61 protein-coding genes, 1 tRNA gene and 1 pseudogene (2 of these 63 only partly in view) are annotated in these 56097 nt (G+C 60.4%); 29 read left to right on the forward strand and 34 right to left on the reverse strand.

What is annotated here, in order from left to right; translation table 11 throughout:
- Positions 1–417: the 3' portion of an NAD+ synthase gene (locus LIX15_RS04730; protein ID WP_227776354.1), read on the forward strand. Its footprint begins 378 nt before the window's first position; 417 of the gene's 795 nt are visible here — the last part of the coding sequence; the start codon falls outside the window, past its left edge; the stop codon is at positions 415–417.
- 31 nt (positions 418–448) lie between these two features.
- Here the strand turns inward: LIX15_RS04730 and LIX15_RS04735 are convergent, their stop codons facing one another.
- Positions 449–1147, reverse strand: a complete 699-nt coding sequence (locus LIX15_RS04735) for an enoyl-CoA hydratase/isomerase family protein (RefSeq protein ID WP_227776355.1) — start codon at positions 1145–1147, stop codon at positions 449–451.
- 58 nt (positions 1148–1205) lie between these two features.
- On the opposite strand from LIX15_RS04735, the gene LIX15_RS04740 reads away from it, so the two are divergent.
- The 9 genes and pseudogenes from LIX15_RS04740 (at position 1206) to LIX15_RS04780 (ending at position 8554) form a co-directional block, all read left to right on the forward strand.
- Positions 1206–1847, forward strand: coding sequence for a DUF7114 family protein (locus tag LIX15_RS04740; protein ID WP_227776356.1), 642 nt, complete (start codon positions 1206–1208; stop codon positions 1845–1847).
- 51 nt (positions 1848–1898) lie between these two features.
- Positions 1899–1970: transfer RNA gene (locus LIX15_RS04745), tRNA-Thr, on the forward strand.
- A gap of 460 nt (positions 1971–2430) precedes the next feature.
- On the forward strand, positions 2431–3393 hold the full coding sequence (locus LIX15_RS04750; protein ID WP_227776357.1) for a PQQ-binding-like beta-propeller repeat protein: 963 nt from the start codon (positions 2431–2433) through the stop codon (positions 3391–3393).
- A gap of 66 nt (positions 3394–3459) precedes the next feature.
- Positions 3460–3741 (forward strand): annotated as a pseudogene (locus tag LIX15_RS04755) (outer membrane protein assembly factor BamB family protein); the annotation flags it as partial.
- Positions 3742–3829: 88 nt separating this feature from the next.
- Complete coding sequence (locus LIX15_RS04760; RefSeq protein WP_227776358.1) at positions 3830–4489, forward strand: potassium channel family protein; 660 nt, start codon at positions 3830–3832, stop codon at positions 4487–4489.
- A gap of 53 nt (positions 4490–4542) precedes the next feature.
- Positions 4543–4791, forward strand: coding sequence for a hypothetical protein (locus LIX15_RS04765; RefSeq protein WP_227776359.1), 249 nt, complete (start codon positions 4543–4545; stop codon positions 4789–4791).
- 250 nt (positions 4792–5041) lie between these two features.
- Entirely contained in the window at positions 5042–5908 is an 867-nt protein-coding gene (locus LIX15_RS04770; RefSeq protein WP_227776360.1) for a dihydrodipicolinate synthase family protein, read from the forward strand.
- Positions 5909–6109: 201 nt separating this feature from the next.
- Entirely contained in the window at positions 6110–7936 is a 1827-nt protein-coding gene (locus tag LIX15_RS04775) for an LEA/WHy family protein (RefSeq protein WP_227776361.1), read from the forward strand.
- 147 nt (positions 7937–8083) lie between these two features.
- The gene (locus LIX15_RS04780) at positions 8084–8554 is read left to right on the forward strand and encodes a DUF7384 family protein (RefSeq protein WP_227776362.1); all 471 of its coding nucleotides are present in this window, start codon (positions 8084–8086) and stop codon (positions 8552–8554) included.
- Between the two features lie 25 nt (positions 8555–8579).
- On the opposite strand, the gene LIX15_RS04785 is transcribed toward LIX15_RS04780, so the two are convergent.
- The 11 genes from LIX15_RS04785 to LIX15_RS04835 form a co-directional block, all read right to left on the reverse strand.
- A complete protein-coding gene (locus LIX15_RS04785; RefSeq protein WP_227776363.1) occupies positions 8580–9116 on the reverse strand; it encodes an XTP/dITP diphosphatase in 537 nt (178 codons plus the stop codon).
- Between the two features lie 39 nt (positions 9117–9155).
- Positions 9156–9428, reverse strand: a complete 273-nt coding sequence (locus tag LIX15_RS04790) for a DUF5808 domain-containing protein (protein ID WP_227776364.1) — start codon at positions 9426–9428, stop codon at positions 9156–9158.
- A gap of 119 nt (positions 9429–9547) precedes the next feature.
- Positions 9548–11170 (reverse strand): bifunctional N(6)-L-threonylcarbamoyladenine synthase/serine/threonine protein kinase, encoded by a 1623-nt coding sequence (locus tag LIX15_RS04795; protein WP_227776365.1) that lies wholly within the window; start codon positions 11168–11170, stop codon positions 9548–9550.
- Complete coding sequence (locus tag LIX15_RS04800; protein ID WP_227776366.1) at positions 11171–11305, reverse strand: 30S ribosomal protein S27ae; 135 nt, start codon at positions 11303–11305, stop codon at positions 11171–11173.
- Entirely contained in the window at positions 11305–11640 is a 336-nt protein-coding gene (locus tag LIX15_RS04805; RefSeq protein WP_227776367.1) for a 30S ribosomal protein S24e, read from the reverse strand. The genes LIX15_RS04800 and LIX15_RS04805 overlap by 1 nt, the downstream gene beginning before the upstream one ends.
- A 71-nt stretch (positions 11641–11711) precedes the next feature.
- Complete coding sequence (locus LIX15_RS04810) at positions 11712–12365, reverse strand: DUF7504 family protein (RefSeq protein WP_227776368.1); 654 nt, start codon at positions 12363–12365, stop codon at positions 11712–11714.
- A 48-nt stretch (positions 12366–12413) separates the two neighbouring features.
- Complete coding sequence (locus LIX15_RS04815; RefSeq protein ID WP_227776369.1) at positions 12414–12965, reverse strand: GTP-dependent dephospho-CoA kinase family protein; 552 nt, start codon at positions 12963–12965, stop codon at positions 12414–12416.
- Between the two features lies 1 nt (position 12966).
- Positions 12967–13164, reverse strand: coding sequence for a transcription elongation factor subunit Spt4 (gene spt4, locus LIX15_RS04820; protein WP_049969529.1), 198 nt, complete (start codon positions 13162–13164; stop codon positions 12967–12969).
- A 2-nt stretch (positions 13165–13166) separates the two neighbouring features.
- Complete coding sequence (locus LIX15_RS04825; protein ID WP_227776370.1) at positions 13167–13739, reverse strand: DNA-directed RNA polymerase; 573 nt, start codon at positions 13737–13739, stop codon at positions 13167–13169.
- 1 nt (position 13740) lies between these two features.
- Positions 13741–14100, reverse strand: a complete 360-nt coding sequence (locus LIX15_RS04830; RefSeq protein WP_345410699.1) for a type II toxin-antitoxin system VapC family toxin — start codon at positions 14098–14100, stop codon at positions 13741–13743.
- A gap of 17 nt (positions 14101–14117) precedes the next feature.
- Positions 14118–15353, reverse strand: coding sequence for a translation initiation factor IF-2 subunit gamma (locus LIX15_RS04835; protein WP_227776372.1), 1236 nt, complete (start codon positions 15351–15353; stop codon positions 14118–14120).
- Between the two features lie 147 nt (positions 15354–15500).
- Here LIX15_RS04835 and LIX15_RS04840 point away from each other — a divergent pair, with 147 nt between their 5' ends.
- The 6 genes from LIX15_RS04840 to LIX15_RS04865 all read left to right on the forward strand — a co-directional run bounded on the left by LIX15_RS04840 (position 15501) and on the right by LIX15_RS04865 (position 20269).
- Entirely contained in the window at positions 15501–16388 is an 888-nt protein-coding gene (locus LIX15_RS04840) for a winged helix-turn-helix domain-containing protein (protein ID WP_227776373.1), read from the forward strand.
- A gap of 185 nt (positions 16389–16573) precedes the next feature.
- A complete protein-coding gene (locus tag LIX15_RS04845; protein WP_227776374.1) occupies positions 16574–16837 on the forward strand; it encodes a hypothetical protein in 264 nt (87 codons plus the stop codon).
- Between the two features lie 79 nt (positions 16838–16916).
- Complete coding sequence (locus tag LIX15_RS04850) at positions 16917–17147, forward strand: hypothetical protein (protein WP_227776375.1); 231 nt, start codon at positions 16917–16919, stop codon at positions 17145–17147.
- A 37-nt stretch (positions 17148–17184) separates the two neighbouring features.
- Positions 17185–18156 (forward strand): DUF5787 family protein, encoded by a 972-nt coding sequence (locus tag LIX15_RS04855; RefSeq protein ID WP_227776376.1) that lies wholly within the window; start codon positions 17185–17187, stop codon positions 18154–18156.
- 84 nt (positions 18157–18240) lie between these two features.
- Complete coding sequence (locus tag LIX15_RS04860; RefSeq protein WP_227776377.1) at positions 18241–18753, forward strand: hypothetical protein; 513 nt, start codon at positions 18241–18243, stop codon at positions 18751–18753.
- Positions 18754–18874: 121 nt separating this feature from the next.
- The gene (locus tag LIX15_RS04865; protein ID WP_227776378.1) at positions 18875–20269 is read left to right on the forward strand and encodes an aryl-sulfate sulfotransferase; all 1395 of its coding nucleotides are present in this window, start codon (positions 18875–18877) and stop codon (positions 20267–20269) included.
- A 48-nt stretch (positions 20270–20317) separates the two neighbouring features.
- Here LIX15_RS04865 and LIX15_RS04870 read toward each other — a convergent pair whose 3' ends face one another.
- Together LIX15_RS04870 and LIX15_RS04875 are read right to left on the reverse strand one after the other, a co-directional pair.
- Positions 20318–21136, reverse strand: coding sequence for an MBL fold metallo-hydrolase (locus LIX15_RS04870; protein WP_227776379.1), 819 nt, complete (start codon positions 21134–21136; stop codon positions 20318–20320).
- Between the two features lie 3 nt (positions 21137–21139).
- Positions 21140–22471: an ATP-binding protein gene (locus LIX15_RS04875; protein ID WP_227776380.1), complete on the reverse strand. Its 1332-nt coding sequence runs from the start codon at positions 22469–22471 to the stop codon at positions 21140–21142.
- A 260-nt stretch (positions 22472–22731) separates the two neighbouring features.
- Here LIX15_RS04875 and LIX15_RS04880 point away from each other — a divergent pair, with 260 nt between their 5' ends.
- Together LIX15_RS04880 and LIX15_RS04885 are read left to right on the forward strand one after the other, a co-directional pair.
- Positions 22732–23529: a polysaccharide deacetylase family protein gene (locus LIX15_RS04880; protein WP_227776381.1), complete on the forward strand. Its 798-nt coding sequence runs from the start codon at positions 22732–22734 to the stop codon at positions 23527–23529.
- Between the two features lie 6 nt (positions 23530–23535).
- Complete coding sequence (locus LIX15_RS04885) at positions 23536–24723, forward strand: polysaccharide deacetylase family protein (protein ID WP_227776382.1); 1188 nt, start codon at positions 23536–23538, stop codon at positions 24721–24723.
- On the opposite strand, the gene LIX15_RS04890 is transcribed toward LIX15_RS04885, so the two are convergent.
- Positions 24724–26532, reverse strand: coding sequence for a flippase activity-associated protein Agl23 (locus LIX15_RS04890; RefSeq protein ID WP_227776383.1), 1809 nt, complete (start codon positions 26530–26532; stop codon positions 24724–24726). It lies immediately after the preceding gene.
- 142 nt (positions 26533–26674) lie between these two features.
- Between LIX15_RS04890 and LIX15_RS04895 the strand changes: the two genes are divergently transcribed.
- Positions 26675–27823 (forward strand): thiolase family protein, encoded by a 1149-nt coding sequence (locus LIX15_RS04895; protein WP_227776384.1) that lies wholly within the window; start codon positions 26675–26677, stop codon positions 27821–27823.
- Positions 27824–27828: 5 nt separating this feature from the next.
- Here LIX15_RS04895 and LIX15_RS04900 read toward each other — a convergent pair whose 3' ends face one another.
- Together LIX15_RS04900 and LIX15_RS04905 are read right to left on the reverse strand one after the other, a co-directional pair.
- Positions 27829–28338 (reverse strand): GNAT family N-acetyltransferase, encoded by a 510-nt coding sequence (locus LIX15_RS04900; RefSeq protein WP_227776385.1) that lies wholly within the window; start codon positions 28336–28338, stop codon positions 27829–27831.
- A gap of 60 nt (positions 28339–28398) precedes the next feature.
- The gene (locus LIX15_RS04905) at positions 28399–30072 is read right to left on the reverse strand and encodes an aldehyde ferredoxin oxidoreductase family protein (RefSeq protein WP_227776386.1); all 1674 of its coding nucleotides are present in this window, start codon (positions 30070–30072) and stop codon (positions 28399–28401) included.
- A gap of 178 nt (positions 30073–30250) precedes the next feature.
- Between LIX15_RS04905 and LIX15_RS04910 the strand changes: the two genes are divergently transcribed.
- Positions 30251–30811, forward strand: a complete 561-nt coding sequence (locus LIX15_RS04910; protein ID WP_227776387.1) for a DUF7344 domain-containing protein — start codon at positions 30251–30253, stop codon at positions 30809–30811.
- Positions 30812–30821: 10 nt separating this feature from the next.
- On the opposite strand, the gene LIX15_RS04915 is transcribed toward LIX15_RS04910, so the two are convergent.
- The 3 genes from LIX15_RS04915 to LIX15_RS04925 all read right to left on the reverse strand — a co-directional run bounded on the left by LIX15_RS04915 (position 30822) and on the right by LIX15_RS04925 (position 35715).
- Complete coding sequence (locus LIX15_RS04915) at positions 30822–32717, reverse strand: cation:proton antiporter domain-containing protein (protein WP_227776388.1); 1896 nt, start codon at positions 32715–32717, stop codon at positions 30822–30824.
- Between the two features lie 65 nt (positions 32718–32782).
- The gene (locus LIX15_RS04920; protein WP_227776389.1) at positions 32783–34717 is read right to left on the reverse strand and encodes an AMP-dependent synthetase/ligase; all 1935 of its coding nucleotides are present in this window, start codon (positions 34715–34717) and stop codon (positions 32783–32785) included.
- 83 nt (positions 34718–34800) lie between these two features.
- A complete protein-coding gene (locus LIX15_RS04925; protein ID WP_227776390.1) occupies positions 34801–35715 on the reverse strand; it encodes an MBL fold metallo-hydrolase in 915 nt (304 codons plus the stop codon).
- Positions 35716–36470: 755 nt separating this feature from the next.
- Between LIX15_RS04925 and serS the strand changes: the two genes are divergently transcribed.
- Entirely contained in the window at positions 36471–37826 is a 1356-nt protein-coding gene (serS, locus tag LIX15_RS04930; RefSeq protein ID WP_227776391.1) for a serine--tRNA ligase, read from the forward strand.
- A gap of 73 nt (positions 37827–37899) precedes the next feature.
- On the opposite strand, the gene LIX15_RS04935 is transcribed toward serS, so the two are convergent.
- Entirely contained in the window at positions 37900–38775 is an 876-nt protein-coding gene (locus LIX15_RS04935; protein ID WP_227776392.1) for an SDR family NAD(P)-dependent oxidoreductase, read from the reverse strand.
- Between the two features lie 111 nt (positions 38776–38886).
- Between LIX15_RS04935 and LIX15_RS04940 the strand changes: the two genes are divergently transcribed.
- A complete protein-coding gene (locus tag LIX15_RS04940; RefSeq protein ID WP_227776393.1) occupies positions 38887–39612 on the forward strand; it encodes a helix-turn-helix domain-containing protein in 726 nt (241 codons plus the stop codon).
- A gap of 26 nt (positions 39613–39638) precedes the next feature.
- Here the strand turns inward: LIX15_RS04940 and LIX15_RS04945 are convergent, their stop codons facing one another.
- From LIX15_RS04945 to LIX15_RS04960, 4 genes are all read right to left on the reverse strand, one after another.
- Positions 39639–40142: a hypothetical protein gene (locus LIX15_RS04945; RefSeq protein ID WP_227776394.1), complete on the reverse strand. Its 504-nt coding sequence runs from the start codon at positions 40140–40142 to the stop codon at positions 39639–39641.
- Positions 40143–40157: 15 nt separating this feature from the next.
- Complete coding sequence (locus LIX15_RS04950; RefSeq protein ID WP_227776395.1) at positions 40158–41729, reverse strand: sodium/proline symporter; 1572 nt, start codon at positions 41727–41729, stop codon at positions 40158–40160.
- A complete protein-coding gene (locus LIX15_RS04955; protein ID WP_227776396.1) occupies positions 41726–42310 on the reverse strand; it encodes a hypothetical protein in 585 nt (194 codons plus the stop codon). Before LIX15_RS04955 ends, LIX15_RS04950 begins: the two co-directional genes overlap by 4 nt.
- A gap of 161 nt (positions 42311–42471) precedes the next feature.
- On the reverse strand, positions 42472–42798 hold the full coding sequence (locus LIX15_RS04960) for a nuclear transport factor 2 family protein (RefSeq protein ID WP_227776397.1): 327 nt from the start codon (positions 42796–42798) through the stop codon (positions 42472–42474).
- Positions 42799–43091: 293 nt separating this feature from the next.
- Between LIX15_RS04960 and LIX15_RS04965 the strand changes: the two genes are divergently transcribed.
- Entirely contained in the window at positions 43092–43610 is a 519-nt protein-coding gene (locus LIX15_RS04965) for a DUF367 family protein (protein ID WP_227776398.1), read from the forward strand.
- A gap of 71 nt (positions 43611–43681) precedes the next feature.
- The gene (locus LIX15_RS04970) at positions 43682–43831 is read left to right on the forward strand and encodes a 50S ribosomal protein L40e (RefSeq protein ID WP_227776399.1); all 150 of its coding nucleotides are present in this window, start codon (positions 43682–43684) and stop codon (positions 43829–43831) included.
- Positions 43832–43867: 36 nt separating this feature from the next.
- Here the strand turns inward: LIX15_RS04970 and LIX15_RS04975 are convergent, their stop codons facing one another.
- From LIX15_RS04975 to LIX15_RS04990, 4 genes are all read right to left on the reverse strand, one after another.
- Complete coding sequence (locus tag LIX15_RS04975; RefSeq protein WP_227776400.1) at positions 43868–44413, reverse strand: GNAT family N-acetyltransferase; 546 nt, start codon at positions 44411–44413, stop codon at positions 43868–43870.
- A gap of 77 nt (positions 44414–44490) precedes the next feature.
- Complete coding sequence (locus LIX15_RS04980; protein ID WP_227776401.1) at positions 44491–45078, reverse strand: uracil-DNA glycosylase; 588 nt, start codon at positions 45076–45078, stop codon at positions 44491–44493.
- Between the two features lie 59 nt (positions 45079–45137).
- A complete protein-coding gene (locus LIX15_RS04985; protein WP_227776402.1) occupies positions 45138–45731 on the reverse strand; it encodes an endonuclease dU in 594 nt (197 codons plus the stop codon).
- A gap of 1 nt (position 45732) precedes the next feature.
- Entirely contained in the window at positions 45733–45915 is a 183-nt protein-coding gene (locus LIX15_RS04990) for a DUF5786 family protein (protein ID WP_049969499.1), read from the reverse strand.
- An 81-nt stretch (positions 45916–45996) separates the two neighbouring features.
- On the opposite strand from LIX15_RS04990, the gene LIX15_RS04995 reads away from it, so the two are divergent.
- Positions 45997–46605, forward strand: a complete 609-nt coding sequence (locus LIX15_RS04995) for an MBL fold metallo-hydrolase (RefSeq protein ID WP_227776403.1) — start codon at positions 45997–45999, stop codon at positions 46603–46605.
- A gap of 190 nt (positions 46606–46795) precedes the next feature.
- Here the strand turns inward: LIX15_RS04995 and LIX15_RS05000 are convergent, their stop codons facing one another.
- The 3 genes from LIX15_RS05000 to LIX15_RS05010 form a co-directional block, all read right to left on the reverse strand.
- Complete coding sequence (locus LIX15_RS05000) at positions 46796–47239, reverse strand: universal stress protein (protein ID WP_227776404.1); 444 nt, start codon at positions 47237–47239, stop codon at positions 46796–46798.
- A 101-nt stretch (positions 47240–47340) separates the two neighbouring features.
- Positions 47341–48615 (reverse strand): inorganic phosphate transporter, encoded by a 1275-nt coding sequence (locus LIX15_RS05005; RefSeq protein WP_227776405.1) that lies wholly within the window; start codon positions 48613–48615, stop codon positions 47341–47343.
- A 58-nt stretch (positions 48616–48673) separates the two neighbouring features.
- Positions 48674–50812, reverse strand: a complete 2139-nt coding sequence (locus LIX15_RS05010; protein ID WP_227776406.1) for an outer membrane protein assembly factor BamB family protein — start codon at positions 50810–50812, stop codon at positions 48674–48676.
- A gap of 222 nt (positions 50813–51034) precedes the next feature.
- Between LIX15_RS05010 and hisH the strand changes: the two genes are divergently transcribed.
- On the forward strand, positions 51035–51694 hold the full coding sequence (hisH, locus tag LIX15_RS05015; RefSeq protein ID WP_227776407.1) for an imidazole glycerol phosphate synthase subunit HisH: 660 nt from the start codon (positions 51035–51037) through the stop codon (positions 51692–51694).
- A gap of 30 nt (positions 51695–51724) precedes the next feature.
- Here the strand turns inward: hisH and LIX15_RS05020 are convergent, their stop codons facing one another.
- A complete protein-coding gene (locus LIX15_RS05020) occupies positions 51725–52075 on the reverse strand; it encodes a hypothetical protein (RefSeq protein WP_390184378.1) in 351 nt (116 codons plus the stop codon).
- Positions 52076–52620: 545 nt separating this feature from the next.
- Between LIX15_RS05020 and LIX15_RS05025 the strand changes: the two genes are divergently transcribed.
- From LIX15_RS05025 to LIX15_RS05035, 3 genes are read left to right on the forward strand one after another with little or no spacing between them, the layout of a single operon-like run.
- On the forward strand, positions 52621–53727 hold the full coding sequence (locus tag LIX15_RS05025) for a tRNA (guanine(26)-N(2))-dimethyltransferase (protein WP_227776968.1): 1107 nt from the start codon (positions 52621–52623) through the stop codon (positions 53725–53727).
- A 36-nt stretch (positions 53728–53763) separates the two neighbouring features.
- Positions 53764–54990, forward strand: coding sequence for a YihY/virulence factor BrkB family protein (locus LIX15_RS05030; RefSeq protein WP_227776409.1), 1227 nt, complete (start codon positions 53764–53766; stop codon positions 54988–54990).
- A 2-nt stretch (positions 54991–54992) separates the two neighbouring features.
- Positions 54993–55808, forward strand: a complete 816-nt coding sequence (locus LIX15_RS05035; protein WP_227776410.1) for a phosphatase PAP2 family protein — start codon at positions 54993–54995, stop codon at positions 55806–55808.
- Positions 55809–55877: 69 nt separating this feature from the next.
- On the opposite strand, the gene glnA is transcribed toward LIX15_RS05035, so the two are convergent.
- Positions 55878–56097 carry the 3' end of a type I glutamate--ammonia ligase gene (gene glnA / locus LIX15_RS05040; RefSeq protein WP_227776411.1) on the reverse strand. 1151 nt of this gene lie beyond the right edge of the window, so the window shows 220 of its 1371 coding nt (coding positions 1152–1371); its start codon lies off the right edge, out of view; the stop codon is at positions 55878–55880.

Genomic DNA, 56097 nt, shown 5'->3' on the forward strand with positions numbered 1-56097 from the left:
AGCTACCTCGTTGCGAACCACCAAGGTTCGTTGGTGCTCGGCACCGGCAACCGCACCGAGGCGCTCGTGGGGTATTTCACGAAGTACGGCGACGGAGCGGTGGACTGCCACCCAATCGGCAACCTCTACAAACAGCAGGTGCGCCAACTGGCGAAACACGTCGGCGTCTCCGACGAACTGGCGGAGAAGGAACCCACCGCCGGTCTCTGGGTCGGGCAGACCGACGAAGAGGAGTTGGGCATCGACTACGACACGCTGGACGCGGTGCTGGCACTCCACATCGATGGCCCGCTCTCCGTCTCCGCGACCGCTCGGCAGATTGACGGCGTGAGCGAGGACGACGTTTCTAGAATCGAGTCGATGTTCGCCCGAAGCGAGCACAAGCGCGCGGTTCCGCCAGCACCAGAACCGCTGTGAACTGGTGCTGAATTGCCCGATTCTTGCCGTCTTACTCCCGTTGAGCGGCGATATCCTCGGCGTGTTCCGCCACGAGTTCGCCGAACGTCTCGGCTTCGCGGGCGGCCTGCACGCCGACCGAAGACCGGTCTCGGACGCGGGCTTTGACGACTCGGAGTGCATCGGGCGCATTTTCGGCGATTTCCTCGGCGACCGTTCTCGGGTCGTCGGTGATGCGCGAAATCAAGCCCATCCGTCGGGCTTCGGTCGCGTCCACGACCCGGCCCGATAGCGCGAGGTCGAGGGCCTCCCCCAATCCGACGATTTCGGGAAGTCGGGCGGTGCCGCCCCACGCGCCGAAAATACCGAGTTGCACCCCCGGTTCAGCGAACGTCGCTTCCGGGGTGGCAACCCGTAGGTCGCAGGCGAGCGCGAGTTCTACCCCGCCGCCGCGGGCGAAACCGTCGATTCCGGCGACGACGACGCTGTCGCCGCGTTCGATAGCGTTCGCGGTACGCTGGCCGCGTTCCGCGAACGCCTCCGCCGATTCACGGTTCAGCTCGGCGACAGCGTCGAGGTCGGCACCGGCACAAAAGGCGGTGCCTTCACCGTGGAGATAGATGACTGGTTTGTTTGTGTGTTCCACGGCCTCCGCGAGGCCGTCGAGGTTTTCGGAGGTGAGCGCGTTGCGCGATTCGGGGCGGTCGATAGTAATCGTTCTAATTTTCGAGGCGTCGGTTATACGAATCATACGGCTAGTTGACGATGCTTTCCAAAGGTCTTTGGCAGTTCCGTCGTAAGCCCCGACAATGGAAGAGGCCGTCCGGGCGCGCGGGTCAGCGCGCGAGGCTATCGAGGACATTACGCCAGCGCGACTCCGCGAATACATCGACGGACTGCTGGAATCGTCGGGAATAATCCCGGGTGTGCTAACGCTGCTCAGCGTGCGGACGGGCGATGACGATGTCAGTGCGAGCGAAATCGAGCGTCGCGCCGCGGGCGTCCAACTCATCTACGAAGGATTGCGACTCACGCGGACGCTCGCGCACGACGAACCGTGGAACGCGGAATCGTCACACACCGAGAGCAACATCGCGGTTCTCGCGGCGGACGTGATGGTCTCCCGCGGATTTTCGCTTCTCGCGCGCACGGAAGCCGCCGAAACGGCAGTTCGCACCGTCAAATCCTTCGGTCGCGACCAAACAACGGAAAACAGTGACGGCGCGCTCGAAATCGACGTGTTCGAACTCGCCATCGTCGCTGGAACGACGGCGACGGGCGACGACCGACCGACGGGAACCCGACGGTACGCAGAACAACTCGCGGCGACGGTGGCCGAACACGAGTCGAGTTCGAACCTTCCCGACGACACCGTGGATAGGCTCGCAAAGCTGTCCCGACGCCGCCCGAATCACATCGACGAACCGCCGTCATCGGCGACCGACCCCTGACCGAAATCGAAACGCCTAAAGACAGTTCCGTGTGTAGAAATAGATGCCTGCGCCTGGGTAGCTTAGCGGTAAAGCGCGTCCTTGGTAAGGACGAGAGCCCGGGTTCAAATCCCGGCCTAGGCTTTCTATTCAACTCTATGGTGGTGTCTCGATTACGATAAATGTTCGAATGACGGTTCAAACCGGACAGAGACACGAGTTGGACACTAATGGAGGATCGAGTAGCATTAATTATATACGATTTCGTGAGGTTATTTCATCACCAAACCAACGACTCTTCGAACGGAGGAAACTAGTTAGTGTGTCAATATTTTCTACCTTTTCCTGTTTGGAACAATTTCATTAATTATCATATAATCAATAGTAGTCAGCGGAGACACAGAATGATATCATTATAGAATTATTTTAATCGTGTTTTTGAAATCCCATATTCTAGCTTTCAATACTACCTAAACCAATATTGGAATACCGACTAGAATACTGTGTATGATTTTCGATACCCGTGTTTTTCGTGTCTACAAAATCGAACAACGCAGCGATTTATTCGAGATAATAAACACAGTATGCTATTAACCAATGCCTGATGTCAAAACACGTCGATACGTCGCGGCGAACGTTTCTCAAAGTAGTCAGTGTCAGCGCTGGCGCGGCAAGCGTATCCGGGACAACCGGTACAGCGCAAATGGATGATACCGACGACGGACTGAATCCGGATGAAGAGTGGCCGAACTCCCAGTACGATGCCGCCCACACTGGCTACAACCCCACCGCCAGCGGCTCGAAAAGCGATGTCGAGACGACGAACATTCCACTTGCGACGGGATGTGTCGAGGTCGAAGACACATACGCACCCGTAGTCGGGGATGGTGCAGTCTTCTACAGTATGAAAGAAGGAGATGCCAGTACCGAGAGCCAACTTCGTGCGTGGGATTACACGGACAAAAAGAATCGGTGGTCAAAGACCTTCGAGGAGTCGGTCAGTCGGCCAACGGTCGGAGATGGTGTCGTTTGTGTCATTACGAGTGAATACTCCGAAGAAACCTTCATCCGAGGATTTTCGACCGACGACGGAAGCGAACTGTGGTCAACTACGGTCGAAGGCGATTTCAGTCACCCCGTGATAACTGATGGAATCGTCTACGTCATCAACGCCACAGGAGCACATGCGCTGAACGCCAACGACGGAACGGAGAAGTGGCACACACAGATGGATATTCGGCTGGATGACGGAGTTGTGGCACCTGCGGTCACCGACGACAGCGTCTACTTTACGACTTGGCTTGACGGTCTATACGCGCTCGATGTGGAAACGGGCGAACAGCAGTGGACGTTCGATGCAGGAGCCGAGGGAGCAGTCTTTGATATGACACCGACCGTTGCGAACGGAACGCTCATCGTCGGAGATAGAGAACGCTACCTGTACGCGCTCGATGCTGATGACGGAAGCGAACAGTGGCGGTTCGAAAATGGGGCAGTCGCCGGATGGCCGTCCGTCGCGGTTGCAAACGGGAAAGTGTACGTCGGTGACGCAATCGGTGTTGGATAGGGCGACCGGAACGATAGCCTCGACCGCGTCGTTCGTGGCTATGCCCGAAAAGACAGCCAGTTCTACGCGCTCGACCTCCAAGACGGGAGCGTAATCTGGAGTCGGACGGACGAAACGGTCGCAACGTGGATTGGACCAGTCGTCGCCGACGGCGTCGTGTACGTGGGGACGGATTACAACAAGTTCTACGCCTTCGACGCGGAAACTGGCGAAACGAGGTGGCTCCACGACCACGGCAAAAACCGGGTCTGGACGACACCTGCAATCGTCAACGGGAACCTCTACGTGGGAAGCAGTGAGGGAGAAGTCCGCATCCAAGGCGGGCTTTACGAACTGCGAGAAGCGTAGCGACACGGCAACGGTTCGGTCGTGTACCGATAGAGTGACCAATCCCGACACACCAACGTTTTTGTTCTCGCTTCGCTTTCACACAGCCATGCGATTTGTTATCGTGGGTTCCGGCCGTGTCGGATTGCGAACCGCTCGAGTGCTGACCGAAGAGGGACACGACCTCGTCATTGTAGAAAACAACCCAGACAAAGTCGAGCGAGCGCGCAAGGAAGGCTTCGAAGTCGTCGAAGGCGACGGGTCGGACGAGAACACGCTGATCGAGGCCGGTATCGACTCGGCGGACGCGGTCGCCGGATTGACCGGGGATTTGAACGTCAACTTCGCGGCCTGCATGGTCGGGAAGCACCACGGCTGTCGAACCGTCATGCGAATCGACGAGGACTACCGGGAGGACATCTACCACAAGTTCGCCGACGACGTGGACGAAGTCATCTACCCCGAACGCCTTGGCGCGGCGGGGGCGAAGACGGCCCTGCTGGGCGGTGATTTCGACGTTATCGCGGATTTAACCGCCAACTTGCAGTTGACGACGATGACGATTCCGGACGGCTCGTCGCTCGTCGGCACGCACGTCGAAGCCGTCGAACTACCGACCGAAGCGCGAATTTACGCCCACGGGCGCTCTCACGAGCGGATGACGATACCGCTCCCCGGAACCGCACTCGAAGGCGGCGACCGCGTCGCGCTTATCGCCTCACGGGATGCGCTCCCGGCGGTGCGCGAACGACTACAGGGTTCCGCATAGCTGCCGGACGGGAGTCAGTATTTTTTGTCGGCGTCGAACGTTTGCGTCGCTGTTTGATTCGACGCGAAAGTAAAAACGATTGGGCAGCGCGGGGTTCTAGGGTCGTCCGGGACGAGAACTTTCGTGGGGAGATTGGTGACACTGTAACGGGAAGCCAACCCGCCGCCAGAGCCCCCGGCCCCGCCGGAAACCCACCGCGAGACTGCGACACGCTTCGCGCCCAAGCCGTCGGGCGCAAATTGAAGAAAGACGGGATACCCCTTTGTTATGAACTGTTTGTCGAGGGGGCAGGTGTCGTCTAGAATTATCAGGATACCTCTACGTCAAATCAAGAACCGCCTGCCGAAAGGGGAGTACCGAAGTGGAGGTGTGGGAGAGCGAGGCAGGGAGGATGTGGGTGGTGTGCCGGGCGCGCAAAGTGGGAGGATGGGAGAGAGTGTTGTGCGCGCCCGATTTTATCTCGGCGCGACGGCAACTTAAAACCGCGTCAGACGGCTGTACGACCCTACCGCTACCACCGATTTCATAGTCACGGCGTGAGATGTGAGAGCCATGCACGGAACTGGCGTCCCGTTACTGACACCGTTCGACGACGAGGGCGACCTCCGAGAAGACGACCTCCGCGAACTAGTTGCGTGGGTCGAAGACCGCGGCGTGGATTTCATCGTCCCTTGCGGGTCGAACAGCGAGGCAGAACTGATGAGCGTCGAGGAGCGAAACCGAGTCACCGAAATCGTCGCGGACGAAGCAACCGTTCCGGTTCTCGCCGGAACCGGCCACCCCGGACTCCGGGAAACGCTTCGCCAGACCAACCTCGCGGCGGAGGCGGGAGCCGACGCCGCGCTCGTGATAACGCCCTTCTACTTCGGTCACGACGACGCGACGTTGGCCAACTACTACCGAACCGTGGCCGAGGAAAGTCCGGTTCCGGTGTACCTCTACAGCGTTCCGGTCTTCACCGACGTCGTCCTCTCGCCGGAAGTGGTCGGCGAACTCGCCGATCACGATAACATCGCCGGGATGAAGGATTCGAGCGGGAATCTGACCAGGCTCCAGCGAGAGCGCGCCCGCACCGAGGACGCTGATTTCGACCTGCTGGTTGGAAGCGGAAACATCTTCGCCGCCGGACTCGACGCCGGTGCCGACGGCGGCGTCCTCGCGCTGGCGAACGTCGCACCCGAACGCGCGAGCGAAATCTATCGGTTACAGCAGGGCGGCCACGGCGCACAAGCCCGGCAGTTGAATGCCCGACTGGTCGAACTGAACCGGGCGATTACCGCCGAATACGGCGTCCCCGGCGCGAAGGCGGTCATGCAAGCGCGCGGCGCACCCGCGGGTGCGCCGCGCCGACCGCACCGCCCGGTGAGCGACGAAGTTCGGGACGAACTCGCGGAACTGGCACAGGCCGCGGAGCAGTAGGAGTCGGCACCCTGAATACATATCAGTAGAAGAATGATTGATGCAGGAACGACAGGTATATTATTGTAATATTTTTAATATTCAATTTAGAAATGCGATTCCCTCAGTGGATAATTACAGGTAAACATACTTGGGGTTTCGGACGAACTGCTCCACTGATGAACTGCGTTTGGTTCGATACATCATATTTAAGAGGAGTTTGTGATACCGCGTAGCCTGTTCGGCAAGTTCGTCGCCGGGGTGCTATCGGCGTTCGTCATCACTGCCGGTGGACTCGGGGTGGCCGTCACCTCAGGGATGCTGACCGTCGGCCAACCGACCGTCGAAGAAGTGCGAACCGACTGGGGCGCGGTAACTCCGGAAACGAGCGAAATTCGGACGGAAATCGCAGTCCACAATCCGAATTCCGTCGGCGTCCCCGGCGTTGCGGATGTGAACTACGCAGTCGAAATGAACGATGTGACCGTCGCCGAGGGAACGAGTGAAAACGTCGGAGTCCCGACCGGAGATTCCACGATTTCGCTTTCGACGCGGATGGACAATCGAAAGATTCCCGCGTGGTGGGCGAGCCACATCAACAACGGCGAGCGGACGACCGTGAGCATCCGACCCGAAATCCGCTTTCCACTGATTTCGAAGAAACTTGCCGCGGAAGAACGCTCGTTCGAGACGAATCTCCTCGGCGCGTTCGAAAGCGAGGAGACACAAACGATGACCGCCGGAGAGAGGACGGTTCTCCGTGTGACCGAAACCGACGCCGAGTGGGGCGAAGCGACGAAAGAACGAACTCCCCTCACCGTCGCCGCAACCGTGGAGAACCCGACCAGCGGGGAAGTGGTCTTCTCGCAACTCGGTTACACTATCACGATGAACGACGTACCCGTCGCCGAGGGAACGACCGACGGCGGCGTCCACGTCGAACCCGGCGAGGAAACGACGTTCTCCATCGACTCGACGTTCGACAACGGCAAGCTGCCGACGTGGTGGGAGCGTCACGTCGAAAACGGCGAGCAGACCACGATGGACGTGCAGTTTTACGCCACCCTCGCCGAGGACGGCGAAACGAAGCGAGTGACGCTCCCCTTCCTGAGCGAGCGCGTCGTCTTCACGACCGACGTGTTGGGCGGCGGCGAGGCGACCACGAAAACCGTGCCGCGAACCGAAGCGACCGAGTTCCAACCGCCGAAACTCCAGTCGGTCGAGAGCGAGTGGATCGTCCCTGAAACCGGCAACACCGGAATTAAAACGAGCGCAGTCGTGAGGAACCCGAACGAACCGGGATCGTTGTTCGCCGACCACCTCTCGGTCGATGCGAACTACCGCGTGCTGATGAACGACGTACAGTTGGTCGAAGGCCGGACGAGTCGGAATCTCGACTCGGGTCGCACCGACCTCGAACTGTCGGGTGATATCACCAACCGAGAGGTTCAACGGTGGTGGGTCAGCCACGTCAACAACGGCGAGAAAACCGACCGCGTGGTCGAACGAGACGTGACGGTCGATGCCGGATTCGCCCGTTTGCCAGTCGGCGGCGAAGCGGAGCGCGGAACCATTACGACCGACATGCTCGGGCCGGTGGATTCGAGTTCGACGTTGGAGTTTTCGGTCGCGGGACAGCAGGTCGGAACCATCTCCGAGACGCAAGCGGAGTGGGGCGATGCGACGGTGGCCGAGACGCCAATCGAATCGTCCGCCACCGTGAAAAACGACCAGAACGAGCCGATACGCATCACCGAAATCGGCTATCGCGTGGCGATGAACTACGTCGTCCTCTCGGACGAATCGAACGAGCGGTCAATCGAAATCGAACCGAACAGCCAAGCGACGGTTCGGGACACCGTTCCGCTCGACAATTCGAAACTCGGCACGTGGTGGAAAACGCACCTCGAACGGGGTGAGGACAGCACGCTTTCGGTCAGCTACTACGTCGTCGTGGAGTATCGGGGCTACACAGAGCGCGTCGAACTCGACGCGCTGAACTACGAGAAGTCGGTGGCGACGGACATGCTCGGAAACGAATCGGCCTGACCAACCGAACGATTTTCGCAGCGAAACGAGCGCTTTTCCCCCTCGACCTCGCAGATCAATCCATGACGTGGCACGACCTGTTCGACCGCGCGGAGCAGTTCGGAACAAGCGTAGGAACCGTCCGAGAGACGCTGTCGGAGCGGAGAAATGAGTAATCCGAATCCCGCTCGCATCGCCGTCGATGCGGACGTGCTGGCCGCGGATTTGTTAGTCGGCGAGGACGCTCGCGAAGCGATGGATATCGTTCGCGGACACTCGTGGGTCGAACTCGTCGCCAGCGACGCCCTACTGGACGATACCGAATGGGTCATTCGCCAGTTGGCGAATGACGAACTGGCCCTCGACTGGCGCGAGAAAATCGCGGAACTCCGCGTCAAGGTCGAACAATCCCCCGGCGACCATCCCGCGCTCGCCAGCGCCCACGCCGGAAACGCGGCGCACATCGTCTCCTACGACGACGGCCTACGAAGTGCCAAAACCGCGGCCGCGCTTCAGGGCCGAATTTCGGTGAGCGTCAAGCAGCCCGATGGATTCGTTTCGCTATTCGACCCCGAAAGCCTGTACGAGGTGGTCGTTGGCGGAGAGTATCCGGGGGCGGATAGGGATTCGAGAGCCTGAATCGGTTTCCCAATTCAGCATTGAATTATCGGTCCGCCAACCAGTCCGCGAACTTCGCCAGCGCCCGCCCGCGGTGGGAGATTGCGTTCTTTTCTTCCGTACTCATTTCCGCCATCGTCTTCCCTTCGTGTTCGAAAATCGGGTCGTAGCCGAACCCGCCGTCGCCGCGTGGGGCGACGAGGGTTCCGGGCACCGCGCCGGAGAAGGTCTCTGCGTCCTCGCCGTCGTAGTAGGCGACGACACAGCGGAAGTGGGCGCGGCGGTTCTCTTCTTGCTTGGCGATTTGCCAGACGCGCTCGACCCCGAGGGTGTCCTCGACGTAGGCGGAGTAGGGACCGGGGAAGCCGCCGACCGCGTCGATGAACAGGCCCGCGTCATCCACGACGACGGGATCCTCGCCGCCCGTTTCTTCGAACGCTTCCCGCGCGCCGTGGAGCGCGATTTCGGCGAGGTCGTCGTGCTGAATTTCGGTGTAATCGTACTCGATTTGGCGAACCTCGTCGGCCAGATAGTCGCGCGCCTCGCGCACTTTTCCCTCGTTGCCGGTGACGAACCGAATCATGGTAAAGAGGGCGGAGCGCGAGCAAAAAGAGGCGTCGAATCAGTCGTCGTCCACGATAACTTCGACGGGTTCGTCCTTGACGCTCGTCTCGTCGGGACCTTTGCGTTCGTGCCAGAGCAGGACGCCAGCGACGGCGAGGACGAGCCACGAGCGCCAGTTGGCGAGGTTGAGCGTATAGCCGATGCCGAACGGCTTTTCAACCAGCATCTTCTCGCCGGGTTTCCAGTAGGCCGACAGCATTCGACCGACGCTGGGGCGTTCGAAGTTGTACGGCATGCCAAAGAGGGTTCCTGAGGTTTCTTTGTCGGACATACGATAACGAATGACCGCGCCGGTAATAGCATTTGGGGCATCGCTCTCGTGAGGAAAGTAGTGAAAGCAGTCACGACGATAGCATCGAAAAAGCGCAAACCTGCGCGATACCAACGAACCTACTGATACCGTCCGCGGCCTTCGATTTCGCGCAGTTGCGAAAGCACCGTCTCGTCCCCAAATTCCGAGTAGGCGGATTCGAACTCGCGCCACAACTCGTCGGCCACGTCCGAGGTTCCGGCGAGGCTCTGGCTGAAAACGTGCAAATCCATCGCGTAGTCCTCCACGTCGTCGGAGTAGTAGCCCAGACCGAAGTCGATAACGTAGGCTCGGTCGGGCGCGCACCTGACGTTTCGCGTCGTCGGGTCGCCGTGGACGATTCCCGCCCGGTGCATCATACCGAGATGCCGACCAACGTCGCGCACTCGGGACGGAGTCAGCTCCTCGCGGAGGTCGCTTTCGCCGACGCGTTCGAACTCGATTGTGGCTTCCACGAGGTCAACGTCGTAGACGACCGGCGTGGGCACTCCCGCGCGGCGCGCGTCACTCGTCAGGCGCGCTTCTAGGGTCGTGCGCTCCTTTCGAAGACGCGCGTCGAGTTCGGAGTGGCGGTAGGATTTGACCGCCCTGCGCTTTGTAACGCGCTCGGAACCGATGGAGACGGTGGCTTCCGCGCCACGAATCTCGCGCTCGCCGACATTGCGGAACACTTCCTCGCGGTCGGTTCGCCACGAAACGGCCACTTGGTCGGGGCGGTAGTTCGAATCGACCGCCGAATTCGCAACCGGAATCGTATCGCCCGCGTCCAGCATCTCCTTCCCGAGCACCGCAATCATCCCCGCGTTGTCCCGAAGAAACCGCGGTTCGGGGGCGTAAAAGTCCGCGCCGCGTTGGTCGCACATCTCCGCCAGCATCTCGCGGAGTCGCGCGTTCTGGCCGACGCCGCCGCCGAGGACGAGTTCGTCCCGACCCGTGAGCGACAAAGCTCGCTCTGCGACCTCGGTCAGCATGGCGAAGATGTTCTCCTGCAAGGAAAAGCAAACGTCCTCGACAGCTTCGCCCGAATCGACGGCCTGCTTGGCCGCGCTCATGATGCCCGAAAAGGAGAAATCCATCCCCTTCACGACGTAAGGAAGGTCGATGTACTCGCCGTCCTTCGCGGCCGATTCGACCTTCGGCCCGCCGGGGTGCGACCAGCCGACGTGCCGCGTGAACTTGTCGATAGCGTTGCCGACGCCCGTATCCATCGTCTCGCCGAGGACGCGGTACCGCCCGTTTCGGTAGCCTAGCACGTGCGCGTTCGCGCCGCTCGCGTTCAGACAGATTGGGGAGTCGAATCCCGACTGTTGTCGCCCGATTTCGAGGTGGGCAACCATGTGGTTCACGCCGACCAACGGCACGTCCAGCGTCTGTGCCAGCGCACGCGCCGCGGTTCCGACGATTCGAAGACACGGGCCCAGTCCCGGCCCTCGCGAGAAGGCGACGGCGTCAATCGAGCCATCCGCCTCGGTCATCGCCGTTTCGATGACCCGCGGAATCGCGTCGCTCATGTGTTCGGCCGCCTCGCGCGGATGAATCCCGCCGCTCTCCGGTTGATACGCGTCGGTTTCTATAAAAACGGAATCGGTGTTCGTGTTGTGGGGAGCACCAGAAGCGGTCTCTGACGAATCGTCGTTCGACTCGGTCGAAAAGACCGCCGCGCTGGCCGCCCACGCGGTACCCTCGACGCCGAGGATTCGCATTTACTTCCACTCGGTGTAGCTACATTTACCACAGTGAACGCGGTCACCGTGGTCTGCGAGGAACGAGTCGCCACATCGCGGGCACTGTTCTCGCTCGGGCGTGCCGTCGTCGTTGTAGAGTTCGTTTCGCGCCATTATTCAGCCTCCTCGGCTTCGGCTTCCGCGTCGGCTTCGGCTTCCGCGTCCGAATCTGCCGTGATTTTGTTGCGGTCGAGCATATAGTCCTGTTCGACGTCGCGCGCGTGTTCCGAACTGTCGTAGATTTTCGCGTAGCCGACCGTCTTTCGCATGCCGAACTTCGTGCTCATCTCGTGAATGACCACTTCGTCCGCGTTCTTGTCGAGTTTCGCAGCGAGACTGTCTCGAACCGAGAGGCGCGAGGGCGTTGCCTCGTCGTGAACTATCTGAAACCGCACTTCATTCCGGTGGAGCATTGGATTCTGCTCCTGTGAGAGGATTTCGACTTCCATGTGTAACACTCAGTTATACTCCTTTTCTCCCTGTAGCGTGTAAAAGGATTTCGAAGTGGGCGATTGGTACCTCACAACGGAAGCCACGGAGACTGCAAATCACGGTGAGGGAAATGCCACCGTTCTTGTCCCTCTCCATCGATACGGTACTCGACAACTCCGTCGAAGAGAGGCGCGAGTTCGCTCACCAGGTCATGGTCGTAGTCACGCGGGAAGATGAAATGTCCCATCCCGTCCGCACCGCGAATCCGCCCGGTAACAATGCCGAGGAACCGCTGAACGGCTTCGGGGTCGTAGCGTTCGAACAGCGATTCGAGCGAATCCACCCCGACTCGGAGTTGCCCCGATTGCAGGCCGTCGTCCGTCTCGAAGGAGGTTATCGACGATGAGACGGCGTTCGAAAGCTCCGGAACGCTCGAATCGACGTGATCCGAGGGGACTTCGCAATCCGCTAGTTCGGTCAGATGTGTGATGACGGTCGTGCGCTCTTCGTGCGTGCCGTACATCGGTACTCGTTCGTCGACCGTCGTCCGGGACGTTCCGGTGAGGACGACCACGCGAAACCGCCGTTCGTGTGGGTCGCCGAAGAACTTCCGACTGGCACAGGAGAGAACGGAATCGGGAACCGACCCGACGAGCAAGAGATTACAGCCTCGGCGTTTCAACTGCTGGAGCATCCGCGTGAATTCGGTGGCCACGTCGTCCCCACGTCGACCGCTAGGCATTGCCGTGAGGTGGCGAGGCACACCTAAAAAATATTTCCGGTTCGCGTATTACGAATTTCGATCGTCATCAACGAGCGAGAAGAGACGCTCTGTGTCGCCGTCCATCCGCGAAAGCAGGTCGGCGACTTCTTCTTTCACGGCCGACGTTACTTGCACGAGAACCATTCCTTCGTCCGGCTGGCCGTAGACGACGGTTCCCCCCGCCGGAACGGCGAGCACCGCTGGAAGCGCCGCGAGGTCTTCTTCCCCATCGACGACGAGAACCGTTGGCTCGGGCGCGGCAATCGCCTCCACGAGCGCGGAAAGGAGGTCGTTGGTGAGCACTCCTGCAGGATTCTCGACGGCGACATGGTGAGCGTCGTCGCTCACCGCATCGCGGATTTCCGGGTCAACCGCGTCGCGTTTCGTCAATCCATCGACCAGCGCCACGTCCGGCGTGACGCCGACCGATTCGAGATGATAGGTAACGACATCGCCGACCGCGACGAGTGGACTTCCAGCGGATTCGAGAAGCGTCTCTGCGTCGGTGAAAATCGGCCCGAGCGGTTTCTTTAGCTCACTTCGCAGTGTGCGAGGGAGCGAGACGACGGAATCGGTCACGTTATCTGACTTTCAGGGCGTAGCTTCCCGGTTCCGACACGCCCATCTCCTGACCGATTTCGCTCTCTTCGGGGTGGGCGATGACGACGTAGCCGCTCCAGTCCTCCGTGAGGCTGGTGGAGTTGCATATCGAGCAGATCTCCTCGTCGGCTTGGAGCACGGCGTGGCAGTCGCGGCAGGCGAGTCGATTACTGGCCATCGTTACTCACTCTCGGTTGTCGCTTGGCGCGCTTCGCGATCTTCTTTCAGCCAGCCGTGTTTACCCAGTCCGACCTGCTTCGCCGTGAGACCGATTTTGCTCTCGCGCGGATTGCGCTCGTCGATGCTCTTCGTCACGATTCGGGCGCGAACCGAGTCGCCGACGCCGAGCGTGCGGTTGGACTCGCGGGAGGCGAGCTGCTGGTTCTCCTCGTCGAAGGCGAGATATTCGTCCGAAATCTGGGAGACGTGGAGCAGTCCGTCCACCGGCCCGATACCGACGAACGCACCGAAGTTGACGACCTCCACGACCTCCCCGTCCACGACCTCCTGCATTTGAGGGTCGAACGTGACGGCGTCGAACTCCGCTTCGTAGTAGACGCCGGGGCGGTTTGGAAGCACCGCGCCCTGGCCGATATCGTGAACTTCGGTGACGCTAACGACACTGCCGACGTCTTCGTCCATCCGTCCTTCGAGTTTGTCCTGTAGTAGCCGCTGCACCAGCCCCGGCGTTACATCTGCGAGGAACTGGGGCGGAACCTCGACCGTATCTTTCAGTCTAACCCGTTTGTACATGCTATGGTTGAGTGATTGCGAGTTTGTTCTGCCCCCTTATATGGATTACCGGAACGCCAGCGTCGAGCAGACGTCGCCGAAGGGGGCCGTCGTTCGTGACGACGAAGTCGAACTCGGGTGCGAGTTCGACGAATGCGTCGTCGGCGTACGATTCGTTGTGGTCGATGGTTCGACAGCGAGTCGCCAAGTCCGCACCCACGCTGGCGGCAGTCGCTTCCGCGCCGCCGCCCTGTGAGAGTCCGTCGAGTTCCGAAATGACGGATCGAGGTGCGACGCACTCGAACTGACCCAATAGCCTGTCGAGTTCGTCGAACACCCTGACGTTGGATTCGACGGGCATCATGAGCGCGCTCGTGTCCATGGCGACCGTGTGAACCATCAGTTGGTAGTGAGCGTTCCGATTCCGATGAGTCGCCAGCGAGCGCCGATACGGCGGTTGATGGCGATTTTCGCGCCTTCCGGCGCGCAGACGGGGCGTTTGAGTGCGACTTCACACTCGCCGTCGCGCGCGCTGGTGACCGAACCGACGGTCGTCGCGGTGCCGACGGTCAGCATGAGCGGTTCGCCCGTGCTGATTTCGTCGATTTGCTCGTCGTCCAAGCCGACGAGTCGGTCGAGCAGGTCGATTTTCATCGTGAACTGCTCCCACGTCGGGGGGAGACTGCCGGGCGTTCCAGCGACCTGTCCGGCCAGCGCGTCGCCTTTGGTGTAACTCGGGTCGAGTCCGGTGCCGACGCCGAGCAGACCGCCGGGCGTGACCTCGTCCACCATCTCGCCGCCCGCTTGAAGGGAGCGAACGTCGGTTTGGATGGGTTCCCACTGAGTTTGGCCGCCCTCCTCGATTTCGCGGCCGGGGCGAAGTTCGAGTTCGTCGCCTTCCGTGAGTTTCCCCTGCACGAGACTGCCACCGAGGACGCCGCCCGTGAGCTTGTCCCACGTCGTACCGGGTCGGTTGATGTCAAAACTGCGGGCGACGTACATCTGCGGGTCGTCGTCCGGGTTGCGCTCCGGCGTCGGAATTTCTTCCTCGATAGCCTGCATCAGCAGGTCGATGTTGACCTCCTGTTGGGCGCTAATCGGGACGACCGGTGCGTCCTCCGCAACCGTGCCTTCCACGAACTCCTGAATCTGTTGGTAGTTGCGCTCCACCCGGTCGCGATCGACCAGGTCGATTTTGTTCTGTGCGATAACGATGTTCTCGATGCCGATGATGTCGAGCGCCATCAGGTGCTCTTCGGTCTGGGCCTGCGGAACGGTTTCCGTGGCCGAGACGACGAGTACCGCGCCGTCCATCAGTGATGCGCCCGAGAGCATCGTCGCCATGAGCGTTTCGTGGCCGGGTGCGTCCACGAACGAAACTGTACGAATCGGTTCGCTGTCCGAACCGTCAGGGCATGTTTCATCGACCGTGTAACATTCCGGAGCGTCCACGTCTGGACACTGCCGGAACGTCGCGTCCGCATAGCCGAGTCGAATCGAGATGCCCCGTTTCATCTCTTCGGAGTGCTGGTCGGTCCATTCGCCGGAAAGCGCCTGCACGAGAGTCGTTTTCCCGTGGTCGACGTGCCCGACGAGTCCGATGTTCACCTCCGGTTGGTTGTGTGTTCCTGTCAACGTTGACCTCCTGAGAGTAATTTGTCGTAGATTCGGCCCGAGCGACTGATAAACCTACTGTTCTGGTATGGCGCGCGCTTCTGACAGGATAGTTGCAAAAATGAAATTCACACAACGTTTTATTCGCTACCCGTCCTTAGTGGGTATATGAGCAGTGACACGCCGCTTCAGGAGTGCGACGACTGCCTCGCTCCGGCGGAAGCGTTTTCCGTCATCGCGAACGAAACGCGACTTTCCATCCTCGAAGCCCTTTGGCAGGCGCCCGAACGCCCGGTTCGGTTCTCGGAACTGCGGAAGGAAGTCGGCTTACGCGACAGCGCGCAGTTCAACTACCACCTCCAGCAGTTGGCCGACCACTTCGTCGTGCAAACCGACGACGGCTACGACTTTCGACAGGCCGGAAAGAAGGTCGTCAGCGCGATTCTCGCCGGGTCGTTCAACGAACATCCGCGACTCGACCCCATCGAACTCGACGAAACCTGCGCCGACTGCGGTGCGAACCTGCACGCGACCTACGAGGACGAGACGCTGGTAATCGATTGTCCCGACTGCGCGAAACTGTACGGAAGCTACTCCTTCCCGCCGGGTGGATTAAACGACCGAACGGACTGCGAAATCATGGACGCGTTCAATCAGCGCGTACGCCACCTCCACTGCCTCGCCGCCGACGGCGTCTGCCCGGAGTGCAACGGAAAGATGGAAACGGACGTGACACGGGATACGGAAGAAATTCTCGGAACGAAAATCCGCGTGGACCATCAGTGCGAGCAGTGTCGCCACCGACTGCGTTCGACAGTCGGACTGTCGCTCCTCGACCAATCACAGGTCGTCACCTTCTATAGCGACCACGGAATCGACCTCTGTTCGAAACCGTTCTGGGCGCTCTCGTGGTGCGTGAGCGACGACCAGACGAGGATTCTTTCCGACGACCCGTGGGAAATCGAAGTGACGATTTCGCTTTCGGACGACGAACTTCACGTCATCGTGGACGGCGGTTTGAACGTCGTCGAAATCGAACGCGGGCAGGTTGCATAGGAAGCGACGGACGAATACGGACCGTTTTGGGTTGCAGACGCGACCGAGTGACGACGGACGGCACTAAATCGGCCGAATTGATAACTAAAATACAGGAACCCGCTTCAGTAGCGCCGCCTACATAACTGTATTTCAGCTAACACTTTTGTGGAGAGGAGTCCTTTCTCCACCTGAGGAAACGCACAATGAAGTACGAAACCACCACTCTCCCGAAACGGATTCCGACTCTCGACGCGATTCGCCGGATACTCATCCTGTTGGTCACGCTGGCGCTCGCTGTCGGTGCCGTCGTCGCCATTGGACTCGCGTCCATCTACGGCGTGGAACTGCTCGGCGGCGGCCTCGTCGTGATGCTCGCCGGTTGGGTTGCGGGCATCGGTATCGCCGTGCTGGCCCCGTTCCTCGTCGTTCGAGTTGCTACTGCGATTCTCACCGCGCTCCGGCTCTAAGGTTTTCTCCCGTCTTTCCGAAACTCACGCGAACGACTATTGAAGTCGCTCGCCAACCCGTGTTTTGGGGGGAGAACCGATGTGCCACAAGCGAGGAAGTTACTATCCAATCCGGAAACGAGAACCGATGCACGAGGAGCGCGAGTCGAGAGACGAACGCGAAAAATCGAAAGAGAAACGCGAACGAGTGAGGGAGGAGGGAATCCTCATCCGAGCGAAATCCCGTTTCGCGTCCCTTTTCGACGCGCCCGGAAACGACGGCCGACGTGAATCGGTGCCGACCATGCAGGGAGGAAACGGAGACGACTGACGCGGCATTTTTGTTTTCGGCGCACCGAGTCAGTGTCGTGCGAGAGTTCCCGTTCGAACTGGCGCTGTGTGCCCACCTCGAAGCGACGACTGGAGACGTTCTCGCGCGGCAAATCGGCGGTGGCGTCCGCGTGCCTTCGAACCGCATCATCGACGTGCTGTGCGTCGAACCCGGCCCGGCGTTCGAGGCGCGCGCGGAACTGACAAACGAACGGATTCCCGACGCCGCAATCGAGAGCGAAGTCGGCGTTGGCCAGTCGCGCTACTGGCGAAACGCCTTCGACACGTCACCGGAGTACGCCCGAAAGGTCGTCGACAGGGCGGTCGAAATCGGATTTTTCGAGCGGGAGCGAAAGGGCGGCAGGGAGTACGTCCGGCAGGTCGCGCGTTATCCGGACTGGTTCGGGCGACTCGTCGGCGTCGAGAACAAACCCAACCTCGCGGAGCCCGGCGACCTCGAAACGCAACTTCGCAAGGACGTGAGTCTCGGCCTCGTGGACGAAGTGATTCTCGCGACCGAGAGCTACGTCACCCGCGCGCACCTGAACCGGATTCCCGAGGAGGTCGGCGTCTGGCGGTTCGAGGGGGACGACGATGAGAAGGAAATAGAAGTCATCCGCGAACCGACGCCGCTTGGAACGGACGCGGCGGGAACCGAGCTCGTCGAACAGCACGCGGGAAAAGCCGACGTTCGCGTCGTGGGCGCGGAGGAAAAGGCCCGCCAACGCAGGCGAATGGCCGAGCGGGCCTACGGCAAAGGCTGGCGAACCTACGATTTTCCGGCGTGCGGCGAAATCGAATCGCGGAACGGGGGGCTTCCGTACTGTCGGTGGAAAGGGCGAATCGTCAATCCGGTTCGCTGCGGGGCGGACTGTCCGGGGCACGACCCGTCCGACCCGCCGGACATCGACCTCGATTTCGAACGCGATTCTCGGACACCGTGGGTCGGCGACCCCGCCGGACGGAAACGCCGACAGACGGGGCTCGATGCGTTTCGGACGGAGGAGTGAGCCGAGAAAGGAGTACGTGTCATTTTTCTCCGCCCAAACGCCTATTATCGCCGGTACTGACGATGATACCACTCCGGGGGAACCATGGAACGAAGCAATTCCGCTGAAAACGGTAAGTCAGTCGTACAGTCCGTTTCGTCGCGGGAATCAGCAGATACGGTCACCATCGCTCGGTCGTTCGGTCGAGGTCTGGTCGGGGGATTAATCGCTACCGTCGTCATGACCGCCTACCGAATTCCGATTGCGCGTTCGCTCCCGCCGACCGCGGCGTTTTGGGCGCGGTTCGTCGGCGACGAGGAGGCGAGCGAATATCCGGTGGTGGGCCTTGTCCTTCATCTGGTGTACGGGATGGTCGGCGGCGGTTTCTTCGCGCTTCTGTTCGAGCGTCGGGTGGTCGAATCCGGGCAGATGGACGAAAAGCGGGGGACGATTTGGGGAGCGGTGTACGGCTTCCTGCTCTCCGTGTTCGGCATTCACGTCGTGCTGAAGCGCGTCCTTCGGATGAACCCACAGTCTGATGAACGGTTCATCTTTCACGTGAGTCATCTCATCTACGGGGTGACGCTCGGCGCGTGGTTGGGTTCGAGGGCGGAGTAGGGTCGATTTTTGCGGCGGTTCGTGACGCCTGTTTGTACTCGTTCTGACGCTACTGTGCAGGCGACGGGTTCGCGAAAGGATGTGTAAACATACAAGATGCAGGGCGGTAATAGAGACCGGTATGCAGACGCCCTCTCGACGGCAGTTCCTCGCCGTCGGTGTGATACTCCTGTGTTGTCTTCCGCTGCTGACTTCGCCACTCACCGCCCAGTCGGACGGGCAGGAAACCGCGCAGAACCCCTGTGCTGGAACGCTCGTGAATCCCGCGAACGGAACGACCGTCGTCGCCGTGCAAGGCTATTCGTGGCTCGAAAACGGCGTGAAAGAACCCGCGAAACTCGTCGGCGTCGGGCCGAACGGAGAGGTGAAGTGGGTACACCACACCGCCGAACACGGCATGGTGTGGGGCTACGACGTCGACCCGATGGAGAACGGCAACCTCTTCGTTACCGGAACGGCCAACGGGAAAACCGTCGCCTACGAGTTTAACCCCCGAACGCAGGAACACGTCTGGGAGGAGTCACTTCCAATCCACGATACCCACGACATCGACCTCATCAACAACGGCACGCAGTTGCTCGTCGCCAATATGCGCGCCTACAACGAGGAGGCCGAGACGAACGACGACAGCATCTTCGTCTACGACTTGGAAAAAGACGAAGTCGTCTGGCGCTGGTACTTCCGCGACCACTATCCGAAGGACACCGCGAGAAACTACTCGAACGACTGGACGCACGTCAACGACGTGGATAAAGTCGGTGACGACCAGTACCTCGCCTCCCCGCGTAACTTCGACCAAGCCATCCTCATCAACAAAACCACGAAGGAAATCGACCTGCAACTCGGGGAAGACGGCGACCACGACACCCTCTACGAACAGCACAATCCGGACTATCTGGAAAGCGAGGACGGCGACCCGACCTTCCTCGTCGCCGACTCCGAGAACGAACGCATCGTCGAGTACGAAAAACAGGACGACGGCTGGAACCTGACGTGGGAACTCGGACAGGGCGACGACCTCAGATGGCCCCGCGACGCAGATCGACTCGAAAACGGCAACACGCTCATCGGCGACTCGAAACACCAGCGCGTCATCGAAGTGACGCCCGAAGGCGACGTCGTCTGGGAGTTCTACACGCCGTGGCTGGTGTACGACGTGGCACGTCTGCCCGACGAACGCGCGGAAAGCCCGACCATGGCCGACCGGAACGCGACCGGAAGCTACGGAATTTCGGGAGACACGGCGAAGTACGACGCCGAGTCGATGAAGGAGTGTCACTCCTACCTCCAGTCCATCGACGGGTGGGCGGACGGACAGGAACCCGGGGCAGAAACCGGCTCGGACACCCCCGGCGTGCAGGACGATGACGAGCGAAACAACGGCAGCCTCGTCGGCGCGAACAGCACCCAAACCGCAAGCGAACCGTCCGGGCCTGCGTCGCTTCCCGGATTCGACTTCGTCGTCGGTGCGGTCGCACTCCTGCTCGCAGTCGCCCTCTTCGTCCGGCGACGGTAGAACGAAGCAGAGCGAGAGGAAAGTAGAATCGACCGCCGAAAATTCGATTCAAATCCGGTACTGTTCGCCGTCTATCGCTAACGGTTCTTCGAACGCCTCTTCCGCGGGATAAAAGTGCGAGACGTGGACGAGCCGAGTTCCTTCCGCGTCGAGTTCGTTCGCCAGCGACAGCGCTCCCTCTCGCGTCATGTGTTTGTAGCCGAAGGTGCGCGGGACGCCGTCTTCCGTGTGATGCCTACCGCCTGCGGGATGGTGTTCGCAGAGCGACGCCGGAACGATGGCGTCCGCGAGAAAGAGGTCGGGATTCATCATCCGCTCGCGCGAGGAGTCCGGAATTCCGTAACTCGTGTCGCCCGAGAGGACGAGTTTCGACCCGTTTCCGGAGATGACAACTCCGTAGCAGAGTAGCGGAGGGTGTTCCACCGGCACGAGCGTCACGTCGAATCCGCAGGCCGAAAACGAGGAGAGAGGGTCGTGGTCGTAAACCGAAATGCGGTCGAGATAGTCGAACTTGCTTCGAATCGTGTCGGCAACGCTTTCGTCCTTTTCCGGGTCGATTTCGTTCGCGGCGTGAACCGGCAGGGAGTCGAACAACCGGTAGGCGTTCCCCAACCCGTCCAGATGGTCGAAATGGACGTGCGTGATGATGAGTTCGTCCGGAAGCAGTACGTCGTGGGTGAGAATCTGCTGTCGAAAGTCCGGACTGGCGTCCACGAGCAGGCTTTCGCCCGTCTCCTCGTTTCGGACGTGAACCGAAAATCGAGAGCGTTCGATGCCACGCTCACGGGCTAGAGAGCAGGTGTCGCAATCGCAACCGGGCGTCGGTGTCCCCGTCGTGTCGCCGGTGCCGAGGAGGGTGATTTCCATCGCTTAGTGGTCGTGCGAGTGACCACTTATATCCCCGCCAGCGACCAGCGCGTCGTGGTCGCCGTCTATCATGTCCATGTCCTTCAGATTGTCGCGCTCCTCGAAGTCCTGAATGGCGTTGAGCAGGTCGTCCTGCGTGAGTTCGGTTCGATTTTCGGTGAGGGCTTCGAGTACCGCTTCGCGGAGGACGAGGCGGAGGTCGCTCCCGGTGAGTCCCTGCGTCTTCGTCGCCAGTTCGTCGGGGTCGAAGTCGTTGATTTGCATCCGACGAGTGATAACCCGGAGGATGTCCGAACGCATCTGTACGTCGGGTTTCGGGAAATTCAGAATTTCGTCGAAGCGCCGCCACGCCGCCGCGTCGAGTTGGTCGGGGTGGTTCGTCGCGCCGATGAGGAGCACGTCGTCCTGAATCAGCGAGATGTTGTCGATGGATTTGAGCAAGGTGTTGACGGCGCGTTTGATAGCCGCGTGTTCGTCGCTCCGTCGAGTTTTGGCGACGAAGTCGAACTCGTCCATGAAGAGAATGCAGGGTGAGAGTCGTTTCGCCACCTCGAACACCTTCTCGACGTTTTTCGCCGTCTCGCCGAGGTACTGGCTGGTTATCATCGACAGTTTCACCTCAACGAAGGGGAGGTCTAAGTCGTAGCCCAGCGCCCGCGCGGTCGAGGTTTTCCCGGTTCCTGGCGGCCCGACGAACAGGATTTTCCCGATTTCCCGCAGGCCGATTCCCGCGAGATATTCGCGGTGTTCGATGGCTTTCATGATTTTGTGAATCTCGGCCTCTTGGTCTTCCGTGAGCACGAGGTCGTCCAGTGTCAACTCGACCTCCTCCGGCGCGTGGATATCCACGAGGTCGAGCATGCTTTCCCCGTCCTCGTCCTCCTCGTCGGCGTCGAAGTGCTGTTCGAGCAGGCTGTCTATCCACGCCCGGTCGGCCTGCACGGGGCGGTTCGCCTCGCGCACCGCCTCGTACTCCACATCGACGCCGTCGCGGTCGGAGAGTGCGTACGCCAGCGTCGGGTTCCGTGCGATTCGTTCCTCGTCGCGTTCCACGAACCACTCCTCGGCCATTTCGCGTTGGGTCAACTCGATGCTCCCCGAGAAGGTGTCGCGCTCGGTGAACATCAGGTCGGAAACAGCACCCCACGGCTGGTCGAGTTCGGTCGCTTCGCGTGTCGTTTCGACGGTCGTCTGGAGCGGTCGCTCTATCGTCCCGTCGTGCCAAAACACCTGCCGGATGGCCGGTGGTAAGTCGTTTTCATCGAGATCTTGATTTTCGCTGTAGATACGCGCAGTGAGCAAGAACTCGATTACGTCCAGCGCCCCGCTGTTCATTCTTCCGTGAATTAACACGGGAGAATCTTAAGCGCGTCGAAGCCCCAGCGAGACGGATTCGTCATCGCAGCCTTTGAATCAGATTCGTTATCAGTTCAATCTACCGGAGTAGGTGTTTACGAACCGTCATAGCTCGTTCAGACATACCCTTCTACTCCTATATTTTGAGTAGATTACTCGTAACAAAGCAATGGTGTATCGAAGTCGGTTTCGAACCCATGAAGCTATCGGGATTCAATTTAACAGACTACGAACAAATATTGGACGCAGCACAGGATACCGGATACCGGTTTTACACCGTCGCCGACTACATCGAAGCGGACGCGGTGGACGAACCGCACATCGTCCTTCGACACGACGTTGACCGATGGGTCGACAACGCCGTTTCGCTAGCTGCCGCGGAAGCCGAGCGCGACATCGGTGCGACGTACTACTTCCGAACGAGCACATTCGACCCGGATATCGCGCGCGAGATGGAAGCACAGGGTCACGAAGTGGGCTATCACTACGAGGATCTCGCGAAGGTGCGCGGTAGCGTCGAAGCCGCACACGCTCGTTTCGCCGACAATCTCGAATCGTTCCGCGAGCACGTCGACGTTCGAACCGCCTGCTCGCACGGAAGTCCGCTTTCGCCCCACCTGAACACGGACATGTGGGAGGATGCGAGAACGCCCGAGGACTACGAACTGGTCGGCGAAGCGTACAGCGGACTCGAGTTCGACTCGGACGGTTCGAGCGACTTGCTGTACCTATCGGACACCGGTCGGGATTGGAGCGCGCACGCTCCCGGCCTCGGGAGCATTCGGTCAACCGACGACGTCGTTGCCGCCGTCGAATCCGGCACGTGCCCGGCGCTGTACCTGCTGGCCCATCCAAGCCGTTGGGCAACGACGCGGTACCAGACCGTCGAGCGAACCGGTTGGGACGTCGCCGCCGAAGCCGGGAAAATCGCGGCGAAGAATGCACACGCCGTCCAACGAACCGGTGGGCGCGTCGCCGAAGGAGTGGGAATCGCACGAGCGATTCGGTCGGTCGCAACGCGGATGTCACGGGAGTGAACAACGATGTCAAGAAAACGCGCTTCGACGCGTCGCGACGTTCTCAAGCGAACCGGGATGGCTGTCGCCGGTGCGACGCTGGTCGTCGGCACGTCCGCCGCCCAGTCCGCGAACGGAAAGTTGGTGTTCACCTACGACGACGGCCCCGTCAAGGATTACACGCACGCCTATCAGCGAGCGCACCGAGAGGAGGGCGTTCCGGGATGTGCGGCCGTTCCGTCGGCGAGCGTGGGCACCGAGAGGAGGCTCAGCGCGGAACAGCTCCGAACGCTCGAAGCGGACGGGTGGGAAATCATGTCTCACTCCGTCCATCACCGCGCGCTCGGTGCCATGTCGGTAACCGAGGACGTCGCTCCCGACGACCGGAAGCTCTACGTCGAGTCGAACCTCCACGGGGAGCTGGAGGGAGACCAACTCGTCGTCGATGACGGCTCTCAGTCTGCAACCGTCACGGTTGCCGGAAAGGGCTCCGACGAAAACGGTGAGTTCCTAACGCTCGATTCGGCGGTCGGGAAATCGTTCGCGGCCAGCGACGGCGTCACCGAGCGATATACGGATGAGGTGATACGAACTTCCCTCGGGGAGTCGAGGACGCAACTGGAGGAGTACGGAGTCACCGTCACGAACATGGTGATGCCGTATGGCGCGTACGGCCCTCGAACACGTGAACTCGCGGGCGAATACTACACCGCCGTCGCAAACGGAGGGCTTGCCATCGGTGGTCGAGGGCAGCTCCACCGACCGAAGGACGTCACGCTTCCGCATCTGTCTCGGGCGATGTTCCGCAAAGGAAAGATGACCGAGACCGAGCTCGGAGCGTTCCTCGATGGGGTGGCCGACAACAACGCGCTCGGTATCCTCGGGGGGCACAGCTGGCACGAACGCCTTCCACCGAGTCGCATCCGAACCGCGATTCGAATGGCGAAAGACAGAAATATCGACATCGTCACGCTCCGGGACGCGATTTCGTCGTTCGGCCTCGCCGGAAGCGGGACGACGCGAACCACTCGGACGACCGGAACGCGCTCCGCGGGAACCGGTACGACCGACGACGGGTTGGAGGCCGGACGACAGGGGACGACGGCCGACGAATCAACCACGGCAGCTGAAACGGGGCAACCCGGATTCGGCTGGCTAACGGCGGTCGCCGGAGTCGGCGGCGTTGCGGCACTCCGGCGACGGTTGGGCGAGTAGTCAGGATTCGGAAACGGTCCGTCCTTCTTCGACGTAAATCGCCATGCTACTGACGGTACAGCCACTGTCGAAGCCGTATCGTTCGAACTCGTACCGACTGTAGCCGTCCATGTGAGAGTCGATGTCCTCGGCGGTATCGGATTGGTCGGAGCACGTCGTCGAGCTGTTCATCGCGATGACGATGGGGGGTTTATCGCCCTGAAGGTCGTCCGCGTCGTCGGTGCTGGTCACGTCCGCGTCAGCGGCCTCGAAGTACCACGCCAAGGGGAGACGGGCAAACCAGCCATCGCCGCCGTTCCCGACGGGCGCGATGTCGTCGGCGGATTCGTCGCTGGAGTACAGTTCGCTTCCGTAGAACAGCACGTCCGTTCCTTCGTTCTCCTGCGAGATTCGCTGCAGGTCGGAGAGGAGGGGTTTCGCATCGGTGGACGACGACTGGGCGTACTGGACGAGTTGGTTGTCCGGATTCTGGTCGTTCTGGTAGGTCGTATCGTAGACTGCCGTTCCGACCTGCGCCGAAACGAGCAACAACAAGATGACGGCGGCGACAGCGCTCACGTCGTCCCGACGTTCGTAGCCGTCTCGACCCCATCGGAACACCAGCGCGAGCGCGACTGCGGCGGGGAACGCCAGCGGAACGACGACATGCACCAACGCCCACGCGGCTTTGATGTCCATCACGATCGGATAGCCGAGGAGGCTCGCGATACCCCAGTAAAATCCGAACGAAACCACATCGTTCGGTCGGTCGCCGGAGTAACGGTCAATGAGGAACCCGGCGACGGCGAGGACACAGAGCGCCAGCGCGCCGACCTCCAGCGTCCGAAGGAAGTCGGTGAAAAACGGGAGATACGGGTGGTCGGTGTGGCCCGTCCAGCTCATGAACTCGTTCCACGTGCCGACGGTCGCGGAGCCGATAACGTCCGGAAACATCCCGGGATTCGAGAAGGCTTTCCACAGGCCCGGTCCGGATTGGCCCTGCGACCGCGGCGCGTAGAAGAAGATGATGATGACGAAAAACTCGATTATCGCGAGCAGTGCGACGGCGAGTCCGAGAAGGATGCTCAGCGCGAGCGATTGGTCGTCGTTCGCGCGAATCCGATTGCGAATACGCGGGGGAATCGCGCCAGCGATTCCCTCGTTGCCGACCCGCCGCAAGAAGAGGCGGTGGTCGTACAGCAACACACCCGCGCCGACCCAGCAGGCGACGTAGAGTAGGGCGTTTTCCTTCATCGTGAAGCCGAGTGCGAACGAGGCGACGCCCAAGAAGAGATAGCGCAGTTTCCTGGTGTCCGAAAACCGGACGAAAAAGCCGAGCGCGAACACCATCACGGCAGCCAAGGGGACGTCGTTTCGCATGAATCGCGAGTAGTAGAGCAGGATGGGATTCAACGCGAACAGGGCTGCGAGCGCGACCGTCTCCGACGGTCGCAATCGCTCACGGAACAACAAGGCCGACAGCGGAAGCAAGCCGCCGAGGAGGGCGACGACGAGTCGCATCGAGAAATCGTTCGCGCCGAATATGGAGAACAGAATCGAGTTCACGTGAACCAAAAAGGGGCCGTGAACGATAGGTCGGTAATACCAAACGCCGGTTTCGGCGTAGCGAGCGATCCAGTAGGCGACGCGGGCCTCGTCCTGATGGGCGACGCGTGCACCGAGGTCGACGAAACGGAGCGCGAGCGCGAAAATCGTGATGAGGAGGACGAGCGAAACCGGATTGGCGAACCGTGCCAGGAGCCCGGACTCTTCGCTCAACGGGAGGGAGCGGGAACGAGTGTTCGTCTGAGCGGTGTCGGAACCTTGCATCGTCGGGAGTTACAGACGATATGGACGTGGTTCGAACAAATAGTTTCTGAACCCTCTCCGATAGTCAATAAACTTACAAACTGTTTCTCATTTACGCGGAGTTCTACCGCCACTTAAGGGCATCCGGCGAGAACGTTCTGCCATGAGTGACGACACCACACCAGTTATCGTCAAAGCGGTCAGAACGCCGCAAGGAAAAGACGGCGGCGTGTACGAAGAGGTTCGGAGCGAAGACCTCTCGATTCCGCTTATCGACACGATTCTTGCAGAAACCGGCCTAACCGGCGACCACATCGACGACCTCATGTGGGGTGTCGCCCAACAGCGCGGCCAGCAGGACAACAACGTCGCGCGAATCATCGCGCTCCTCTCGGACCTCGGCGAGAGCGTCCCGGCGACGACAATCAACCGCTGGTGTGCCTCCTCCATGCAGTCGCTCATCAGCGCGAGCGACGCGATTCGAGCGGGCCAGCGGGAGGCCATCGTCGCCGGTGGCGTCGAAAACATGTCCCGCGTTCCGATGTCCGGGGGCTACGAAGGTCGGAACTTCCACCCCGAACTGTCGGAGCGGTACAACCTCCCCGAACTCCAGATGGGGATGACCGCCGAGAAGGTCGCCGAGGAGTTCGACATCTCCCGCGAAGACCAAGACGAGTACGCCCTCCGAAGCCATCAGCGCGCCGCGGAGGCGACCGACGAAGGACGATTCGACGACGAAATCGTCCCCATCGAAACCGAGAACGGACTCGTGGAGTCCGACGAGGGCATCCGCCCGGACACCAGCCTCGAAGCCCTTCAGGGCCTCCCGACTGTGTTCAAAGCCGACGGCACGGTCACGCCCGGCAACGCCTCCCAGATTTCGGACGGGGCGGCGGCAACCCTCGTCACCAGCGAAGCCTTCGCGGAAGACCACGGCCTCGACATCCTCGCTTACGTCGGCGACAACAACGTCGCGGGCGTCGACCCGACGATAATGGGAATCGGCCCGGTTCCGGCCACCCAAGGCCTGCTCGAACGCACCGGCGAGAACATCGAGGAGTTCGACCTCGTGGAACTCAACGAAGCCTTCGCCAGTCAGACGCTCTACAGCCAGCGCGAACTCGGCGTCGATGACGAGAAGTTCAACGTCAACGGCGGCGCAATCGCCATCGGCCACCCCCTCGGTGCATCCGGCGCCCGCCTCCCCGTGACGCTCGTCCACGAGATGCAAAAGCGCGACGCGACGAAGGGACTCGCCACGCTCTGCGTCGGCTTCGGACAGGGTGGGGCGATGACGTTCGAACGACGGTAAGTAGGTTACACCTTCTTTTTCATCTCCACGACGTACCCCTCGACTCCCGTCTCGTCATCGCTGGAGAATTCGTGAACGTACTCCCGCACTCGCTCGTAGCCGTGCGAGTCGTAGAACGGCACCGCGTTTTTCGACGCCGAAAGTCCGAGCGTTCGAACACCCTGTTCTCGCGCCCTGCGCTCTAATTCCGAATAGATTTTCGACCCGATTCCCTCACGAGCCACTGCAGGGTGGACGTAAACCGCCGTAATTTCTGCGTCCACCGTCACCTCGTACTCCTCGGGTGATTCGTAGTTGAGGGAACCAAACCCGACCACGCCGCGGCCGTCTTCGGCGGCGACGAACGCTTGCGTCTCCGAATCGATTGCCGTCGAATAGTCGGCAGATTCACACCCTTGCGCCCACGCTTCGACTTGCTCCTGCGAATAGCCGTCACGTCCGAGTTCGGCGATGGATTCGACGTGAACGCGATACACGGTGTCGCTGTCTTCTGGCACCGCATCCCGGATTTGCATGGGTAAGCCGTGATTTTGCTTTTTAATAGGATGTCCGATTCGGCGGGTAGTCCGTACAACTCAGTCCGCGCTCACGACGCCCGAATCCTCGGGAACCGTCCCGTCGTCGTTCCACCCGCGTTCTTCGTAGTACTCCGACAGCGCGCTTTCGAACTCCGGCAGGTCGTAGGGCAGCGTGTCGTCCGCGCGGTCGAATCCCCGCTGGTTGTTGAAGTGGCGTTCGAGTTCGACGACTTCCGCGCCGATTTCCATCAACTCGTCGTACTCGGCATCGAGCAGGGTTTCGATGCGCTCCTCGGTCATGAAGTCCCGCGAGAACTTGCAGACGACGCCGCTGTCGAGAATCGCGTTGTAGTTTTCCTTTGCCACGATGAGCGGCGGTTTCCCCTCCAAACCGGTCGGGTCAACCGCCTCGTCCTTGCTGACGAGAGGGTACTCTTTCGAGTAAAATTCGGCGTACATGTGGTCTGCTCCGCGATTGGAAGTAGCGAAGGCGAGTCCCTGTCCGTTCAGGGTTCGACCGTCGTGGGCCGCAAATTCGAGACCCTTGACGGTCCAGTCTTCCACGCCGAGGTCGTCCGCGGCGCGATGGACGCCCTCCGCGAGCAGGTCGCCCTCGTCCTCACGGTGGGCGATTTTTTCCACGAGGTCGTGAATGAGATCCGAGTTGCCGAACTCGTCGTTCGCGGCGAGATAGGCGGAAATCACGTCGCCGCAGGAGATGGTGTCCATGCCCAACTCGTCGCAGAGGTCGTTCGATTTCATCACGGAAACCACGTCGTCGATTCCGGCGTTGCTTCCGAACGCCATCACGGTTTCGTACTCCGGCCCTTCGGTTTCCAATCCGGTTTCCTCGTCCTTCGTCGGTAGTTTGCAGGCGAAGGCACACTGCGAGCAGGTTCCCTTCTTGTACTTTTTGTCGGACACCGCACCGCCGCCGATGTCGCTCGCGCCCTCGAACTCCAGTTCAGAGAAGTAGTAGGAGGGAAGCGCACTGACGTGGTTCGCGTACTCCGTCACGCTGGTCGTTCCGGCCTCTTTCATCGGATGGTCGTCGGCCGTCGCGGCCTCCCGATGAACCTCCATCTGAATCGGGTCGATGTCGATGTCCGGGGCGGAATCGCCCTCGAAGGAAACACATTTGACGTTCTTCGCGCCCATCACCGCGCCGAGTCCGCCCCGCCCGAACGCACGGTGTTCCGTCGTCATGATGGAGGCGAATCGAACGCGGTTTTCGCCCGCCGGGCCGGAGACGAGAAGTTGCTCGTCACCGAACCCGTGTTTCTCGGCCATGTACTCGCCGACCTCGGAAGTCGTCGCTCCGGCGAGTTCGGGAACGTCCTCGAACTCGATTCCCTCGTCCGTGACGTGAATCGCCAACAGGTCGTCGCTCCGGCCGGTCAATTCCACCGCGCTGTAGCCGGTTGCGGCAAAGTGGCGGGAGAGAAAGCCACCGGCGTTCGAGGAGAGCAATCCCCCCGTGAGCGGCGAGACGCCGGTACAGTTCATTCGACCGGTGAAACTCATGTTCGAGGCCTGCAACGGGCCAGTCGTGAAAAACAGGCTGTTTTCCGGCCCGAACGGGTCGGCGTCGAACGGAATCCGGTCGTGGGCGAGCTTCGTCGCCGCACCTCGACCGCCGACGAAAGACGATAGCACGTCGTCTACGTCGTCGGTGCGTGTTTCTCTGTCGCTCACGTCGATGGTCAGCAGTGGTCCTGCTGTGTGAAGCATACGAAACGTTTGGAAGGAAAGCAGCATAAAAGCACAGTTCGTGACTCCGCGACACGTTCACCCTCGAAATGGCTTTTTTCTGGCGCAAGACGGCCTAAACCGACGAATATCTTTTTGCGGCTCTGCCCCGAAGTCGAAGTAGTGTAACGCCCGGTAGGCCGACTACAGCACGCCGACTATGACCACCGAGCCATCGTCCGGAACACGAATACTGTCGCGCGACAGGGCGTTCGAAATCCTCACGAACGCCCGGCGTCGCTACACCCTTTCGTACCTTCGGTCACAGTCGGGTGCAGTTTCCATCGGCGAACTCGCGGAAGCCGTCGCGGCGTGGGAAAACGACACGTCCGTCGAACTCGTCTCTTCCAAGGAGCGAAAATCCGTCTACACCTCGTTGTACCAGACCCACCTTCCGAAAATGGCGGACGCGGGAATTATCGAATACGACAGACAGCGCGGAAACGTACAACTCAACGAACGGGCAACCGAACTCGACGAGTATCTTTACCCAGCACCCGGTACGTCGAATTGGAGCGCCTACTACCTCGGGTTGTCACTCGTCGGCGGTGTCGCAATCCTTTGTCGGTTAATCGGTATGTATCCGTTCACGGAAATCCCCGTCCTCGTGTACGCCGGACTGCTTCTCGGGTCGTTCATGCTACTATCGGCAGTCAATCTCGAACTGGTTCGAAGGGATAAAAACGGGAGACGGGAACGACGGAAAACGGAGAAGCAGTAGCAGGTCGGTTTTACGGTCGTTGCTGCGGATGGCAACGCTTGATACTGTCTCGAACCGCCTCTTTCCGACCGAGGAAAGTGATGTGGTCACCTTTCTGGAGCGTAAACTCCTCGTCCGGCACTTGCGTCTCACCGTTTCGACCGACGAGCGCGATGAGAACACCGCCTGGGAGGCTACTGTCTAACTCGGCGATCGTTTTGCCGACGAGGTCTTTGGCAGTGACCTCTATTTCCTGCACGTCGCCGCTTCGACCGAGTTCGGTCATCCAGTTCGACAGCGCCGGACGTTCGATGATGTTGTCGATTGCCCACGCCGTAGAGAGCGACGAGGAGATGGTGCGAACGCCGAGATCCTCGAAAGCGTCCACGTTGTCCGGGTTGTTCGCCCGAGCGATGACGGTCTCCACGTCGAACTTCGAGTCGGCGAGTTGCGCAATCAGCAGGTTCGCGTCGTCGTCGCCGGTTGCGGCAACGACGATTTTGGCATTGTCCGCTCCCGCCGACCGGAGGATTTCCGTGTCGGTTCCGTCGCCGCGGTGGACGGTGAACCCTTCGTCTCGGGCGGTCTGAATTATCGTTTCGTCGTTTTCGATGAGCACGACGTTCTCTCCACGATCTTCGAGGCGTTCGGCGAGCGCACGGCCCACCTTTCCGCCTCCGATGATGAGTACACGCATTGGAATCACGTTCAGTCGTTCCGCGATGTGTCGAGCGAAACCGGCCTCGAATACGACGGTGACGACGATGACGAGGAAGACGGTTCCGATGAGGGTCGTCGCCGCGGCTCCCGAATTCGGAATCGGTTGCGTTTGTTGCAATCGAAGCGCGAACAGGGTGGCGACGGACGCCGGAATGATACCGCGCGGCCCGACGAAGCTGACGAACAGCTTTTCGCCGCGCGTGAATTTCGTCCCGGTGGTCGAGATGAACACGAGGAGCGGACGAAGGAGAAGCATCACGGTGAGAGCAACCACTACACCGCCGACTCCCAGCGAAAACAGATCGGCGGGTTTCAGTAATGCCGCGAGCGTGATAAACACGAACGAGAGCACGACGAGCGTGATGTCTCCTTTGAACTCCTCGATTCGCTCCTCGTAGGGCAAATCCGCATTTCCGAGGACGATACCTGCCGTCGCAACTGCGGCGACACCCGCTTCCGTCGCGAAGAAGTCCGCCGCGGCGTAGGCGGCGAGCGCCCCGGCCAACACAAGCAGGCGGGCGTTTTGCGGCGCGTTCTCCCGCGAGAGATCGACGTACCGAAGCACGTACCAGATGATGAGGGAGACGATGAGCCCGAAGATGAGCCCGGTGCCGAGTTTGGCGATGAACTCGCTCACAAACTCGGTCGGTGCGAACGGTTCGCTCCCCGTAAGGACGATAACGTCAAATATCACGACGGCGAGAATCGCCGCGGTTACGTCGTTGACGATACCTTCCGTTTCCAATGCCGCACCGACTCGATCACGGACGGCGACAACCGACAGAATCGGCGTGATGACCGTCGGGCCAGTGGCCACGAGGAGCGACCCGATGACGAACGAGATACCCCAACTCGCATCCAGTGCAAAATGAACTACTATGGCGGTACCGACAAACGAGATGAGCGCACCAATCGTAACGAGGCGAATCTGGGCCGACGGGGCTTCCCGGAGTTTGTTGAGTTTGAGGTGGAACGCCCCTTCGAAAACGATGATAGCAACGCTCAGGCCGACAATCGACGAGAGCGCACTTCCGAACGCCGAGGGGTTTACCAGCCCGATTCCGACGGGGCCGACGATGATTCCCGCCGCGAGCAAAAACAGGACGCTCGGCACCTGGAACCGGTCTGCCAACAGCTGCGACACGACGCCGATGCCGATAATGGCGGCGACTATGTAAATCAACTCGGCACCTGCTCCGGAGCTCACGGGCGACCCTCCATGTCCACCATGTATTGCAACTGAGTAACCCGATGATATAAAAACGCCCGCACTTACCCGGCGTATATTGCTTCGATTTCGTCGGCAAATCTATCGAGTATGTTCCGGCGTTTTTTCTTCATCGTCGGCGTGAGCAAGTCGTTATCCTCGGTGAACTCCACCGGAACGACGCGGAACTGCTTGATTTTCTCGTAGGATTCGAACCGTTGGTTCGCCTCTTCGACCGCCGACGCTATCCACTCGTACACTCTGTCGTCACGACACAGTTCGTGGGAATCTTCGGGGAGGGAAATTCCCTCCCGTTTCGCTCGGGCGCGGATTTCGTCCTCGTTCGGAACGATGAGCGCGCTGACGAATTTTCTCCCGTCGCCCATCACCATGCACTGTTCGACGATGTCGGTAGCCGCAAAGGCGTCCTCGATGGGACCGGGGGCGACGTTCTTACCAGTCGAAAGCACGAGCAGTTCCTTCGCTCGTTCGCGGAAGGCGATGTAACCGTCCGGACGAATTTTCACGATATCGCCGGTTCGAAACCAGCCGTCGTCGGTGAACGCTTCATCGGTCGCCTCGGGCATGTTCCAGTAGCCGTCGGTGACGTTCGGCCCCTTCACGAGGAGTTCGCCGACTTCACCGTCGGCGTCGGCGAACTCCTCACCGACCATCGACGTATCCACTTTTACCGCTTGGCCGAGCAGCGGCGGGCCGATGGTTCCGATTTTCGGCTCTTCGGGCGGGTTGACGGAGATGACCGGCGAGGTTTCGGTCAACCCGTACCCTTCGAGAATCGGCAGTCCCATGCCGTGATAGAGCGCACAGAGGTCTGCGGAGAGACTTCCGCCCCCGCTGATGAGGAACTCCACTCGCCCCCCCAGGCCGTCCTTGACTTTGTTGAAGACGAGTTTGTCAGCGAGGACCTTCTTCGCGCGAAGGCCGACGCCCGGCGAATCGGTTTCGTGGAAGGCGACGCCTACGTCGGTGGCCCACTCGAAGATTTTGCGTTTCGTGTCGCTTTCCTCGGCCTGCGAGCGAATCGCGTCGTAGATTCGTTCGTACACGCGCGGGACGCTCGTTCCGGTCGTCGGGCGAACCGCCTGAAAGTCGTCGCGGAGGGTGTCCGGACTCTCCGCGTAGGCCACCGTCGCTCCGGCGGCGAACATCAGGAAATGACCGGCCATCCGTTCGAAAACGTGTGCAAGCGGGAGGAACGAGACGGTGCTGGAATGTTGGTCGATAGTCGGGACGTTTTTGTCCGGACGGGGGCCGAACCGTCGGTACGACTGATTGACGTTCGAGCGGAAGTTCCAGTGGGTGAGTCGAACGCCCTTCGGCCTGCCTGTCGTTCCGCTGGTGTAGATGAGCGTGGCGAGGTCGTCTGGGTCGCGGGCGTCGAGCCACGATTCGTACTCTTCGGGGTCGAACAGTTCCTCGCCCCTGTCGTGAACCTCCGCGAGGGTGTAGAGATCGTCGCGGTCGTACTCCCGCGAGAGGGAATCCATCACGACGATAAATTCGAGGTTGAGTCCGTCTTCGGCCTCGAAAACCCGCTCCAGCAAATCCTCGTTTTCCACGACGGCGCCGGTGGCGTCCGGGTCGCCGAGGAGGTACTCGACCTGCGAAACCGACGAACTCCGGTAGACGGTCGTTACGACCGCACCAGCAGACAGCAGGGCGAAGTCGGACTGCGCCCACTCCATTCGCGTATCCGCAAAGATACCGATTCGGTCGTCCGCAGAAACGCCGAGGTCGCGAAATCCGGCAGAAAGGTTGCGGACGATGTCGCGCATTTTGGCGTACGAAAGTGCGCGAAAATCGCCGTCCGGTGCCGCCGGAAGTACGGTTTTGGTGAGCGAACGACGGTACACGCTGCCTTTGTACTGCTGTGCAGGGCGGTTCGCGTGTCGCTCGGCGCTGTCTTCGAACATCCGAGCCAACGTCGTCCGTCCGATGGCCGGGTCTGTGTACTCCTGCTCGGCGTCACGCCACTCCATACCACCCTGTTCAAACCCGTGTGACATTAAGGTAGTGTAAAACGATACAAGAGTTTATTGACGTTTTAATCGATTGGAGGGGATCAATCGTCGTCCCTCTGGTCGAGATAGTGGAGAACTCCGCGGGTGTTCAACACGGTTTCGGCCTCAGCCTTTCGTTTCCCCCACACGTCGTCCATCTCCTGTTCTTCCACGAAATGTTCGATGACTGCCTCGTCGTCGCCCTCCGCGGCACGCTGGGATTCGACCGCCGCAACCCACTGCGAGAGGACTTCGCCGTACTCGTCCATCGCCTTGTCGGAGTACGGACGCGGGCCGAAGTGCGGGTAGAGGAGCGTCGTCGGGGAAATTTCGCGGATGGTCTCCACGTCGTCCAGACACGTATCGAGGTCGAAATCGGAGGGCGGCGAGGTTTCTCGGACTCGCTCGATTTTCGGCACCCAGATACCCGCTGCGTCGCCCGTGAACACCGCGTCGTTCTCGCGGTCGTGGAGGACGACTTGATGCGGAGCGTGTCCCGGCGCGTGGATGGCTTTCAATTCGTTTCCGCAGTCGATTACGTCGCCATCTGTTATTTCGACTACCCGGTCTTCCGGCACCGGTTTCGGTTCGGCATAGAACTCCCATTGGTCGCCCACCGCGCTCTTCGTCCCCTTGACGAGGTATTCGGGATTGACGAGGTGGCGCGCGCCGATTTCGTGGATAAATACGTCCGCGTTCGGACACTCCTCGGCGAGGAATCCCGCGCCTCCAGCGTGGTCGAGGTGAACGTGCGTCAAGACGATTGCTTCCAACTCCTCCCGCGCGATGCCGAGTTCGGAGAGCGCGTCGAGGATTCGCTCGTAGTTCGTCCCGATGCCCGAGTCGATGATTGCCGGTTTTTCGGTGTCGAGGATGTAGACCGCGCCGTAGCCTTCCGTGTCGTACATTCCGGTGTCGAGGTAGTACAGGTCGGAGCAGTCGCCCGTCGTGACTTCCCAGAGATCGCCGATTGCCATACAGAATACGTGCGGGCCGACGGGAAAAACGATTCGCGTCTAGGAGAAGGATGTGGGCTTGTGGGCAGGTGGGATGATTTTGGTGTGGAGGGAAACGATGAGGTTTATTCGGTTAACGGAGGAGTAAATCGCGTCAACAAATACCGCAACCACGTGATTGGGGATTATTTTGAAAAAGCAAATCACGACTCCAAATACCGCCTCCGCCACCGCAGACCACTTCCTCCCCAACCGATTCGCTCACTCGCTGTCGCTCGTTCACTCATCCCTCGCGCGATAGGTGGCAGGCCTTCGGGACGACCTCAGGCCTGCCGCCGCACGCGCCACGGTGGATTGTGTCTACTTCGAAAAGTCGGATTTTCATGTGGCGTGCACTGATGGGGATTTGAGGACTTCACGTCCGAAAAGCCCTATCGAAGTCGCGCGAGGGATGAGTATCGCAACAAACGCAGTGAGTGAGAAACGCAATCGGTTGGGGAGGCGTGTGGCTGAGGTGGGGCGGTTGCGGTATTTGGAGTCGTGATTTGCTAACAACGTACTCATACCAACCAAGACACAGTGTTGATGGTTTTGTCGTAATTCAATTCGTGCAAAGTCGGTAATAGCTACCAGTAATTCTACGCTCACTTGACCAACCCACTATCCGACAGTCGATTCGCCGATTCGCTGAAAACGATTTCCATCCTACCATCCTCCACCCCGTAGTCGTGAGAGCGATACGGTTTTTTGCAGGCGGATTGAAATCCGACACAGGAATGCTCGACAGGAAGTATATCAGGGAACATCCCGACGAAGTCCGGGCGGCCCTCGAAAACCGAAGTGCCGACGTGGACGTGGACGAGTTTCTCGACATGGACGAGGAGTGGCGAGAACTAAAAGCGCAGGGCGACGACCTGCGCCACGAACGAAACGAGGTCAGCCGGAGCATCGGCGACCTGAAACAGGAAGGAAAAGAGGAGGAAGCCCAAGAAGCAATCGAACGCTCGGGCGCCCTCAAAGCCGAACTGGAGGAGGTCGAAGAACGCGCCGAGGAACTCGATTCGGAACTCGAAGAACGAAGCTTAGAAATTCCGAACGTGCCGCACGAGAGCGTGCCGGTCGGCGAGGACGAGGCGGACAACGAGGAGATTCGCAGGGAGGGCTTCGACGACCTGCGTGACCTGCCCGCAGAAGTCGTTCCGCACTACGACCTCGGCGAGGAGTTGGAAATCATCGACGAGGCGAGAGGGGCGAAGGTCTCGGGCAGCGGCTTCTACTTCCTCAAAGGCGACGGCGCGCGACTGGAACACGCGCTCATCCAGTTCATGCTGGATGTTCACCGCGAACAGGAGTACGTGGACGTGTTCCCACCGGTTCCGGTCGATAGCGAGGCGATGACCGGGACGGGGCAACTGCCGAAGTTCGCCGACGACGCCTACAAAATCGAGGGCGACGACCTCTGGCTCTGCCCGACCGCCGAGGTTCCGGTGACGAACATGTACGCCGGGGATATTCTCCTGCGCGAAGATCTGCCGCTGAAACACCAAGCCTACACGCCGAACTTCCGGCGAGAGGCCGGTGAACACGGCGTGGCGACGCGCGGAATCGTGCGCGTTCACCAGTTCAACAAGGTCGAACTGGTGAACTTCGTAGAACCGGAAGAGAGCTACGACCGACTGGAAGGACTGCTCGCGGAGGCCGAAGAAGTACTCCAGAAACTCGGCCTGCCGTACCGCATCCTCAACCTCTGTACGGGCGACCTCACCTTCTCGTCGGCCAAAACCTACGACATCGAGGTTTGGGCACCCGGCGACGACATGAACGACGGCCCGGAAGAGGGCGGCCGCTGGCTCGAAGTCTCGTCGGCCTCGAACTTCGAGGACTTCCAAGCCCGGCGGGCGGGACTGCGCTACCGACCAGAGCGCCACGAATCGACGGAGTATCTCCACACCCTGAACGCCTCGGGAACCGCCATCGGGCGCGTCATGGTCGCCATCCTCGAATACTACCAGAACGACGACGGCACCGTCACCGTGCCGGAAGTCCTCCGCCCGTACATGGGCGGACAGGAAGTCATCGAGGGCCACGAACCCGTCGGCGAGAGCGCCCTCGGGTCGGGCGAGCGAGAGTAAAAAAGTCGTCTCACTTTTCAGAGACACCGAACAAACGGTCGTAAATCGAGCCTGGTCAAACCGTTTTTCTCGGTTACTCGTAGGTCAGCGTCATCCCGCCGTCGAACAGCAAGTCGCCGCCGTTCAGGTGTTTCGCGTGTTTCGAGAAGCCGAACACGAACAGGTTGGCGACATCGACGGGTTCCATCATCTCCGTGCTCCGCGCTTGGCCGAGCATCACGTCTTCGACCACCTCATCGACCGAAATTCCACGCTGGTCGGCCGTATCCGGAATCTGGTTCGTGACGAGCGGCGTCTTCACGTAGCCCGTGCTGACCGAAAACGACCGAAGCGAGCCGTTTCCTTCTGCGGCAATCGACTGCGTGAGTCCGCGCAGGCCGAACTTCGAGACGTTGTAGGCGACCTTGTCCGCGGTGACGTAATGCCCGTGAACCGAGCACATGTTACCGACACAGCCCACGCCGTCGTCCGTCGCGCGAATGTGGGACAGACAGAGCTTCGAGAGGTAGAGCGGCGCTCTGAGCATGATGTCGTGTATCGCATCGTACGTTTCCATCGGGAACTCCTCGATGGAGTCGATGTGTTGCATCCCGGCGATGTTGGCGAGGTACCGAACCGTTCCGTGGTTGGCGGCGGAGTCAACGATTCTGTCGAGGTCGTCGTCCTCGGTGAGGTCGGCGGTGACGCCCTCAAACTCGCCGCCGAGGTCGAGTGCCGCGATTTTATCCTCGGTTTCGTCCAATCCAGATTCGTCGATGTCGGTTCCGACGACGGTGAGGCCGTTCGTCGCCAGTGCGATGGCGGTCGAACGCCCGATTCCCGACCCCGCACCCGTCACGATACAGACGTTGTCCGCGGTGAAATGGTCGTCATCGACGGTGAGAATATCGTCAATCGTCGTCTCCGGCGGAGAAATCCGGTCGTCAGCCTCGCGCTGTGAACCAGTCATTCGTGGCCTATCTGAGACGGCCAGTGGGGGAAAAATAGCGGGTTGATATGTAAATTCAACTCGGATAGCAATTTTCGCCATCTATTTCCGTCATGAACGATGACATGGGATATGATTTCGGTAACAATGGACATGGTTCAGTACGACTGTCCATACATCGACGTGACGGACGAGGTTGAGGTCTCGTTTCACACGATGCACTGGGATTTCAACACGGCCAAACAGAAGTTGGAAACCAGAATCCTCGTTACCGGAGACGACAGGGGCGCGCTAACGAACGGCCTGAGCGCGCTCAAAAACCACGACGGAATGTTGGGGTTCGAACTCCTTTCGCGCCGAGGTAACACGGCGGTCATCAAATCGTTCATCGGCCAGACGAACGCGATGCGAACCATCCGAGAACACGACGGCTACATCACAGGGCCGTTTCAAATCAGCGACGGGAGCGAACTCTGGAGCGTCGGCTTCGACACCGCGGACAACACCGACAACGCCCTCGCCGATTTGGAGGACGGCAACGATTTCCGCGTCGAAAGCCGCAACGCAACGTCGTTCGAGGACTACCTCGACGTAATCCAGCACCTCGGCGCGGCGAAAAACGTCCTCGATGGCTGTCGAGAGTTGTCCGAGCGAGAGCGCCAAACGCTGAAAAAGGCGGTTGACGGGGGGTACTTTCAGACGCCACGAAACGCGACCCTCGGCACGCTAGCAGAAGAGTTCGACGTGTCGAAGACGGCGGCCTCGAAGAATCTTCGACGCGCCGAGGAAAAGGTGCTCGAACGAATCGTCTCTTCGTTTCCCGATGTGGAAGAGAAGAACGTACTGACCCAGAAGTAGTCGAAAACAGGATTCGAAAACCGAAATCAGAACAGTCCGCTCTGTGTCTCGGCCTCGACATCGACGTGGGAAAGCGCGGATTCGTTTTGCAGTGTTTCCACATCGTCCACCTGTGAGTCCGCGGATTTCGTCGCGTGGAGTTCGAACGAATCGGATTCGGTACCGCCGTTTTCACGCCAGTTTACGGTCAGTGTCGCACGGCGAAACAGGGAGCCTTCTCGAAGCCGAATCGACTCGACTGAGGCGAGCGGAACGGCGAAGTTCCGCTCGCTGAACGTCAACGCGCGTTGTGGTGTGGCGCCTTCTATCTCGCGGCGGCCGCGTTCACCCGTGTCCGCTCGCAAGAGCATGGATTTGAAGGATTCGCCGACGAAACACCAAACCAGTCGCTCGTCGGTGACGAGCAGTTCCCAGTACTCCATCGACGTGGGGCGCTGGCGGAACCAACCCGAAAGATGGGCGAGCAGGCGTTCGTTGGGTTCGGTGTTCATTTCCGGTTTTCCCTCCAGTTGTGTTTCGAGTGTGGTCATTTTTCTTTGTTCACGCTATCGTTCGAGCAGTATACCGATGTCTTCCGGAATGGTCGTCCGTTCCTGCGTCGCTATCGAGACGCCGATGAACAGGGCAATCGTGACCAAGAGCGCAACCGTTCCGACCGGGAACGTCTCGGGGAACGGGTACAGGTTCATAATGGCGGTGCCGACGCCCGACAGTCCGATGGTATCCACAATCGACGGCACCGCACTGTAGAACAGGTTAACCGCCAACCCGCCCACGAGCGCGGCAATTGCACCCTCCTTCGTCGCGCCCTTCCAGTTCAACCCGAGGGCCGCGATGGCGAAGAACGCCGCCGCGAAGAATCCCCAGCCGATGGTGCCGAGAATGCCGACCAGTGCCTCCGAGAAGTAGACGATGAGCGTCGAGGCAATCGTCAGACCGGCGAGCGCTGCCTGCGTCACTCGAAGCTCGGTTTTGTCGTCGTCGATGGGTCGACCGAGCGCCCGCGGAATGTCGCGGGAAACCGCCGCCGCGCCGATGTTCAGGAACGAGTCACTGGTGCTCATGATAGCCGCGAGCAGTGCCGCGAGAATGAGTCCGGCGACGACGCCGGGCGTGTACTCGAGGACGAAAATCGGCCCGACGACGGACGCGCTTCTCGGCGCAGCAGTCTGCCCCGCTTCGACCATCGCGCGCATCGACAGACCGGTCGAGAACGCCAGTAGGCTGGAAATCGCGTAGGTCACCGCGGCGATTGGCGCACCCCAGCGGAGGATTTTGAGGTTGCGGCTCATGTAGAACTTCGTGATGAGGTGTGGCTGTCCCGCCGCCCCGACCGAGAAGAGAATCCACCAGCCGAGTCCCGCGAAGATGGTTGCGCCTGCCGCGCCCATTGCACCGAACGGCGAGATGAACGCCGGGTCGGCGCTTGCGAGGTTTTGCGAAATCGACTGCATTCCGCCGCCAAACGAGAGCGCGTAGGAAAAGACGAACACCGACCCGACAATCATCGTGATTGCCTGCACGAAGTCGGTCCAGACGCCCGCAATCATGCCGCCGAGGACGCTGTACAGGAGCAAAATGAGCGCGCCGATAACCAGTCCCCACAGCACCGGCAGGCCGAAAATCGCCCGCATGACGTACTGAAGGGCGGCGAGGTTCGTCGCCAGATACGCCATCACGCCGACGATGACCGCGACCGCGGTCAGTCCGCGAACCCACGCGCTCTCGTATCGGACGTACATCCCGTCCGCGAGCGTCATTACGTCGCGGATGTCGGCCAGCAGTCGCATTCGCTTCGCCAGCAGAACCCACGTCACGACGAATCCGAGCGGGGCCGTGAAGAAAATCCACAGTGCGGTCGTCCCAAATTCGTAGACGAGTTCGGGCCCGCCGACGAATCCGAATCCGGATTGGATGACCGAAAACGCCGTCAGCGCGAGCACCCACGTCCCGATGCTCTTTCCGGTGATGAGGAAGTCCTCGGTGCTCTCCGTTTGGAGGTAGCCCCAAACGCCGATGCCGAGCACCATCAGCAGATACACCCCGCCGAAAAGCAGAACGTAGGGGCTGTCCGTAACCGGAATTTCCTGCAGTGGAACCAGTGGTATCGAAGTCATCGCTGGTCACCTCCGGCCGCCTGCGACGATTCGTCGCCGGTTGGTTCGGACTCCCCGGAACTGCTTGCGCCGTCGGCATTTTCGGAACGTCCGGTACTGCCGGACGTTCCTGTACCGTCGGAAGCTCCCAAACCGCCGTCTGCTTCGGTTCGGGTCGCGGAAAGCGGAAACCGTTTTCGTCGTTGCACCTGCCGCACGTCGGTCATGATGTCATCGACCACGTCGTCGCTCCCGATTTTCGGGAAGGCAAAGGCGTAGTAAAATGCGCCGAGAATCGGCAACAACCAGAGAAACCCGAAATACGCCAGCGTCGGAATCGGAAGGCCGAGGACATAGGTGTACTCGGTGACGCTTGGATTCCACTGCAACCAGATAATCGTGAACCCGATTGTGAACACCGCCCCTAATCCGAGTAGGAGGGGTGAGTACGGGGCGAAATCGAGTTCCCCCTCGTTTCGCTCGATGGAAGCGACGCCGAAGTTTGCGACGATGAACAGTGCCGCGATATAGGAAAACGCACGATACATCCCGGTTGCCGCGGCGACCAACAACGCGACGGCCAGCACGGCTATCGTGCCCATGACTCTGTTCCGCGCGCCGCGTGTCTGTGTTCGTGAAGACGCCATCTTGTATGGACCAAGGTAGCAAATGGCGAAAATTAGCGGGTTGATATGTAAACAATTGCCGTGAACTGGGATTTTGCAGTCCGGTCGCCGCCGTCTTTCCGCGAAAGAGCCGACGATTACCGAGTTCGAGTTCGAATTTTCGCAATTCGACCGTCTGAAACCGAAAATTCGTCTTCGAACTTGAACAGTTGCTCGCCGTCGGAATCGAGCAGGCGACCCTCGGCGACGGTCGTCGCTCCGTTCTCCGAAACGTCTGAAATTTCGTGCGTCGTCCGTTTGTTCGGGCGGTCGTCGCGCATGAACGTCACGAGCGTTTCCCGGCCCTCGATAGTCCTATCCGGGCGCTCGTGAACCACGTCCGGCGCGAGCAGTCCCTCGAACGTTTCGTAGTCGTGCGCGTCGATAGCGTCGTAGTATCCACGAACGACCACCTCGGTGTTCATACGCGGGAGAACGCAGACGGGCCTCTTTAGCGTCCCGGCACCGGACGGCGAATCGAAGATACAAAGGAGAGATATAGAGTAGTATTGAGCGTTCGATTGCGGGCAATAGCTGTCATATAAACGGCTATACGAGTACCGTCGAAACCCCCGTCCGCCGGGAAAACCCGGCCGATCAGTACTCCAAGCGGTTCTGTTTCCATACCGTCCCGGCAATTCACCGGGACGCGCATCTTCACGCTCTCCCGCCGTTTCTATCGCGCTGCTTTTCAGCGACCCGCGCCAACCGTTCGCCAGTGAAGCTCCACGTCCGGTACGAGGGTGACGACGACCCGAAAAAATGCACGGCCCGGAAACTCGCGCGGTTCGACCTCGCGGAACTGCACCGTTCGACGCGGGCGACGCCCTACGGAGTCGTACTCAATCCGCACGCGGAGCAAGCGCTTTCGCCCGCGGACAAGGACGAAAGCCAAAAACTCGTCGCACTCGACTGTTCGTGGGAGAGCGCCGGAAAAGCGCTGTTCGAGATGCCCGGCGTCCACCGGGCACTCCCGTTTCTCGTCGCGGCGAATCCGGTCAACTACGGCAGGCCGTTTCAGTTGAACACCGTGGAGGCGTTCGCGGCGGGACTGTGCATCCTCGGAGAGCGAGCACACGCCGAAGAAATCCTCTCGAAATTCAACTGGGGAAAGACCTTTCTCGACTTGAACGAAGAACCGCTTCGTCGGTACGCGGACTGTGACGACTCGAGCGAGGTGGTTGCGGTGCAACAGGAGTATCTGGACGCGGGCGAGTCGAACAGTTCCGGCGAGTGACGAGGGCCGCCACCAGCCGCTTTCACGGCAACTCAAAAACGTTTAAACGCGCGCAGGAGAAAACGCTCCGTATGGCCAGTTTCGACGCCGCGGAAAAACGAACGCTCGAAAAGATGATCTGCATGCGCTGTAACGCCCGCAACCCGCAGCGAGCCCAGCAGTGCCGAAAATGCGGCTACAACAAACTCCGACCGAAGAGCAAAGAGTCGCGGAGCGCATAAGCCGATTGCTTTTTTTAGCGCGCATCGACCGCGGAGCTACGCCTCTGCGTCCCGGTCGAACCACTCGTCTTCGAGAATCGCGTAGAACTCGACATCGACGTAGTCACCGTCCAAGAACTCCGCTTCGACGTGCGTACCCTCGTGGCGAAATCCCAATTTCTCCCAGATGCGCGCCGACCCGACGTTCCCCGAGAAGACGCGGGCCATCACGCGGTGGTGACGGCGTTCACGGAAGGCGTAGTCGATGATGAGCCGACTGGCTTCGGTGCCGTACCCCTCGCCCCAGAACTTCTCGGCGAGGAAGATGCCGATTTCGCCGTTGACGCCGGTCGAATCGACGGGGTGGAGGCCGACTGTTCCCATCGGTTCTCCGTCCCGACAGATGAGGAGATGGGTGTGTTCGTCGTCGGATGCGCGCTCCTCGAACCACTCTTGCTCTTGGTGACCGTTTATCGGTGACCGACTGCCGAGATACTGGCGAACCGCGCGGTCGTTGACGGTCGCTTGGAGGAATTCCAAATCCTCCTCTTCGATCGTTCTGAGGTCGATTCGGTCGCCGGGCAGAAAGACGGGGCCGGGCATGAGTGAAGTGACGAAGACTGACAGGAAAAGCGTTCATGAGCAATGATAGCAAAACCCAGCGGTGGCGGAACCGAGGTTCAAAATTCGCCGAGACTCGACTGTCCGCCACTCGACTCCGCCATGTTGGCGGCTTTTCCGATTGCGCTCTCGAACGTCGATTCCTGGCTGCGGTCGTACAGCGTCGCTGCGGGGTGGACGCAAATCAGCACGTCGCGTATTTTTCCGCCGAGTTCGGTGTTTACAGTGGTTCCTGCTTCGCTCGTCACGGCCACGTTTCGGTCGAGGAGGTGTTCGCTCGGAACCTTTCCGAGCGTGACGATAACGTCCGGATTCACCAGTTCGATTTCACGGTTTAGATACTCTCGACAGTTGCTCAGTTCCGTTTTCGTCGGGTCGCGGTTTTCGGGCGGGCGACAGCGAACGCAGTTGGTGATTCGAACGTCCGCGCGCGAAAGCCCCTCGTCGCGTAGTTTGTCGTCCAGCACCGACCCGCTCCTGCCGACGAACGGTTCGCCCTGTTCGTCCTCGTTCGCCCCCGGCCCCTCTCCGACGAACAGGAGGTCTGCGTCCTCCGACCCGGTTCCGTTGACGATTTGCTGCCGACAATCCACGAGCGACGGACATCGCTCGCATTCGGTGACTTCCAGTCCCTCCATCGTACCCATGTGCGGGCAAACGAGCGGAACGTATTAATTCTCCGTGACTTGCTGCCTGCGGCCTTCCACTATCCGTCCCGGGTTTGGTTCGCGGTTCGCCACTCGTCTCCCGCGCGGGCCGCCAGTCGTGCCACTCGGAGCGGTTCCGGGCGACCGCCTTCCGGCGTGAACGCCCGAACCACGTCGCGGGCCTCGTCCTCGGCAATTCCGACGTTCCGGACGAAGACGGTCTGGTCGTTGACCGCGAGTTCGTGCCGGGCCGGTTGTCGACGGTAGATTTCTCGACGCCGTTCGAGCTCCTCGCCGGAAAATTCGCTTTCGAGGGCAGCTCCGAGTCCGTCGCTTTCCTCGAAGGTAACCGAAACAACCGGGCGGTCGAGCGCGTCGCTGATGCGGTGCATATCCACGATGTTGTACCACGAAAGCGCGATCCCGGAGATGAAAACGTAGCGCACATCCTCACGGTCGAGACGCTTACCGAGGTCGATAATCGCGTCGCTCACGTCCGTTCCGCCGACCGTACAGGTTCCAAAAACGAAGCCATCGGCGACTCTGCTCGCGCGCGTTACCACGCCAGCGAGCGTGCTGGTCGTTTCGTCCTCGCCGCTCGCGGTTGCGTGGTACGACTCCGCGACGCCAAGCGACCTGACGCCGGGTTTCACGCTACTCGTCGCCGTCTTTGATGTCCGAGAGTCGATTCAGCAGTTCGTCGTTCGACGCGCCGATTTCGAAACTGACGCTCCCCTCGTGGTCGTGTTCGGACGTGTTGACGCCGCTGTCGTCGTCCAAATCGGCGCTGTACTCTCGATTTTCTTGTTCGGATTCGTCGTAGCTCCCAAAGCCCATGCATTCATCATTAGGGACTTCTCTCACTAAAGTGGCTCGCCGCCCATCAGAATTTTGGCAGATGGCGGAAAACACCTCGATATGCAAGTCATAAACGTCACCGCCGACGCCGAAGCATTCACCTGCAATGCGTATCTCGTCCTCGGCGACAGTTCCGTCCTCATCGATGCTGGCGCGATGGACGGCGTCGAAGACGTGATTCGTGAACACGCGGATTCCCTCGACGCCGTCGTCCTCACCCACCAACACGGCGACCACGTCGAACAGCTCGATTCCGTGTTGGATTCCCTCGACGCCGAAGTCCTCGCATACGACGACCATCCTCGGAGAAACCGCGCCATCGAAGACGGAGACATCGTCACGATCGGCGACGAGGAGTTCGAAGCCATCCACACGCCCGGTCACGCGGACGACCATCTTGCCTTCGTTAGCGATTCGACCATCTTCAGCAGCGACGTCGTCGTTCACGACGACGGAGCCTTCAACTACGGTAGTTTCGGGCGCACCGACATGCCCGGCCAATCACGCGAAGAGCTCATCCAGAGCCTCCGGGAACTCCTCGGCCGAATGCCCGATTCCGTCGAACACATGTACGCCGGGCACGGCGGCGAGTTCCACGGCGACGTGCGAGATGTCATCGAAACGGCGCTGGAGCGAGCCGAAAAGCGCGAACCGAAGTATCCCGAGTAGCGACTGCGGGTTTTCACGGAGTTCCCGAATTGCTGTTCGACTACCCGTCGAGTGAACTGTCGCGACCGCAACTGTCGGCAACGAGCAACGCCCATGACTCACTCGTGCCACTCGCAGACGCGAAGCGTCTGCTCGATTTGCTCGTCAACAGTGGTCACTGTGATGTAGCCGCAAACCCGCCATAACGCGCTCATCGAACGACGGTCACGGTCATCGGCGCGCGGCGTGTCACTTTCTCCGCGACGGAACCGAGGATGACGTTCGAGCGGTCTTCTTTTCCGTGCGTTCCCACCATGATGTGGTCTACGTCGTGTTCGGTGGCGTATCTAATTATCTGTCGCGCGGGTTGCCCCAGTTTGACGACGCTCTCGAACGGCACGTCGCCCACCTTGTCGCGCAGTTCCTCGTGCAGTTCCTTCGCGTTGTCCCACTCCTTTTGATACCACTCCTGCGAATACGCGGGCATCCCGGCCTTTCCGAGCGGCGATTTGTACCCTGGCGACAGCGGGTCGATGTCGAACGGGTTGACCACCGTGAGAACCGTGATTTCGACCTCGGGTATCGTCAGCGCGTAGTCCAGCGCCACCTTCGATGCCGGTGAGCCATCTATCGGAACGAGAACGTGCTCGCCCATGCACAAAAACACGACTGTAACGGAGTAAAGCGATTCTCTCTGGTTGCAACACGAATTGCGGTGAATAATGAGTCGGGATTTGTGACGATTCGACCCGCAGTTCATCCGGTTCCCAAAACGAACTCGAACAGGACGTACGACCCGATGGCCGAAATAGTGGGCGAGAGAACCCAGAGGACGACGATTCGACTCGTCGCCGCGGGGTCGAACAGACTCTCCGCCGACAGTTCCTCGATGCTCTCTTCACCTATCGACGGGACTTCGGGCGTCTCGCCGCCGTCGCGCGACGTCGGTGGCGACGGGACTTCTCCCTCGGCGACGTCACCAATCGTTGGACCGGGCGGCACCTCGGCTTCGCTCGTTTCGGCGATGAGCGCGCCAGCCGAAAGGTCAACGTCGGGCGCAGGTTCCGGTTGTATGGCCGATTCCGCCACATCTGAGAGTGCTACGGCGCGACTGGCGCGGCCCCACCCGAGTCCGATGATGCACGAGGTCGTGCTGACCGCGAGACTGGCCGGAATACCAAATCGGGAGAGAATCGTGATGATAGTCGCGCCGATTATCGAGACGATGAGCGCCGCCAGAATCGGCAGGTCGGTGATACCTTCGCCAACCGTGTCGAGCGTTCGTCGGGCGATGGTCAATCCGCCGAGGCCGATGGAACCGATTGCGAGCAAAATCCCCTGTTCGACGGTAATCGACCCGTCGCCGACGAGCGGGGCGACTGCGTTGGCCGCGTTCGATGCGCCCGCGCTGAACCCCATGTAGCAGGCGATGACGAGCACCGAAATCGCCCCAGCTGCGTCGCGTTTTCCCACGCTCGCGCTGAGGGTCGGTCGCGGAATCGAATGCTCGCGGTCGAGTCGAAACAGTCCCCCCTCGATTCTGGAGAAGGAAAACCGGGTGTCCAGATGCGGATAGACGTAGCGACCGATGAGAAATCCGACCCAAAACGCCGCCAACGGGGCGACAATCCACGCGGAGACGATGGTAAACATGAGCGACTCGTTTAACGTGTCCGTCGCCAGTCCGAGACCGACGATTGCTCCGACTGCGGTCATGGATGTCGATGCCGGTACTCCGTACAGATTCGATATAAGGAGCGCGAACCCCGCGAAAAACAGCACGACGACGCTCGTTTCGAGCGTAAACTGTCCCGCCGGAACGATGCCGTCGCTCATGGTTTCGATGACGTTTCTACCGACCGTCCAGCCACCCCAGAGCGCGAAGGCGGTAAACAGCGCTCCGGCACCGACCTTTCCGATGATTCGACTTCCGACCGCGGGGCCGAACGCGACGCCCGTCGATGACCCGCCGATATTGTAACCGACGAAGATTGCGACCAACAGTCCGACTACCAATAGCGCAGTGACCACACTGATTCCCCCCTGACCGTATGACGGCGTGGAGGTATTTCGTTCTTTCTCGTCCGACTCAAGCGCGGAACACTGCCCAGCGGAGCATGTCGTCGAACTTCACGACCGATTGGTAGCGGTCGTCCGGGTCGGATGCCATCGCCGTCGAGAGCACGTCGTCCAGTTCCGGCGAGTACGCGGGGTGTCCGTACAACGAGCGAGAATCGGTCGTGGTCCAGGATTTTTCGCTCGGGGCGTCGGCGGTGACGGCGAACCGGGCAATCGCGCCGAGTCGGTACACGTCGGTTCGTTCGTCCGCCGCCTCGCCCGCGACCTGTTCCGGTGCGGCGTAGGGCGAGGAATCGCGATGTTCCCCGAGGACTGCGGCGAGTTCCCAATCGCTTACGCCGCCCCGACCGTCGCCATCGAGCAGAATCGTTTCAGGCGTCAATCCGCCGTGAACCAACCCGTCACAATGCGCCCTGTGGACGGTCATGTTCGCGTCCGAAAGTGCCTTGATTCGCTCTTCTGGAGGTCGCTCGCCGTCGGCGAGCGACCCGCCCTCGTAGTAGGGGAGTTCGGCCCAGTCGTCGCCGAAATCGAGGACGGGTACGATGCCCTTTCGGTCGCTCAAGTCGGCCCACCGTTCGACTGCCGATTGGAACTCCCCGGCGAAGGTCGGGTCTGTCAGGCGTTTTTCGGCGACGACGCGCGGGCCGTCGTCGCTTCGTTTTCTGACCCGGAACGTTTCCGTGAACTCGTCGCCGGCGAGGCGTTCGAGGCGGCCGTACTCCAGTTCGGGTTCGAGTTCCGGTTCCGCCTCGGATTCCGGTTCGGCGTTCATCCGACGATACGCCGCAAAAACGCCAGTTCCGAGGAGGACGCTCGACAGGGCGATACCAGACCCAGAGGAGAGAAAGTCCGCCGTCTCCTCGACGAGCATCGCGGGAATCGACTGGGGCAGGTCGAAACCGTGCAGTTCACCTCTCGTTCCGAGGAGGACGGTTTCTTCCGAGACGGCTATCGTCGTCATCTCCTCGTCCGGTTGGAACGACCATTCGACGGCACCGTCCTCGATTGAAAGCGCGCGTAGTTTCCCCCCGTAGGAGACGTAGAGGATGCCATCGACGATGTCCCCCCACGACACTCGGTATTTGTCTTTGTCGGGTAATTCAAACGTCCACCGCTCGGAACCGTCGAAATTCACTGCGATGATTGTCCGGTTGACTATCGAGAACACCGCTCCGTCGGCCACGACGACGGAGCGTCTTCGTTCCCGTCTATTCGTTTCGTCGTACTCCCAGCGTATCGACCCGTTGGTGACGGAAACCGCGAGCAGGGAGTCCCCCCAGAGGTACACCGTGTCTTCGTGAAGCACCGGTTCCGAATAGTTCGAGTTGTCGAGCGAGGCAGACCACTCCGTAGAGCCGTCTTCGCGGTCGAGAAAGACCGCCGTGGAACCGATTTGACAGAGGATACCCTTTTCGGTGGCAGACTGCAATCGGAGCGGGCTCTCCCTCGCACCGCTGGTATCTACCTCCTCGACATCGGTTCCAGTTCGATGCCATCGTTCTTTCCCGTCGTCGTCCGAAAGTGCGTACACTCCGTTTCTCGTAGTAACATAAACCGTATTACCGACGCGAGAAAGCAGATAGACATCCCCGATTTCGGTATTGGATTGCCAGACCTCCGACCCGGAATCGATGTCGGACGCGTTGACACCAGAATCTCCGCCGACGTAGATGTTTCCACTTCCGGACAACAGTTGTCGGGGATACCGTTCGACTGATTTTCGCCACCGTTCCTCGCCACTTTTGGGGTCGAATGCGCAAAGTTCATAGTTTGGTTGCGTCTCGCCATCGTGGATTGCGGCGACCACGAAAACGGTGCCATCCTTAACGATTAAATTGGCGATCGACCGAAACGTTTCCGTCCACAACTTCGTTCCATCCGCTTGGTCGATTGCATGGATACTGATTCTGGAGGGATTGTCCCCGTCCGGCTCAGAAACGCCGATGACGTATGCCACTCCGTCCGCCGTTTCGAACGGATGGTAGGTGTCGGTATCCGACTCCGAAAACGTCCAGTCCGGTTCCCGCTGGTTTTCGTCCGACGTGCCGGTGGTCGTCTGCGCGCGCCCGACCGCCGTTGCCATACCGACCGTTCCGGACGCGGCGAGAAATCCGCGTCTGGAGAGCGAGGAGGGCGAGGGATTCATACGAATAGTTAACGAGTCGAGTTATATATAGTTGAAGATGTGTATAAAATGGAACGTCGAAGCAGACGAACGTTTCGGCTACCGCCACCGGAACGAGCCGTTATCACCGCGGAGGTACGACCGTGTCCGCTGGCTTGTCACTCGACGGAGACGACACTAATCAAACACGCAGGATTGGGGAGAACACAAAGCCGTTTGTACACCGAGTCACTAGTATCCGGTATGGAACAGGGAGAACGCATGCGGGAACGAACCGCCTCCGTCGTCGTCGTGGATTACGGACTCGGCAACCTCCGGAGCGCCGTCAGCGGCCTCGAGCGCGCGGGAGCGGAGGTCGAAATATCCGACGACCCGGCGACTTTCGAGGACACAGACGGAATCGTCCTGCCGGGCGTCGGAGCGTTCCGCGAGGGAGTCGAAAACGCCGGACCGTATCGCGACGCGCTGGTCGAGGCCGCGGAAAACGGAACGCCGGTGTTCGGCATCTGCCTGGGCATGCAGATGTTGTTGACGACGAGCGAGGAAGCGGAACGCGCCGGAGAGGGGGAGGTTACCGGACTGGACTTCGTTCCCGGAACGAACGTCCGATTCGGCGAGGGGCAGAAAGTTCCGCACATGGGCTGGAACGAACTGTCGGTGGAGCGCGACCACCCGATTGCAGAGGGTATCGACGGAGAGTACGCCTACTTCGTCCACTCCTACTACGCCGTACCAGAGGATGAGAGCGCGATTGTAGCGGAAACCGACTACGGCACGCGATTCCCCAGCATCGTCGCCAGCGAATCCGGAACTATCTTCGGAACGCAGTTCCACCCCGAAAAGAGCGGCGAGACGGGGCTTCGAATCCTGAAGAACTTCGTGGATATTTGCGCGAAAAGCTAATCAAACTATTTCGGGTCGAAAAGCCGCCTGTTACAGAAACTCGCGGACGTCGGAATACCACATGTCGTGATGGTCCATCGCGTCGATTCGCCGGGCGATTTCCGCCGCGAGGACGTGCCAACACAGTTCCGTCGGGTCGTCGGATTTTAAGTTGTATTCGCTGTCCCGGCAGGTACAGCCACCCTCCACGATGTACTCGTCCTCGAATCCGACGACGACCACGAAATCGCGGTACTCTTTCACCCGCATCTCCGAAACCGCCTCGATTGCCTGCATTCCCCGGTCGTCGTGAACTTTGAGGATTCGGTTGACGATTTCCGGCGTCAGCGATTTCACGTCGTCGAGGTCGGCTTGCCACTGTTGGACGGGGTTCACGGACACCCCTCCGTGGCCAAATTCGGACGACGAAACGAATGGGACACCGGACGCACGGGTGGCGGGTTCGGACGGGCGAAATAAACCCATTCCGATAGCGGGTAGATGGTCGGATTTGGGGGAGGATTTTGAACAGTGATTTTGGTGGGGTGACGAGCGCAGACGTCACGACTGTAGGTCACGCCCTCGCTCTCGCAGTCACTCGTGGCAGAGCCACTCGTTCCTTTCTCGCTCGACCGTTGCCACCCGGTCGCAGGAGGCCGGGCGTGCGCGCACGCCCGGCCAACCCAAATCCGACCACCCGTTTTCCTCGGTAATTCGTCTCTCGACACGCTGTGGATCGCGAACCAGTCATTTGAGGGCCGAGTGCGCTGCACTCGGCCTCTGCTGTCCTTGATGGACGCGGGCGAACGAGAAACGAGCGACTGCAAGGAGCGAGTGACGAGTGAGGGCGATTCGTAGTCGTGATTTGCAAACGACACTACTCCATCAAAATCCTCGTCGCAGACGAACTCGCTGGGCTTTTCGCCCCGGAACGCAGAACTGGAACCATGAACGTCCGCGAAGGAGGAGTCGAGGTGGTCGTCCCGGAACAGGACGGCGACAGCATCACCGACGACGTGTTCTTCAACCCGGTACAGGAGTTAAACCGCGACCTGACCGTCGCCGTCCTGCGAACCTACCGCGACCGAGAACCGCGAGCCGAGAGCTATCTCGACGCGATGGCGGCCTCGGGCATCCGAGGGGTTCGCGCCGCCGAAAACGGGTGGAACGTGACCTGCGCCGACATCGACCCCGACGCCGTCGATCTCTGCCGAGAAAATTTCGAGCGAAACGACCTGCCGGGCGACGTCGTCCACCGAAACGCCAACGCGCTCATGCACGAGTCGGTGTTCGACATCGTAGACATCGATCCATTTGGAACCCCGATTCCCTTCGCGGACGCCGCCTTCGCCAACACCCGCGACCTCGTCTGCGTGACGGCGACGGACACGGCACCGCTCTGTGGCGCGCACTTCCACAGCGGCGTCAGAAAGTACAGCGCGGTTCCGCGGAACACGGACTACCACGCCGAGGTCGGCGTTCGAATCCTCCTCTCCGCGCTCGCCCGAACCGCCGCGCGGTACGATACGGGCGTCACGCCGATTTTGACCCACGCGACGAGCCACTACGTTCGAACCTATCTCGAACTCGACCACCGCGCGACAGACGCGAACGATGCCGTGGACGAACTCGGCCACATCTATCACTGCGAGGACTGTCTCCATCGCGAGTACGAGCACGGCTTGATTGCGAATCCGCCCGAAACCTGCCCGGCCTGTGGAGGTAACTGCGTTCTCACCGCTGGCCCGGTTTGGCTCGGAGCGACTCACGACGCGGAGTTCGTCGCCGAGGTGCGCGACAACGTCACGGAGGACATGGGACGCGCGAAACGCGCGAACAAACTCCTCGACTCGCTCTCCGGCGAACTCCACGAGCCGACCCACTACGACCAGCATCGACTCTGCAAGGAGTGGACGCGCTCCGCTTCCGGCATGGACGAGTTTTTGGAACGGCTTCGTGACGCGGGCCACGAAGCGTCCCGCGCTCACTACGGCGGAACGACGTTCAAGACGCCCGCGAGCGTCGAGGAAATTCGAATCGCGACCGAAACGTAGCGAAATTATTTGTGCGTTTTCGTGGAAGTAGTAGGTGTGAACGTTCGAGTGACCACGCGCGAAATCGCCGACGAGGTGCGTGAACAGGAAATTACGTTCCTCGCGGCGGGTATCGCGTTCTACGCATTCGTCTCGATACTCCCGGCCCTCCTCCTCGGTCTGGCCCTCGTCTCCATCGTCGGCGGCGAAAGCATCGCCACCGAAGTCGTCACGACCGCCCAGCGATTTCTCTCGCCCGCCGCGGAGGCGGTCATTTACGAGGCGTTTACGACCCGGTCGGGACGCGGTAGTGCGACGATTGTCGGCATCCTCGTCCTTGTCTGGAGTACACTTCGGGTGTTCCGCGGCCTCGACAAGGCGTTTTCGCGAGTGTACGATTCGAACCACGAGGAGTCGTTCGTCGAGACGCTGGTCGATGCGTCCATCGTCGTGGTCGTCATCGCGCTGGCGCTCCTCGGATTGGGACTCGGACGCATCGTCTTCTCCGCGTTTTCGTGGGTTCCGTTCGCAAAAACGGTCTCCTCTATCGTCGTCCTCTTGGCTCTTGTCCCGGTGTTACTCCCGCTCTATTACTTCTTTCCGGATGCGGACGTGACGGTACGACAAGCCCTTCCAGGGACGATACTGGCGACGGTCGGTTGGGTCGTCCTGCAAGCACTGTTTCAAGCGTACGCCGAATCCGCGGCGCAGTTCGCCGCCTACGGCGTCCTCGGCGGCGCGCTTTTGTTGGTTTCGTGGCTCTACCTGGGTGCAATCGTCCTCCTGCTCGGCGCAGTGGTGAACGCGGTTCTCGCCGGAGGGACTTTCAGGAAAACTAAAGACGCGGGAGCAACCAACAGCAAACAGCAGGTAGACTCAGGAGAGTACATGACCGACGATACAGAGCAGTCCGCCCCGGACATCCTCAAGCTGCACGGCGACGTAGAGCGTCTCCAATCGGAGTTCGAGGAATTCGAGCAAGACGTCGACGAGCGAACGGTTCAGAAACCCGAACTGGAGTCGGAGCTAAAGCGATACGTCCGCAGACGAATGCGGCGCGGACACGCCCGCGGGTGGGGTCCCTACCTCGTTCTCCTGTACGGGACAGTGATGACTCTCGGCGCGTTCCGATGGCTCGAGAGCGGCTGGGCCATCGCCGCCATGCTCGTTATCTGGCTCTCGACCCTCGGACTGTACACGCTGATGGTTCTCGTCGGATTCGGCGTCAGCGCGGTCGGCGTGCCGGGACGTGTCGGCGGACGAATCCGCGACTGGCGTTCGTAATCATGGCTCGTGGATGGGGCGTCATCGAACTAGTTCGTGGGATTTTGCCGGGGTGGGCACCGGAGCTGTTCGTGTTCGTCACACAACTCGGAGACGTGTGGTTCCTCTTCGTCGTCGGCGCGCTCTGTTACTGGTTCAATGACGACCGTGAGCGCTTCGCGTTCGTCCTCGCGGTAACGTTGGGCGCGCTCGCGTTGACGCTCGCGCTGAAGGAGTTCTTTGCACTGGCGCGACCGAGCGAAGCGCTCCGATTCGTCGATTCGACCGGCTACGGCTTTCCGAGCGGCCACGCCATCGGTTCCACCGTGTTTTGGGGCACCCTCGCGCTGGCGGTAGACCGTTGGAACCGCGGGATACGAATCGCCGGAGCGGCCGCAATCGTGACGCTGGTGATTCTGTCGCGAATCGTCCTCGGCGTGCATTACGCGATCGACGTTGTCGTCGGCGTGGCCGTCGGTCTCGCGTATATCGCGTTCGTCGTCAAGGGCCTCCGTTGGCGGCCGACTCCGGCGTTCGGATTCGCGGTTGTCATCGCGCTGGCTGCCGTACTGCTGGCGCTGCAACCGCCAACGACAGAATACGGCTTGTTCGACTCCGTTGCCGCACTCGGCGGCGCGGTTGGTGCCTTACTGTTCTGGCGAGAGGTAGGCCCCCCTGATGGGTCGGTAACCCCCATCGCAGGCGTCGCCGGACTACTCGCACTCGGCGTCCTCTCCTACGTCGGACTCGAGCTCTCGATTCCGCTCGCCGGAGTGTTCGCGGTTAATGCGATCGTTCAAGCGGGCGTCGTCGCCTATCCGCGAATCGTAGGGCGATAAAAGGGTCAAAGAGCCGCTCTCGCTACCTCGTCGCATCAGCAGTAAAACAAACGGTTGTCGTTGCTAGCGTTAGAATTTCTCCAAGTAGCGCTCTTTCTCCCAGCCGCTGACGTAGGTTTTGTAGTCATTGTACTCGGCGGTTTTGACCGTGGTGAATTTATCGACGACGTGGTCGCCGAGCGCTTCCGTGATGACCTCGTCCGATTGGAGCGCATCGACTGCTTCCGAAAGGCTGCCGGGGAGCATGGTGATGCCGTAATCGTCAAGCTTCTCGTCGTCGAACTCGTAG

The organism is Haladaptatus pallidirubidus (assembly GCF_020700235.1).
In the GTDB taxonomy this organism is placed as follows: domain Archaea; phylum Halobacteriota; class Halobacteria; order Halobacteriales; family Haladaptataceae; genus Haladaptatus; species Haladaptatus pallidirubidus.

Coding starts and splice junctions, on each gene's coding strand:
- LIX15_RS04740 (WP_227776356.1), top strand. CDS start 1,206: ATGGAAGAGGCCGTCCGGGCGCGCGGGTCAGCGCGCGAGGCTATCGAG.
- LIX15_RS04795 (WP_227776365.1), bottom strand. CDS start 11,170: ATGCGAATCCTCGGCGTCGAGGGTACCGCGTGGGCGGCCAGCGCGGCG.
- LIX15_RS04750 (WP_227776357.1), top strand. CDS start 2,431: ATGTCAAAACACGTCGATACGTCGCGGCGAACGTTTCTCAAAGTAGTC.
- LIX15_RS04925 (WP_227776390.1), bottom strand. CDS start 35,715: ATGGCAATCGGCGATCTCTGGGAAGTCACGACGGGCGACTGCTCCGAC.
- LIX15_RS04860 (WP_227776377.1), top strand. CDS start 18,241: ATGGAACGAAGCAATTCCGCTGAAAACGGTAAGTCAGTCGTACAGTCC.
- LIX15_RS04950 (WP_227776395.1), bottom strand. CDS start 41,729: ATGACTTCGATACCACTGGTTCCACTGCAGGAAATTCCGGTTACGGAC.
- LIX15_RS04840 (WP_227776373.1), top strand. CDS start 15,501: ATGAGCAGTGACACGCCGCTTCAGGAGTGCGACGACTGCCTCGCTCCG.
- LIX15_RS04760 (WP_227776358.1), top strand. CDS start 3,830: ATGCGATTTGTTATCGTGGGTTCCGGCCGTGTCGGATTGCGAACCGCT.
- LIX15_RS04805 (WP_227776367.1), bottom strand. CDS start 11,640: ATGGAAGTCGAAATCCTCTCACAGGAGCAGAATCCAATGCTCCACCGG.
- LIX15_RS04890 (WP_227776383.1), bottom strand. CDS start 26,532: ATGCAAGGTTCCGACACCGCTCAGACGAACACTCGTTCCCGCTCCCTC.
- LIX15_RS04990 (WP_049969499.1), bottom strand. CDS start 45,915: ATGGGCTTTGGGAGCTACGACGAATCCGAACAAGAAAATCGAGAGTAC.
- LIX15_RS04850 (WP_227776375.1), top strand. CDS start 16,917: ATGTGCCACAAGCGAGGAAGTTACTATCCAATCCGGAAACGAGAACCG.
- LIX15_RS04885 (WP_227776382.1), top strand. CDS start 23,536: ATGTCAAGAAAACGCGCTTCGACGCGTCGCGACGTTCTCAAGCGAACC.
- LIX15_RS04905 (WP_227776386.1), bottom strand. CDS start 30,072: ATGCTTCACACAGCAGGACCACTGCTGACCATCGACGTGAGCGACAGA.
- LIX15_RS04920 (WP_227776389.1), bottom strand. CDS start 34,717: ATGGAGTGGCGTGACGCCGAGCAGGAGTACACAGACCCGGCCATCGGA.
- LIX15_RS04735 (WP_227776355.1), bottom strand. CDS start 1,147: ATGATTCGTATAACCGACGCCTCGAAAATTAGAACGATTACTATCGAC.
- LIX15_RS04940 (WP_227776393.1), top strand. CDS start 38,887: ATGATTTCGGTAACAATGGACATGGTTCAGTACGACTGTCCATACATC.
- LIX15_RS04770 (WP_227776360.1), top strand. CDS start 5,042: ATGCACGGAACTGGCGTCCCGTTACTGACACCGTTCGACGACGAGGGC.
- hisH (WP_227776407.1), top strand. CDS start 51,035: ATGGAACAGGGAGAACGCATGCGGGAACGAACCGCCTCCGTCGTCGTC.
- spt4 (WP_049969529.1), bottom strand. CDS start 13,164: ATGGCCAGTAATCGACTCGCCTGCCGCGACTGCCACGCCGTGCTCCAA.
- LIX15_RS04970 (WP_227776399.1), top strand. CDS start 43,682: ATGGCCAGTTTCGACGCCGCGGAAAAACGAACGCTCGAAAAGATGATC.
- LIX15_RS04910 (WP_227776387.1), top strand. CDS start 30,251: ATGACCACCGAGCCATCGTCCGGAACACGAATACTGTCGCGCGACAGG.
- LIX15_RS04945 (WP_227776394.1), bottom strand. CDS start 40,142: ATGACCACACTCGAAACACAACTGGAGGGAAAACCGGAAATGAACACC.
- LIX15_RS04900 (WP_227776385.1), bottom strand. CDS start 28,338: ATGCAAATCCGGGATGCGGTGCCAGAAGACAGCGACACCGTGTATCGC.
- LIX15_RS04800 (WP_227776366.1), bottom strand. CDS start 11,305: ATGGCGCGAAACGAACTCTACAACGACGACGGCACGCCCGAGCGAGAA.
- LIX15_RS04955 (WP_227776396.1), bottom strand. CDS start 42,310: ATGGGCACGATAGCCGTGCTGGCCGTCGCGTTGTTGGTCGCCGCGGCA.
- LIX15_RS04780 (WP_227776362.1), top strand. CDS start 8,084: ATGAGTAATCCGAATCCCGCTCGCATCGCCGTCGATGCGGACGTGCTG.
- LIX15_RS04995 (WP_227776403.1), top strand. CDS start 45,997: ATGCAAGTCATAAACGTCACCGCCGACGCCGAAGCATTCACCTGCAAT.
- LIX15_RS04875 (WP_227776380.1), bottom strand. CDS start 22,471: ATGAACAGCGGGGCGCTGGACGTAATCGAGTTCTTGCTCACTGCGCGT.
- LIX15_RS04975 (WP_227776400.1), bottom strand. CDS start 44,413: ATGCCCGGCCCCGTCTTTCTGCCCGGCGACCGAATCGACCTCAGAACG.
- LIX15_RS04830 (WP_345410699.1), bottom strand. CDS start 14,100: ATGGACACGAGCGCGCTCATGATGCCCGTCGAATCCAACGTCAGGGTG.
- LIX15_RS04980 (WP_227776401.1), bottom strand. CDS start 45,078: ATGGGTACGATGGAGGGACTGGAAGTCACCGAATGCGAGCGATGTCCG.
- LIX15_RS04895 (WP_227776384.1), top strand. CDS start 26,675: ATGAGTGACGACACCACACCAGTTATCGTCAAAGCGGTCAGAACGCCG.
- LIX15_RS05000 (WP_227776404.1), bottom strand. CDS start 47,239: ATGGGCGAGCACGTTCTCGTTCCGATAGATGGCTCACCGGCATCGAAG.
- LIX15_RS04845 (WP_227776374.1), top strand. CDS start 16,574: ATGAAGTACGAAACCACCACTCTCCCGAAACGGATTCCGACTCTCGAC.
- LIX15_RS04825 (WP_227776370.1), bottom strand. CDS start 13,739: ATGTACAAACGGGTTAGACTGAAAGATACGGTCGAGGTTCCGCCCCAG.
- LIX15_RS04935 (WP_227776392.1), bottom strand. CDS start 38,775: ATGACTGGTTCACAGCGCGAGGCTGACGACCGGATTTCTCCGCCGGAG.
- LIX15_RS04960 (WP_227776397.1), bottom strand. CDS start 42,798: ATGAACACCGAGGTGGTCGTTCGTGGATACTACGACGCTATCGACGCG.
- serS (WP_227776391.1), top strand. CDS start 36,471: ATGCTCGACAGGAAGTATATCAGGGAACATCCCGACGAAGTCCGGGCG.
- LIX15_RS04810 (WP_227776368.1), bottom strand. CDS start 12,365: ATGCCTAGCGGTCGACGTGGGGACGACGTGGCCACCGAATTCACGCGG.
- LIX15_RS05010 (WP_227776406.1), bottom strand. CDS start 50,812: ATGAATCCCTCGCCCTCCTCGCTCTCCAGACGCGGATTTCTCGCCGCG.
- LIX15_RS04870 (WP_227776379.1), bottom strand. CDS start 21,136: ATGGAAATCACCCTCCTCGGCACCGGCGACACGACGGGGACACCGACG.
- LIX15_RS04865 (WP_227776378.1), top strand. CDS start 18,875: ATGCAGACGCCCTCTCGACGGCAGTTCCTCGCCGTCGGTGTGATACTC.
- LIX15_RS04790 (WP_227776364.1), bottom strand. CDS start 9,428: ATGTCCGACAAAGAAACCTCAGGAACCCTCTTTGGCATGCCGTACAAC.
- LIX15_RS05035 (WP_227776410.1), top strand. CDS start 54,993: ATGGCTCGTGGATGGGGCGTCATCGAACTAGTTCGTGGGATTTTGCCG.
- LIX15_RS04785 (WP_227776363.1), bottom strand. CDS start 9,116: ATGATTCGGTTCGTCACCGGCAACGAGGGAAAAGTGCGCGAGGCGCGC.
- LIX15_RS05025 (WP_227776968.1), top strand. CDS start 52,621: ATGAACGTCCGCGAAGGAGGAGTCGAGGTGGTCGTCCCGGAACAGGAC.